Here is a 57671-nt window from a genome sequence, read left to right on the forward strand (position 1 = left end):
GTGAGGAATTTTGCCTTCCCATACTGGGGAAAATTGCCTGCACCTTGACACTCGCTAAACCAGATCGTCAGCGAGCCGCGCTGGCGCAGGCCTGCCTCGTAGGCATTCCTGTTCCTTACCTTGTAACGGTTCCTCAGGATCCGGTGGCGACGGGAGGCATTGTGCTTGTGCGGCATGGTCAGACGGGCCGATCAAGAAGGGGCAGTCTCCCTACCGAACCCATTCCGCTCAAGCAACCGCGGCATCCGTGCACCGACCCAACGGGCGCGGGGTTACGATTGGTGCCGGTCGCAGAGTTGACATGCAAATTCTATATATTACCTGGCATCATTTACGCGCATTTTTAGCTCGTGAGATCTGCCCTGCACGATCCAACTCCTGGCTAATGGTTCTCAATAGGTTCGCGGCTTCAATAATTGTCAGCGTGTGTCTCCTCATACCGTTTATTCCAACTTCAACACCGTTGCCTGTGGCAAGCGAGTCCATGTGGATATTTCCACCGTCCTCACTTGCGTACACTAACAGGACACAGCTTGGTCCCCTCGCGCTGAAAGCTATCGTCCTTAGCTCCAAGCTTTGATCATCAGTTTTTGATCCCAGGATAAGCCTCCAATGTAAGCCGTGATGGATGCTGCTTTCACTATAGTGAATGGCGCAACGCTTGGCAATGTTGCGCTGTGGGGCATGGATCCGCTTAAGACCTTTGGCTCCGCCCTTCGTCGCGCACGCGAGAGGGTTGGCTTATCACAAGAGGACCTCGCGCATCGCGCGGGAGTGTCCGTAGGTTATCTAAGTCAGTTAGAGAATGGGCGACGCAATCCCAGCTTACTATTGGTTTTGGCGCTTTGTGGAGCTCTCAATACAGAGCTTACTGAGATGTTCTCAGAAGTAGTAATTCGTAGATGATGATGCGGCGTAGGTTGCAGGCTTATACTTTTGGACGCTGCGGTGAATGGCCACAGCCTCACCTATGTCCGCGAAAACACCGTGGAGGAACCGGGTTTTACACCGCCCTGAACGAACGCCATCCGGACGCGAAGGTGATCGTTCCACCCCGCGCCGATGCCGTGCTCAGCGCCAGCGCGAAGACCGAACCCAGCCAGCGCGACCGCCACATCCAGGCGATCATCGGGAAGGGGCGTATGGCTTGGCGGCGAGGCAGTGGCTACAATCAGAGAGCCCGCGTCGAGGGCCAGTCCGCGCGCTGGAAACAGGTCATCGGCGACTGGCCGCGTTTCCACGGCGATAAAGCACGAGCCACCGAGGTCGCCATCGCCGCCCAGGTCCTCAACCGAATGCTCGACCTGGGACGCCCGAACTCCCTTTGCGTCGCGTGATCAACAGTGGCGATAGGGGCTGCATTGCCTATTCCTCCTCGGTGCAAAACGCCAGCGGTAGTCCTTCAGCTGGCACGCGGTTCCGCAGGAGCGACACAGCGGCCGTCGGACCGCATGGGCACGGATCTCAGCCGTGACGATTTCCTGCTGGACGAGAGCGACAAGCCGCTTGCCCTGCGCCAGGGTCAAACCCAGATCCCCGATGTCGCCCAGATCGCCGGGATGATCAATCACCATCACGTCGACGCCGCGGCTCGCTCCATCGACTCCGGTTTCCACCAGGCGCAAAACCCACCCCATCCTTGATCCTCAGCCAGCCAAAAACTCGGCTGGTCATACCCTGATCACGACCGCTCCCCCAATCGCTCGACAGTCCCGTCATGCAAGTAGACGCCGACGACGCTCACCCCTTCAGGGGTGTGGAAGGGCGCCCGCGTCCGGATCCACCACGAAGGTGTCGCTGAAGGGCTCGTACAGGCCGGGGAGCGGAAAGTGGGCGTGGATGCGCTCGTAATCGGCTCTGTTGATGGTCACCACCGTGGCCTCGTGAACGATGGCGGTCGCGGCGATGATGAGATCGGCACCGCTCTTCGGTCGCTTGCTGTCAGGATCGGGGTACAGGAAGTTTTTCAGTTCCGGGGTGGTGAACATGTTCCCGTAGAGCCGGGCCACGTCCGCGTCCACCGGCAGGATGGACATACCGCCCGCCAGCAGGAAACCGCGCAGCCAATCGTCGATGTCCTTCGCCTTGGCAGCATCGTGCTCGCGCACGTAATTGATGCTGGTCTGGATTTCGAAGACGGTCATGGCGGAGACAGCGATGTCATGCGCATTCACCGCATTGAGCCATGCCACCAGGTTCGGGTGAGGTTTCTTTCGGAAGTTGCTGACCACGTCGGTGTCGAGGAGGAACACGTTAGTCCTCCAGGCCGGTCGAGCGCGGTGCGAAGCCCATGGCACCGTTCAAGCGTGCCTTGCGGATGCCTTCATCAAGCGCATCGTCCTGGTCAAGGCCGGCGCTCCGCAAAAGGAAATCCTTCAGGTTCGGCTTCATGCGGTCGTAGTCGGCACGGGCGATCACAACAACCTCCTCGCCAGTCCGCTTCTTGATGACCTGGGGAACGCCCGCGAGGGCGCCTTCCATGACAGTGGGCAGGTTGGCCCTGGCGTCGGTTGCCTGCCAAAGTCGCTCCTGGGTCATGTCCGCCTCCATGCGAAACATGGCCGATCATACCACGGGAACAATGGATGGTACAATCGAAGCGTCCAATTCAACTGTACGCTTTGCGGACGGCCTTCTCCTCAGTGGCATTTGATGTTCACCAGGATCCGGTCCGCGCCCGAAAGCGACAAGTTCACCATCCCGGCGGTTGCCGGGTAACTCAGCCGAAAGGTCAACGTGGAAGTCGGCAGTCAGCACGGGGACTGCCGAGGAGACCATGGCGGATTGTGGGAAGCGATTACGCGGGTTTGCCTTCGCTGAGGCGTTGTCGCATCGAGGCAGGGCTGATGGCGTGTCGCACGGAGGAGGAAGAGAAAACAGAGTCCCCATTCCCCACTGTTGATCAGGCGACGCGAACGGAGTCTGGGCGTCCCAGGTCGAGTATTCGGTTGAGGACCTGGGCGGCGATGGCGACCTCGGTGGCCCGAGCCTCGTCGCTGTGGAAGCGCAGCCCGCCGGCTGATCGTGGTGTGGTCCGGGATCGGCAGGTCAATCCACATGACTTCCAGCGGCGATCCGAGCAGCCCCTCCGCCTGGCGCGGCGGCTGGTGGAACACCAACCGGACCATGACCGCCGTTTCGATCGCCGTCTCCGAGTAACGCGCCTGCCCACCGGGCGTTTTTCTCGGTGCCGCTCTCCAGGCGGCGGTCGCCTCGTCGCTGACCCACAGGGTCAGGCTGCCCCGACGCCATAGACCTGTCATTCGGCGTGCAAAGTTGGGTTCTTCGTTCTTTTGTGTGCACAGCTTATGAAGGAAATTCAGGGCACGGTTTCACTTAAGTGGCTGCCATGACGCGGCTGCGCAGGAGATCGAAACCGGCGCGGCCGTACATGGTGCGTTTGACGACTTTCAGCCGGTTGATCTGGCCCTCGACCGGACCGGTGCTCCAGGGCAGCGTCAAGGCGGCATGGACGGCTTCGACATCCTGACGGAGGCTTCGCGCGAAACCTTCAATGCCGCTGTCTTCGGCGGTGCTGATCCATCCGTCTAGCTGGTCGGTCAGCCCCTGCTTGATCATGGTCGAGAATGTCTTCGTCAGATCGACCGCCTGGGCGATCGGCAGCGACAGCTCAAGGAGCGCTGTCGTGAACCGGCGCTTCTCCGCATCCAGCTTGTCCGGCTCGCTCATCAGCATCCGCGCCGCTTTGCGCGTCGTGGGCAGTGGAACGGGTTTAGACAAGAGCTTGGCGGGAGAAGTCCGTTCGATCAGCCGGTCCTCCCGTCGTCGTCGGGCAGTCCATTGCTTGACGACACCATCTTGGCCGATGAAGCCCCGGTCGCGGATCTCCCGCCACAGTCCGGCGCCGTTGCAGTATCCAGCATCCCAGCGCGTCTCCAGGTAATCCCGAAAAGGGTCGAGAATGCTCCGGCTCCGGTCGGTGTGAAGCCAGGTCGGAACCCGCCCGGCGCGCAGCCAGCGCCGGACAATCTTACGCTCGATCCCAAGCGTTCTGGCTATCGCCTTGATCGGTATTCCCCGCGCGCGCAGACGCACCACTTCCTCGAAGCGAGCCTGCCGACGGTTGCGCGCCTCCTGTGACCGGCGTTCCGCTTTGTTGGGAGACGGCAAGCCAATTCCGTCTGCGACATCGGCGTTATAGTCGTTGGCTTCCTGCTCGGCTAGGGCCGAAGCTGCCGCGCTGCGGGCGGCTTCAGCCAGATGACGGTGATGGTGCTCAAGGACGCCGCGCAGGGCATCGCCGCTGTTCCGGAGGAGATGAAAGCGATCCGCTACCTGGATTGCCTGCGGAGCTCCCTGGCGGGCTCCGTCGGCGTAAGCGCCCGCACGATCCCGGACAAGTATCTCGATGCTGGGATGACGCCGCAGCCAGACTGCCAAAGTCGCGGCCTTGCGGTCGGGCAGCAGGTCGATGACGCGGTCGCGTTCCAGATCGCACAGGATCGTGCCGTAGCTCTGGCCTTTGCGCCAAGCCCAGTCATCGACGTCGAGAACACGGACTTCCGGCACTGGATCGGGAACTGCCTCGCTGATGCGGCGCGGCAGCGTCGTGGCGCCGACCGGGACTGCCATCCTGCCCGCCAGGCGCGCTCCGGCATTGCCGCCCAATGCCAGTGCCACGGCATGGTGCAGGGTGCGAAGACGATCGGTGTGGCGAGCCCTGGGCCGGGCTATGGCATCGGGACGTTCGGCAAAGGTCCGCTGGCGGCAGACGAAGTTTACATAGCGGAAGCCGCGGATGCGCACCAGAAGAATAAGTTGACGTCCCAGACAGAGAACGTCGCCGAGGCTGCGCCAGTAGTGGCTGTGAACCCGCGCTGACCGAACGTCGCAGAGGGGACAGGAGGCATTTACCTGATCCATCTGTACTCGGAATGTAAGGCGGAGGCTTTGAGGATCGATCCGATCGATGATGTGGAGACTTGGGAAGAACTCTGAAGGGTCAAGGGTGATCAATAAATATCAGCGTCGTTGTTGAAGATGCTGCCATCATATAAGACGCCCAACGCGCCATGGCATCACTCCCGGCAGACCGCTGGCTTGATCCATTCACTCAACCGTGAGACGTGCACGCAAAAGAACGAAGAACCCAGTTCCTGTTGCGCGCGGGGGTGGTCGACGATCTTGCATTCCACCGTTCCCAATGCGGCGATCTTGCGCTCGTGTCGCCGCAAATTGCTTCGGCTGCTGCTTGAACGATGGTCCGCAGTCGCTCCCGCGAGGGACGTGAAATCCAGCGCCGGCGCAGTCGCCTGGGTATCGGGCACCATGAACGGCGAGAGGTTCCGCAAACTCCCCAACGCCGATCCATCCCTGACCCGCCGGAGTTCGAGAACATCGACATCCTTCCATTTCCGAATGGTGGAGAGGGCCAGTTGCACGAGTTGCTGGCCGTTCTCTTCGTGACTTTTCAGAATGTCGCTGTATTGCGTCGCCGGATCGGCGAGAGAGTGCAGCACCCGGAACACGAACACGCGACGGATCTCCAGTGGCCAGATGAGGGCCAATTGATCGCCGCGCCAAATGGTGAGAATCCGCACATTCTGGCGCAACCCAGCCGCACGGCAGGCGCGAAGCCAGGCGACGCACCAATCGTAGCTCTGGAAAAGCACTGGTTCGGCCATTCGCGATTTAAGGGCGCGCCAGGAACTTTCGAGGGGGGTCACATCTTGAAAGACCTCGACCCGCAAACGATCACTGACTTCGATAACGAATGAAGCCGGCGCTCTTTCACGAAACGTATTTGCGGCAAAAGCTTCCAAGAAATCTACCGTTCCCCCTCAGAAGCCAAGCGATGGAAGCGAATGAAAACATTCATGAGAGGTCACAACAAAAACGTCATGATTACTTCATTTTACATCGACATGACCACCTGTCCCGCCTGATCTTGATTGCCGAACTCAATAAAATCACAAAAAGTATCGCTACTATAGAAAAAATAAACAATAGCTTTGGCCCATCTCTTGCGTAGTATATCTTCTGGTAAGTGCGTGACGGCCCGCACTCTCCAAAGTGGTCGGAGACCAATGTTTGGTATCTAAGTGGCCGTTTGAGAAATCAGGGATGAGCGGGTCTTCGGAGCATAATCGCACCCATGGCGAGATATGTCATGCCGCCCGAGACGTCGCAGCGGACTTCATGATCCCGCACCAAGCGGCGCCAGCGGGTCATCCAGCCGAAGGTTCGTTCGACGACCCAGCGGCGGGGCGGCACCTGGAAACCCTTCTGGTCGGCGATCTTGCACACCACCTCGATGGTGAAGTCATGGTAGGCCGCGGCACCCATCAACTTGCCGTGACCGGAGGCGCCGTCGGCATCCTGAACATCCGCCGCGGTCACGGTGAGCATCAAAAGATGCCCATCGATCCAAGGCCCGACCACGCCAAGTACCGCGGCGAGGAGAGCGGAGAATGTCGAGCGGAGAAAGTATCGTGGGAAGGTCGCTGGCGGAACGGCACCCCGGCCGGACTGACTGGACCCGACCACGTCGCGTCGGCACCGCTCAGGCTGCTGGAAACAGATCCTGACGCGACCCTGTTCCCTCTCGCGCGACTGGCGCGCTCCACCGCCCGCATGCTTTCATGCCCCGAACGCGCCTCTCCGGGCGCTTGGAATGCCGCTGTGGCGGCGAGGTGTCGGAACCGCACATGCCTCTGCTCGATAATCTGGTCGGCGATGCCGAGGTGACGTCCCTGTTCGCCGACGACGCGCGTCTCGACGCGCTGATCGCGGTCGAAGCCGCGCTGGCGAGGGCCTCGGGTACCACCGGCCTAATCCCGCAGGAAGCCGCCTCCCGCATCGTCGAATTGTGCCGCGACTTCACACCGGACCGTGCTCGTCTGGCGGAAGGTCTGGCGCGGGACGGCGTCGAGATCCCCGACCTCATCCGCCAATTGCGGCTTGCGGTGGGCGAACCTCACGCCGTCCACGCCCATTTTGGCGCGACCAGCCAGGACATCATCGACACCGCGCAGGCGTTGGCCTTCGCCCGCCTGTTCGATCTGCTCGACGCACGCCTCGAAACGCTGATCACCCACCTCGACGACTGGGCGCGCCGTGAGGGCGACCTCCCCCTGATGGCGCACACGCGGATGCAGCGCGCGCTCCCCTTCACCGCCGCCGCGAAACTCGCGACCTGGACACAGCCGCTACGCCGTCATCGCGCGCGGCTGGCGGATCTGCGCGCGCACGCGCTCACGGTCCAGCTCGGCGGACCGGTTGGCACGGCGGACAGCTTCCGAGGACACGCCCCCGCGATCATCGCGGCGATGGCGGACGAACTCGGCCTCGCCGCCACCACGGCATGGCATTCCGAGCGGGACCGCATCGCCGATATCGGTCACATCCTCGCGCGGATCACCGGGTCGCTCGGCAAGATGGGGCAGGATATTGGGATGATGGCGCAGAACGAGGTCGGCGAGATCGTCCTATCCGGGGGCGGCGGTTCCTCGGTGATGGGACACAAGAACAACCCGGTCTCGGCCGAGGTGCTCGTCGCGCTGGCGCGCCATGCGGCTGGCCTTCAGGGCACGCTGCTCCAGGCGATGGTCCATGAGAGCGAGCGTTCCGGCGCGGCGTGGACGCTTGAATGGATGGTCCTTCCCCCACTCGCGCAAAGCACCGGCGCGGCGCTGCGCCACGCCTTACGGCTCATCGAGGGAGCGCGTTTCGTCGCGATGAAATAGCGTTTCAGCCAGCCACGAGCGCCAATGGCCGCACCGGCGAGGCTGTCGCCCCAACCAGCTTGAGCGGCGCCAGAACGAAGACGAACTCGCGCACGCCCGCCGCCGCCAGCTCCTCGAGGTCGAGCATCTCGATGATCGGGACCCCCGCCTCGACCAGCAGGCGCCGATGGCCCGGCAGTTCGGTGAGTCCGCGTCCGGGCGGGAGATGCTCGAAGGCGAGCGTGTCGGAACCCATCACGACGGGGCGCCCCTCCAGCAGCCGGTCGATCCCGCCGACATCCGGCCCGGGAACGCCGCCGGTGAAGTCGAGGAACGCCGCCGCATCGTCCCATCGCCGCCCCCAGCCGGTGCGGATCAGCACCGCATCGCCCGGCCGCGGCGTCGTGCCCCGCACGCGCAGCGCCTCGTCCACCGCCGCAGCGTCCAGCGGCACGTCGCCTCGCGCGGCCGCCTCGCCGAGCGCGGCCGGCACGTCGATCAGAATACCCCGCCCGACGATCATGGGCAGCGTCTCAGCGCCATGACTGAGAAACCGCCCACCGGTCTGCGCCTCGCAGGCAGACACGCCGCCGAATAGGCGCCCCTCGTGTGAGTAGTGTGCGAGCGCGTCGATGTGAGTGCCGACATGCCCGCCGGTGACGATCATCTCGTTCGCCGCCGAATCTCCGCCTGGCCGTTCACGATCACCATGGCGTCGCTCCAGCGCCATCCTAAACGGCGGATGGCTGGGCGATTGCGGCATGCCCTGAACCATAGGCCTTCCGAGGTCGAAGATCCGCGCCGATTTCAGCCAGCCGGTGATCGTGGAAAGGTCGGGTGTGGCGTCCATGGGACCCTCAGTCGATGAACACGGAATCGGCGTCGATCCCGCTTCTCGGCACGGCATGCTGCGTCCACCCGAGATTGGCGGAAAGCCGGTCCGCCGCCCGCAGCACCGCGTTCACCACCTGCGTCTCGCGTTCCGGCGTGTTGGCCGCCACCAGCATCGAAACCGAGATCGCCGCGCGGGCGATACCATCACGGTCCAGCACTGGCGCCGCGATGCAGCGAACCCCAAGAGCGCTCTCCTCGTCGTCGACCGCGTAGCGTCGCTCGCGGATCGTACGGAGTTCCGCCATCAGAGCATCGCGCCCGGTGATGGTCCTGGGAGTGACACGGGCGAACGGCTCGGCACCGAGCACCTCGTCGCAGCGCGATTCCCAGGACAGCGCCAGCATCGCCTTGCCAGCCGCCGTGCTATGCGCGGGCAGCCGCTCGCCCCAGCGCGCGCGCGCGCCGAGCGGACCTTCCGCCTCGGCGCGCTCGACATAGACGATGTCGGAATTATCGAGCACGGCGAGGCTCGTGCTCTGTCGCAGTTCACCCGAGAGACGGCTGAGCACGGCGCGCGCGGCCTCACCCAGGCCATTCTGGCGCAGATAGGACGAGCCGATCTCGAAGGCGCCGATGGCGATCCGGTAGACACCGGTCGAAGCGTCCTTCTCCACGAAATGACGGGCGCGCAGCGTTTCCAGCAGCCGCAGGGCGGTGCTCGGCGACATGCTGGCGGCGCGGCTGATGTCGATCAGCGTCAGGTCTCCCCCTCGCGCGACGAGCGAGAGCAGAGTCAAACCCCGCTCGAGCGTGCGCGTCAGGGCCGGCTTGTCCGCTTCGCCTTCCCGCTCGGACTGACGCGGCCTACCCACTGCAGAATCTCCTTCGCGATGACATCTTCGACTCCTGTATAGAGATAAGTCACTCCCGGCAACAGCTTGGTCTCCACCAGCGGACACGCGGTCAAGTTCTGCGCGGTGCTGTGCAGCAATTGCTGATTATCCTGACCGACGCGGACTTCCTTCTCGCCGAACCAGGCGATGAGGGGCACGCGGATACGCGTCAGCGCGGGCGGCTGCTGGCCGTCGCCGTAGAGGTCGTGGTGAAGCCGCTCGCGGGCGACCAGAACCTGCGCGCTCACCGTACTGGGAATGACGCCGGGCCGCGCGCCCCAGGGCAGCAGGTCGGTACCGCGCCCTTCCTCGACCATCCGCTTGGCGAGCGCGTGATATTCCGGCTTCAGCAGGTCGCGCACGATGGAGGCGCAGGAGGCGAGAATGATTCCGCGCACCATCGGCTCATTCCGGCTGGACAGGTGGTGGATGATCTTCGAGCCACCGAAGCCGTGCCCGGCGAGGACGACGTTCCCATAGCCCTCCGCTTCCGCGAATCGCAGCCAGCCTTCGAGATCGGCCGGGCACTCGTGGAGCAGTTCCCATCCCGACCCTGCGAGCTTCAGCCCGTTCTCGCCGCGCATCCACGCGCCGAAGTCATGGCCGCGCGTATTGGCGGTGAGGAAAGCCACCCGCGGGCCCGCCACCGCGCGGCCAATCGCGACGTATTCCGGCTCGCAGAACTGCAGGTGAATACCGTGCAGCCAGATCACCAGCGTCCGCGCGCGCTCGCCCTCCGGCTCGAACAGCACGCCAGCATGGCTGTAACTGTCGGTCGTCGCGGCGAAGACCACCCGCTCCGAGATCTTCTTCGTGGCTCGAGTCCCCATATCGTTTTCATCCAATGAAATTTGTTTTCGCTGATTGACATGATCCAATTGCCTTGTCAATCTCTCCCTCAACAACGAGACGGCGGATAACCGTCGATAGCCAGGATCGCGCGCGCAGCGCGGCCCACCGCCTGGGAGGGCGCCAACGATGAAGATCGTCAAGGCCGACGTCGCCTACTATCAGTGGCCTCGTCCTCAGCCGATTACCAACGGCCTGCACACCTATACCGACGTCACGCTCGGCGTGGTCAAGGTGACCACCGACCAAGGCATCACCGGCATCGGCATTTCCGGCGCCAAGCCCGGCGAGAAACAGTTCATCTCGACCTTCTGCGAACAGATCATCGGCATGGATCCGTTCATGAGCGAACTGGTCTGGGCGAAGCTGTTCAACCCGAAGATCTCCGGCCGCCGCGGCCTCGAAACCCGCGCTCTCTCGGCCATCGATTTCGCGCTGTGGGACATCAAGGCGAAGGCCGCGAGCCTGCCGCTCCATGTCCTGCTCGGCGGTTTCCGCAAGAATATCGCGACCTACGTGACGGGCGGCTACTACACGCCGGGCAAGGGTCTCGACGGTCTCGGCGAGGAAATGGCCGGCTATGTCGAGCGCGGCGCCCGCGCGGTGAAGATGAAGGTCGGCGCGCTCTCGCCCCGCGACGACGCCGCCCGCGTGAAACTGGTGCGCGAGGCCATCGGGCCGGACGTCAAGCTGATGGTCGATGCCAACTGCGCCTATCGCTACTACGACGCCATCACCTTCGGCCGCATGGTCGTGGATCACGACGTATTCTGGTTCGAGGAGCCGGTGCAGCCGGACGACTACGAAGGCATGCGCAAGATCGCGCGGGCTGTGCCGGTCACCATCGCCTCGGGCGAGAACGAGTACACCAAGCACGGTTTCCGCGACCTGATCGCGACGCAGGCCGTCGGCATCCTCCAGCCCGATGCGCGCTACACTGGCGGCGTCACCGAGTTCATGAAGATCGCCGCGATGGCGCAGGCCCACGGCCTCGACATATGCCCCCATGGCGACCAGCAGACCCATCTTCACCTGCTCGCCGCGATCCCGAATGGCTTGATGATCGAGTTCTACCCGAAGGAATTCGATCCGATGTGGGGCAACGTCTACGTCAACACGCCCGACATCAACGCGGACGGCACGGTCACGGTGCCCGAGGTTCCGGGCAACGCCTGCGATCCGAACGAACAGGAACTCGCGAAATACCGGGTCGGCTGAGCGCGGCCGGCAACTAGAACCGTCGATGAAAAATCACGGCGTTCAAGGGAGGAAGTCATGAAGAAGCTGCACGCGGCCATAGCCGCCGCCGGCCTGCTGCTGTCGTCGTTCGCCACGGCGCGGGCGGCGCCACCGTCCTACTACCCACCGGAATATTCCCAGATCATCGAAGCCTCGAAGAAGGAGAGCGGCCTCACCGTCTACTCCAACATCGCGCTGTTCAACTGGGATCCGATCGTCGCCGGGTTCAAGGAGGAATACCCTTGGATCAAGGTCGAGCCGACCGACCTCAACGCCAATGAGGTGTTCGAGCGCTACTATGCCGACCAGGGCGCCAAGACCCGCTCGGCCGACATCCTGCTCTCCGCCGCGCCGCTGGCCTGGCTCGATTTCATGCCAAAGAACATGTTCGAACCCTACCAGTCGCCGGAAATCTCGAAGATCCCGGCGTGGTCGGTGCCTCAGCCGGGTGTCTACACGGTCTCGACCGATCCGTTCGTTCTCGCCTGGAACAAGCTCGTCCTGCCACAGGCCCAGTGGCCGAAATCCATGCAGGACATCGTGAACGTGGCGAGCGCCAATCCGGGTGAGTTCAACCGCCGGCTCGGCACCTATGCGCCGAACGCCAGCGCGTTCACACAGGCCATCTTCTATGGTCTGGTGAAACTGCGCGGCGAGACCGCCTATGGTTGGTTCGACAAGATCGGGCCGATGTCCGACGTCTACCGTACCGCCGGCCCGATCGTGGAGAAGATCACCTCGGGCGAATACGTCATCGGCTATCTTGTTTCCTCGCAGGCCGTGCTCGGCCTGTTCAAGGATCCCAATCGCGAGAAGTTGATCGGCTGGGGCCTGCCGACCGACGGCACCGTGATCAACATGCGCAACATGGCGATCACCAAGTCGGCCGCGAACCCGAACTCGGCCAAGCTGATGATCGACTTCCTGCTGTCGCAGAAAGGTCAGACGGCGGTCGGCAAGGGCGGCCTCGTCTCCTACCGCGCCGACGTGACCGATCCGGCCGCGATGCCTGGCGGACTGACCTATGACCGCATCGTCGAGAAGGTCGGCGAAGCGAACATCGCGCGTGTCTCCCTCGATCCGGCGATGCTCAAGGGCGTGCCGGAAATCGCACCCCGGCTGGACAGCGCGTTCAAGAAGTGAGTTCCCGCGGGACCGGGCGCATCCCCCGCCCGGTCCCGCATCCTCAGCCTTTTGCCGTCGCGTCTGCCGCCTAGCCTCTTTCGCCGCGGCGCCAGCTTGCCTGAGCACACGGCTGCCGGAGACCCGGAATGAGAATTTTCAACCTGCGCGGGACCACATTCGTCTTCTGCGTGGTCCTCTTCCTGTTCCTGATCTCGCCCGTCATCCCGATCGTCTATCAGGCGTTCCTGGACAAGCCGATCTACGACGCCACCGGCACGCTGGGGCTGGGGAATTTCTCCCGCCTGTTGCGGGACGGCGCGTTCCTCGAGGCGACAGAGAACACCTTCTACTTCGCCGCGCTCTCGACGGTGATCTCGCTCGCCCTGGGCCTTGCGCTGAGCCTGCTGTTCGAGCGAGTGAACCTGCCGCTGCGGAAGACACTGCGCCTGCTGTTCCTCGCGCCGATCTTCATCTCGCCACTGATCCTGTCCTTCGCGTGGTCGATGCTGTACGGGCCGGGCGGCTACGTCTCGCTGTTCATGCGGGCCAATCTCGGCTTTGGCCTGCCAAACCTGTACTCGATCGAAGGCATGAGCCTGATCGCCGGCCTTTCGCAGGCGCCAATCAGCTACCTGTTCTTCGCCGCCGCCGCCGCGAACATTCCCAATGATCTGGAGCGTTCCGCGCGCATTTCCGGTGCGGGCCCGCTGCGCACGATCGCGACCATCGTCATCCCGCTGCTGAAGCCGGCGATCCTGTCCTGCGCGGTGCTGAATTTCATGCTGGTGGTCGACCTGCTGGCCGTGCCGCTGATCATTGGCGAGCCGGCGCGCATTCAGGTGCTGGCAACCTACCTCTACACGAAGGGGCTGATCGCGGCGCAGGTGGATTATGGCATCGTCGCAGCCGCGGCCGTCTTCATGATCATCGTGGTGCAGCTACTCGTCTGGGTGCAGACCCGCTGGATCGGCGACACGCGCCGCTACGTCACCGTCGGCGGACGGTCCGGACGCAGCGCCCGCGCGAAGCTCGGCGCGATGGGCTGGGTGATCACGGGCGTGATCGGACTTTTCGTCCTCGTCACCTCCATCGTCCCCACTGGCTTCCTCATCCTGCGGTCGTTCACCAGCCTGCTCTCCCCGCTCCTGCCCATCGCCGACGTGCTGACGCTGGCCAATTACGACGTCATCTTCTCACGCGAGCAGTATGTCCGCTCGATCTGGAACACGCTGATCATCGCCTCCGTGGGTGGCTTCGGCGCGCTGATCCTCACCTTCGTAGCCGCCGTGTTCGCTTACAGGACCTTGCCTTTCGCTCGAACGGTGATCGAGCAGGTGTCGGTCATTCCGCGCGCGGTGCCAGGCCTGGTCGTTGGTCTCGGCTTCTTCTACGCGGTGATGCTGATGCCCGGCGGCGACTGGCTGCGGCAGACCATCGTCATCCTGATGATCGCCTTCACCATCCGCTACTTCCCCACCGGCTTCGGCGCCCTCACCCCCTCCTTCCTCCAGATCGGCTCGGATCTCGACCGCGCGGTGCGGGTATCGGGCGGCAGCCGCTGGGCGGCGGTGCGTGATGTCACCCTGCCTCTGACAAAGACCGCATTGGTCGGCGCGTTCATGCTCTACTTCATCCACTTCTTCAAAGAATACTCGGCCGCCTCCTTCCTGTTCAGTCCGGGCACGGAAGTTATCGGCACGACAATGCTTCAGCTCAACCTTGTCGGCCATTTGGGCAGTCTCGCGGCGCTGGCGGTGATCCAGCTCGTGATCACCGTGCCCCTCGCCGTCTTCATCTACTCGCGGGGATAGACCATGCCCGACATGATCACACTCAACGGCGTCACCAAAAGCTACGGCGCCGTCCGGGTGCTCAACCCGATCAGCCTCGGCATCGAGGAGGGCTCGTTCACTGGCCTACTCGGCGCGAGCGGCTGCGGCAAGACCACCCTGCTCAACCTCATCGCGGGCCTCGATACGCCTTCCGGCGGCGAGATCCGGATCGGCGGCGAGCTGGTCTATTCGGACAAGGGCGACACCGTCGTCCCCGCCGAGCGCCGCGGCGTAGGCTACGTGTTCCAGTCCTATGCGCTGTGGCCACACATGCGCGTGCTGGACAATATCGCCTACCCGCTGAAGGTGCGCGGGGTCGGCCGCAGCGAGCGGCATGAAACGGCGCGCGCCATGCTCGAGCGCCTCGAACTCTCCAAGCTGGCCGACCGCTACCCGTTCGAGCTGTCCGGCGGCCAGCAGCAGCGCGTCGCCATCGCCCGCGCGCTCGTGTTCCAGCCCAAGGTGCTGCTACTCGACGAGCCGCTGTCGGCACTCGACGTGCAGCTCCGCGAGCGCGCCCGCGGCTGGCTCGCCAAGCTCCAGGCTGAGTTGAAGCTCACCACCGTGATCGTCACCCACGACCATGTCGAGGCGCTCTCGCTCGCCGACCGCGTGATCCTGCTGCGCGAGGGCGAGGTCGAGCAGGACGGCCCGGCGACGGAAGTCTATGAGTCGCCCCGCACCTCCTACGCCGCGGATTTCGTCGGCGGAGCGAACACCTTCGCCGGCCATGTCGAGCCAGTGATGCCTGGCCGCGGCGGGGTCCGCGTCGCGCTCGCGAATGGCGAGCGCCTCGAACTCGCCACGGGATCAGTCCCCGCCGGCACGCCGGTGCGGATCGCGATCCGACCGCGACGCGTGCAGTTGCTCAGCGCTGGCATCGAGGCGCGTCCAGGCTCGATGGTCGTTCCGCTGGAGCCCACCGCGAAGCTGTTCCAGGGCAATGACTGGGAGGTCGTCGGGAACACGGCGCTTGGCGAGGTTCGCGTCATCAGCCCGTCCGCCCCGCGCGACGGCGCGATCTTCCTCGGCATCCACCCCGATGATTGCCGGCTGATGCTGTCCTGAAACCACGGCCACACGAACCGGAGGCGCGCATGCGTATCGAAAGCATCGAACCCATCCTGCTCGACCGCTTCCTGTTCGTGCGGGTCACCACCGATACCGGCGTGACCGGCCTCGGCGAAGGCGGTGCGTGGGCGTTCCACGAGGCCACCGTCGGCGCGCTCGGTGTCTTTACCGATTATCTGATCGGCAAGGATCCGCTGCTGATCGAACACCACTGGCAGTACATGTACCGCTCCACGCATTTTCGCGGCTCGGCGATCATGGCGGCGCTTTCGGCGATCGACATCGCGCTGTGGGACATCGCCGGCAAGCATTACGACGCCCCCGTTCACGCCCTGCTCGGCGGCAAGGTGCGCGACAAGGCGCGGTGCTATTTCCACGTCTACGGCACCACCAAGGAAGAGCTGTTCGCGGGCGTGAGGAATGCGCGCGAGGCGGGCTTCACCGCCGTGGGTCATCTCACGCCGTTCCTAGATTCCCCGCGCGACGAGCCGTTCCACCAGTCCCACGCCCGAAAGATCGGCGACGCGGTCGACACCGTGCGGCGGTATCGCGAGATCGCCGGTCCCGACGTCGATCTGTGCATCGAGATCCACCGCCGCATGACACCTTACGAGGCGGTCCAGTTCGGCCGGGAAATCGAGCCCTACCGTCCGCTCTTCCTCGAAGACCCGGTCACGCCCGACAATTTCGACGAGACCGCCTATGTCGCCAGCAAGATCGGCATCCCCCTCGCGACCGGCGAACGACTGACCTCGCTGTGGGAATTCCAGATGCTGATCGCGCGACAGGCCGTGCAGTTGCTGCGTCCGGACATCTGCATGGTCGGCGGCATATCGGGGGCGCGCAAGATCGCCACGCTCGCGGAGGCCTCGCATCTGGGCGTTGTGCCGCACAATCCGCTGAGCGTCGTCTCGACCGTCGCCTGCCTGCAGATCGCGGCCACCGCGCCGACTTTCGTGCTTCAGGAATTCCCCGCCGACATCTGGAGCGATCAGGCCAAGCGGCCAGACTTCGACCAGCTCGTCACCGGCGCCCCACGTCATGACGGGGCGGGTTTCCTCAACATCAGCGACGCGCCTGGCCTCGGCATCGTCTTGCACCCGGACGCGCGGGACAAGTTTCCCTATCTCCCGCGCAAGCTGAAAACACGACTCCATCGCGACGGCTCGGTCGTGGACCAATAGCGGTGGGCGCGGAGCGGAGGGACACGGGCCTAGCCGACGTTCGCGCCCGTCTCCGCGACCCGCGCGCCGAGCAGATGCCCCGCCTTCTCGACCCGCACCAGCAGCCGGTCCCGTGCCTTGTCGAGATGGTCGAAGATCGCCTGGCTCGCTCCATCCGCGTCATGCGCCGCCAGCGCCTCGATGATCCGAGCATGCTCCGCGACCGTCGGCGCCCGGTCCTGATCGACATGAGCGTCCACCGTCTGTGCGACCGAGCGGACGATACGGGTGCGCACTTCGAGGAGTTGCACCGCCTCGGGATTGTGCGCCAGATCGTGGATGACGTCGTGGAACTGGACATTCATGCCGATGACCGCCGAATTGTCCCCGGCGTTCACCGCCGCGATGTAGCGATCATGGATCGCCCGCATTCGATCGACATCGGCACCGCCGACATGTTGCGCCGCCCGGCGGGCCAGCATCGTCTCGATGCCGATGCGGATGTCGTACATGTTGCAGATGTAGCGCTCGTTCAGTGCCTCGATACGGAACCCACGATGCGCGATCGAGACGAGGATGCCCTCACCCTCCAGCTGCCGCAGCGCCTCGCGGATCGGCATGTGACTGACATTGTAGCGCGAGGTGAGCATCTCGATCGTCAGATGATCGCCGGGCTGGAAGCCGTGGCCGATCAGGTCGCCGATGATCGCGCGCTTCACCCGCAGATAGGTCGGTTCGTTCAGCGGCGGCTTTGCGGGACTGGCCATGTGAATTTCCCATCGGCGCGGAGCCTTCCGCGCCCAATACCAAATTGACAGCTTTTGCTATTTGCGCAAATATCAAATCTACATCGACGCCATCCCGTGTTCGATCAGAGACCGGAGGGGCTTGACCCCAAAAATCCGGCACAACGGAGGAAACCACCATGTTCGCAGGCACTTCCCGTGCCGGGTTGGCGCTCGCCGCGACCCTGCTCACCAGCTTCGCCGCTCCCGCCTTCGCGCAATCCTACCCCACCAAGCCGATCGAAATAAACATCACCTACGGCGCGGGTGGCGGCGTGGACCTCAACTTCCGCGCTTTCGCGCCCTTCCTCGAGAAGGAGCTCGGACAGCCCGTGGTGATCGTGAACCGGGGTGGCGCCGGCGGAGTCACCGGATGGACATTCATCGCGCGCGCCAAGTCGGACGGCTACTCGCTCGGCAACTACAACCTGCCCGCCCTCAGCGCGAACTTCGCCACCGGCGCCCTGCCCTTCGATCCGGTCACCCAGTTCGACTTCCTCGGACAGATCGCGTTCGATCCGGTCGTCGTCGCGGTGAGCGGCAAGAGCCCGTTCAAGAACATGACCGACGCCGTCGATCACATGAGGAAGAACCCCGGCGGCCTCTCCTACGCCGCGACCGGTATCGTCTCGTCCGACGCGCTCACCGCGAAGTCGGTCGAGGTCGCGACCGGTGTGAAGTTCCGCATCGTGAATTTCGACAGCGGCAAGGAGGCGATCACCGCCGGTCTCGGCGGCCATGTCGACGCGGTCGGTCTCACCGTCTCCGAGGCGATACCCTATGTGAAGGACGGCAGCCTTCGCGTTCTCGCGGTCGGCGGCGATGCCCGCGACCCGCAAATGCCCGACGTCCCAACATTCAAGGAGCTCGGCTACGACATCCAGTTCCAGGGCTCGGCCCGCGGTCTCGCCATCCCCGTTGGCGCCCCGCCGGAGGTGCTCGACAGGCTGAAGGCCGCGGTGAGGAAGATCGCGACCTCTTCCGGCTATCCGGAGAAGGCGGCGGAGCTCGGCCTCAAGGCGGTCTATGTCGCGCCGGAAGAGGTCAAGAAGACCGTCGGCTCGCAGGTCGAGTGGCTCAAGGCCAACCTGAAGCGCTGATCGCGCCGCGTGCCGGGGAGGCGCGCGCCGCCTCCCCGCCATCCCTGCCCTGGTCGATCTGATCGGTGACGTAATGCGGACTCTGGAACGCTGCCTCGCGCTCGCGCTGCTACTCGTGGGTGCCATCGGCATCCATGGCGCGAGCGGCTTATCGCTGTGGGACGAGTACACCGTCGGCCCCGGCGCCGCCCCAATCACCTATGGCGCGATACTCATGGTGTGCGCCGCCGTGGTCGCGGTGAAGCCGTCAGGTGGTGGGCCGATCGACTGGGGGCCGTATTTCCCCCGCGCCATATCGCTGCTGGTGCTGGCGGCGGGGCTCGCCTTCTCCATCGATTATATCGGCTTCACCGGCGGGCTGTTCGCCTTCTCCTTCGCAGGTCTCGCCTTCGTCGCCCGCCTGCCACCGCTGAAGGCGCTGGCGCTCGCCGCCATCTGGGTCGCGCTTCTCTATTTCGTCTTCGTCCATCTCCTGAACATCCCGTTCCCGCGCGGATTGTGGATCTGAGGCGCGAAGGATTTCCCCATGGAATACGACGTCCTTTCCGCCCTTGGCGGCGGCTTCGCCCGCATGATGGACTGGCGGATGCTGGCCGCCTGCCTTGCCGGCACCTTCGCCGGCACGCTGGTCGGCGTGCTGCCGGGCCTCGGCCCCTCGGCCGCCATCGCGGTGCTGCTGCCCGTCACCTATGGCGCGGACCCGCTCTTCGCGCTCGTCGCGATGTCTGGCGTCTATGTCGGCGCGATGTATGGCGGCACCATCACCTCGGTGATGCTCAACGTGCCGGGCGAGAGCGCCTCGGTGGTGACGACCTTCGACGGTTACCCGCTGGCGAAGCAGGGCAAGGGCGCGCTCGCGCTCGGTCTCGCCGCCATCGGCTCGTTCCTGGCGGGCACGCTCGGCCTCGTCTTCCTCACGATCGTCGCCATCCCTCTCGCGAGCTTCGCGCTCAAATTCGGTCCGGCCGAGTATTTCGCGGTGATGATCCTCGCCTTCACGCTGATCGCCGCGTTGACCGGCGGCAGCGTGGTGAAGGCGACCATGGCGCTGGCCTTCGGGCTACTGATCGGCACGGTGGGACAGGATATCGTCTCCGGCTTTCCGCGCCTGACCTTCGGCAGCATGGACTTGCTCGACGGCATCAACTTCCTTCCCGCCGTGGTCGGCATGTTCGGGCTGGCCGAAGTTCTCCAGGATATCTCCAACCCTTCGAGCTTCCTCACGGACAAGAAGTCCCGCTTTCGCCTGCGGGAAGTCATTCCCACCCGCGCGGAATTCCGTGAGACCATCGGCGCCATGTTTCGCGGCGGTTTCCTTGGCTTCTTCATCGGGGTGCTGCCCGGCGCGGGCGCGACGATCGCGAGCTTCCTGTCCTACGGGATCGAGAAACGCGTCTCGAAGCACCCCGAACAGTTCGGCAAGGGCGCGTTGTGCGGTGTCGCCGGGCCGGAATCGGCGAACAACGCCGCGAGTTCCGGCGCGTTCGTGCCTCTTCTGTCGCTCGGTATCCCCGGCTCCTCGACCACCGCCGTTCTGCTCGGCGCGCTCGTGCTGCTTGGCATCCAGCCCGGGCCGCGCCTGTTCGCGGAACATCCGGACGTGGTGTGGGGACTGATCGCCAGCCTCTACATCGGCAATGTGATGCTGCTGATCCAGAACACGGTGATGGTGCCGTTCTTCGTCTGGCTGCTGCGGGTCGCGCAGAAGGTGCTGCCCGTCGTCGTGGCGACGCTGTGCTTCATCGGCGTCTACAGCATCAACAACTCGATGACCGACATCTGGATCATGCTGGCCTTCACCGTGCTCGGCTGCCTGTTCAAATATGCCGACATCCCCGCCAGCCCGGTCATCATCGCCCTCGTTCTTGGTCCGATGGCTGAAGCCTCGTTCCGGCAGGCGCTGGTGATCTCGTCCGGCTCGCCGCTCGTCTTCCTCACCCACCCGATCTCCGCCGTGCTGCTCCTGATCTCGGCGCTGACGCTGATCTATCCCCTGCTGCGCCGCGGGCCCGGCATGGCGGAAGCCGCCTGATCGCCGCCGCTCCGACCGCCCGCCCGCCCTTTTCGCCGTTTTGAGGTTTCCATGCGCATCACCGACATCAAGGCCTTCCCGATCTCCTCGCCGATCCCGCCGGAAAAGCAGAACCGGCTCGGCATCGGCCGCCTCGCCAAGCGCGACGCGGTGCTGGTGAAGGTGTTCACCGACGAAGGCATCATCGGTTGGGGCGAGGCCCATCACGGCCGCAATCCCGGCGCGGTGGCGAACATCGTCAACAATACTATGCACCAGCTCGTCGTCGGCATGGACCCGACCGACACGGTCGCGATCTGGGACAAGGTCTACAAGGCGCAGGTCGCCAGCCACGGCATGGGTGCGGGCTCGGTGATCGCGCTCTCCGGCGTCGACATGGCGTGCTGGGACATTCGCGGCAAGGCGGTCGGCTGGCCGGTCTGGAAGCTTTTGGGCGGCAGCGACAAGAAGATTCCCGCCTATGCCGGCGGCGGCGGCGCGCTCGGCATCGGGCGCGGGCCGGAGGAACTCGCGGACGAGGTCGCCTCCTTCGCCGCCAAGGGCTACAAGGCGGTGAAGCTGCGCATCGGGCAGGCGGTGGACAAGGACATCGCCCGCGTCGCCGCCGTGCGCAAGGCGTTCGACAAGATCGACATCCTCACCGACGCCAACACCGCCTACACGCTCGACGACGCCCGCCGAGTCATGCCGGCCCTGGCGGAAATGGGCGTGTCGTGGCTTGAGGAGCCGTTCCCGCCCAACGATTACCGCTCTTACGAGATCGCCTCGAAATACTCGAGTACGCCGCTGGCGCTGGGCGAGAACAACTACACGCGCTTCGAATTCGTGAAGCACATCGAATCGGGCGCCGTGCGCGTCTTCCAGCCCGACGTCGGCAAGACGGGTGGCTTCACCGAGATCATGCGCATCGCCGCGATGGCCTCGGCGTGGGGCGTGAAGATCAACCCGCATGGCGGTGTCACCGGTCTCGACCTCGCCGCCGGCATCCACGTCCTCGCCTCGATCGACAATGGCGGGTACTTCGAAGCCAGCGAAGGCTACAATCCCCAGCGATCGGCGCCGTTCGACCGTTCGCCCTACGAGATGGATTCCGACGGCTTCGTGCGCCCGCTCGACCGTCCCGGCATCGGACTCGAGGTGGATGAGAGCTTCATCGAGAGGAACCCGGTGATCGAAGGTCCGGGCTTCGTCTAAGCGCCGGGTTGAAAAGGAAACATCATGAGCGAAGAAAAAGTCTCGCTGCGCGAGCGCGTCAAGCTGCCCCCCGCGGCGGCGCTGGTGGACGCCTATTACCGTCCCGCCATCGCCTATGGGACGAAATACATGTTCGGCGAGGAGATGCGCATCCATCTCGCACACGGCCTGATGCTGGCGCGCCAAGGCATCGTATCCGGCGAGGACATCGCGAAGACGCTGCGGACGGTCCTCGATCTGCGCGCGGCCGGCCCCGAGGCGCTCGACATCGACTATCAGCAGGAGGATCTCTACTCCTACAACGAGCGCTTCATCGTCAGCGCGCTTGGCCCCGATGTCGGCGGACGCCTGCACACCGCGCGCTCGCGCAACGATCTCAACATCACCTCGTGGCGCATGGCGCTGCGTCGCCGTCTTGTCCAGCTCTCGGAGACGCTGAATGCCCTGCGCGAGATCTGCCTGCGCCTCGCGCGGGAGCATGCCGGGACCATCATGCCGGGTTACACCCACACGCAGCACGCCCAGCCGATCTCTCTCGGCTATTACCTGCTGGCCTATGCCGACATGCTGGAGCGGGACGCCGAGCGCCTGGCCGGCGCGCTCGACCGCTGCGACCGATGCCCGCTCGGCGCCGGCGCCCTCACCACCACCGCCTTCCCGATCGACCGCGACCACACGGCCGAACTACTCGGCTTCCCCCGTCTGATGGAAGTCGCCTACGACGCGGTGTCCTCGCGCGACGACGCCCATGAGGCGGTCTCCGCGATGGCCATCATGATGACCGGCGTCTCGCGTCTCGCCACCGATCTGCAGGAGTGGAACACGCTCGAATACGGCTTCATCGAGCTGAGCGACGCTTTCTCCAGCGTCTCCTCGATCATGCCGCAGAAGAAGAACCCGCAGGGCCTCGAATACATCAAGACCGCCGCGGCCTATGTCACCGGCTCGATGGGCACCGTGCTCGCCTGCAGCAAGAACACGCATTTCGCCGATGTGAATGACGGCGTGACCGGCCTCAACGCCGCGACCATGGACGCGGTGGAGCGCTCGACCCACGCCCTCGCCGTGGCGGCCGGCGTCGTCGACACCCTCAGCGTCCACCCCGAGGCGATGCTGCGCTCGGCCGCCATCGGCTTCGGCACCGCGACCGAACTCGCCGACGTCATCGTGCGCGAGACTGGCCTCTCCTTCCGCAAGGCCCATAACATCGTCGGCCGCGTCGTCCGCGAAGCGCTGGAGAGCGGGCGCATCGCGCCGGAGATGACCGCCAGCGACATCGATACCGCGAGCCGAGCGCTGTTCGGCCAGCCCTGCGTGATCAGCGATCAGGCGGTTGAGCGCGCGCTCGATCCGCGTGGGAATGTCGAGGCCCGCGCCGTGCGCGGTGGCCCCTCCACGAGCGAGGTCAACCGCATGGCAAGCGAACGGCTCGCGCGTCTCGAAGCGGACCGCGCGAAGATCGCCGCCGTCGTGAATCGGCTTGCCGAAGCCGATGCCCGCATCGAAACCGAGGTCGCGGCGCTGCTCGCCCAGTGCTCGGCTCACGTCAAACAACTAGACGGTGCCGTCCGCGAATAGGTTCTCAAGCCTTTCCGCGCGCCGGCAGGATGAGGGACCGCGTATCGAAGATCGCCTTGGCGACGGCCACCACCACCAAGGCGCAAAGCGCGGCTTTCGACATCGTCCCCATCGTCCCCTCGATCAACAACGCGTGGATCACAGTGCCAAGGACGACGACCATCGCGAGCGTCGTGTGGATCAGACGCCAAACCCTTAGCCTGAGGCGCAACCGCCGTCGCAGCGCGGCCAGGAGTGCTGTCGCGAACACCGCCCACATCGCGATCACGCCCCAGGCGGAGAAAGGGGTCGGCGAGCGGAAGAGCAGGGCGTCGATCACGTCCGGCGGGCTCGTCAGCCACAGGCCCCCGACATGAACGCCGACCGCCGCCGCGAGCCCGCTCCCAATCCAGGCGTGCGCCCGGCGCCCGGGTCCCGCACGCAGGCCCGGCAGGTATCCCGCCGCCAGCAAAGGCTGCAGGAGGAGAAGCGCGAGCGCGACCACCCCCGCGAAGCCGGCTACGATGTAGACTGGTTCGCGCCATGCGAGCAACGGACTCGTCACCGCCACCGCGATCGGCGGGACAAGCGCGGCCGCGAGGGCGGCCCAGATCAAGATCGCGCGAAAGGAAGGCAAGCGGGTCACGCCGGCCGCAGGACGAAGTGGGCGCTCAGGCTCGTCTCGCTCGCGCCGCGCATGACCGGGCGCAGAAAGACGGTCTCGAACCGTTTGCCGTCGAAGTCCGCGTCATAGGCGAGATGTCCGTGGGGCTGGCCGAAGGTTGGTACGATCTGCGGCATTTCCATTCGAAACACACCATCGGCATCCGTCAGCGTGGCCCCATGGCTTTCCGGGTCGCGCTCGTGCCCCTCGGTCGTATGCGCCCAGATCTGGATGCGCACGCCCTGGAGTGGGGCACCGTCGCCCGCGCGCAGCACCGTACCCGTCATCCAAAAACCGCCGCCGCCGATGCGCTCCACGACGGGCGCACCGGGCAGGTAGTTGTTGGCGCCGCCCCGCATCGTCGGCGTCGGCGCGAGGCCCTGCGCCCGAGCAGGCGCGAAAAGGCCCGAGACGCCAGTCGCGAGCGCCACTCCAACGGCGGAAGTCCCGGCCATGAGCAAGGTCCGGCGCGTCTGTGGGGCGGAGTTCATTCCGATATCTCCTCTCATCATGGATGGCGCGTACGCCTCCTCGTTCACAAACCCTATGTAGGTGATGGAGGCGCGGGGTGAAGCATGCGTCGGGCATTGTCACGGCGACCGTGGCGTTCCGCCACTTACGACGACAGCCTATCTGGATGCGGCCGATCTCCCACGCCCGCCACCAGTCCCCCTCGCCGTCATCCAGCACGCCGATTGTAGCACCCACCCGCTTCCAACATTAGCCTTAAGCCTTCAGGTTGAATTCCTTTCATCGAGCACCAGCATATGCCCCCGTCGCCAGCTCCGCTTCTCGCCCCCGGAATGCGCGTCCTGTGCCGGGATGCGGAGTGGCTGGTGCATCGGGTCGACAAGCTCGACCATACCGGCGGTTCGCAGATCGCCCATTGCACGGGTGCTGACGAGATGGTGCGAGGGCATCAGGCGGCCTTCGTCACCGATCTGGATCAGGTCGTCCAGATCGACCCCAAGGAAACCCGGCTGACCCGCGACACCAGCCATGGTTTCCACAAGGGCAAGCTGTTCCTGGGGGCGCAGTTGCGCCAGATGACCTGAATGAAAGCGAAAAATACGGTCGTGACCGTCAATCCAACTGGAAGAAGAACCATTTCGAGGCGGCGGATCAGGCGACGACGCGGCTGATCCTGGCGATCGAGGGGGCACGGTGAGGGGGCGGCACCCCGCTCACCCCCAACGCTTTGACGGTTCGCGACCGTTTTGCTGTCCCCCCATCCGTGATGAAATGTCATCATTTGTCATCGGGACGCCGAAGGAATCCGCTGGAGTGAACCCTTAGGCTGAGACAGGGAAATTAATGACAGGTGGTTCGCGAGCGGCCGTCCGGGGGTACCCCCGGACGGCCGCTCGCGAACTGTTGTTCGAACTCCACCGGTGGCCGGTACCGCAAGGCCGAGTGGAGGCGTTGTTGATTGTAGACGGTTTCGATGAATGGACCCAGTTGCTCGCGCGCTTGATCCAGATCACGGTATATCGTGCCGTCGACCTGCTCCGCCTTCAGGGTTTTCATGAAGCTCTCGGCCTTGGCGTTGTCGTAGGGATTGGCGATCCGGCTCATGCTTGGCGTGATGCCATGCTCCTCCAATCGCCTGGCGTATTCGGCGCAGGCATACTGGACACCCCGGTCGGAGTGGTGGATCAGACTGTCCGGCGCGGGACGGCGATCCGCTATCGCCATGTCGAGCGCCGCCACCGCCAGTTCCGCCCGCAGGTGGGGCGCCATCGCCCAACCCACGACACGGCGGCTGAAGGCATCCAGCACGATCGCGAGATAGGCGAACTCCTCGCGCAGGCGCACATAGGTGATGTCCGCGACCCACAACTGGTTCAGGGCCGCCACGTCCAAGCCGCGGGCGAGGTTCGGCACGATCCGCCAGTCATGCCGGCTGTCCGTCGTCACCGGCACGAAGGGCCGCCGGGGCAGGCACAGCAGGTTATCCTCCCGCATCAACCGCAGAACGCGCTTGTGGTTGACCGCCCAACCCTCGCGCTTGAGCTGGGCGGTCAGCCGGCGATAACCGTAGCGCCGATTCTCCAGCGCCGCCCGCTGAAGCGCGTCACGCACGCCCGTCTCCTCCACGCGTGGCGCCGAGGTCTGCCAATACCGATAAAAGCCGGCCCGGCTGACGCCGGCGAGCCGGCATAGGCGCTCGATGGTGGCTTGGCCTTGCGGTCGGGACGCGTCGGTCATCGTTCGGATGACTTCGTAGACGCCGTCGCGCCAAGCCCCACGCTCGGCTGGCGTCTTCCCTCGATATGACGCAAGGCTCGCTGAAAAAAATCCAGGTCCACCTGCTGACGCCCAATCATCCGCTCAAGCTCCGCGACCCGCGCTTGCGCCGAAGCGGGAGCGACGACGACCGATCCCAGTGGAACGGCGTGCGGCTGTCCCTTGCCACGCAACGCCTCGGGACCGCCTTCGAGGACCCGCTTGCGCCACGTGTGGATCAATTGTCGCGCCACTCCCAATTCCCGCGCCAAGGCGCTGACGTTCTCACCGGCTTCCAGCCGGCGAACCGCGCCAAGCTTGAAATCCCGGCTGAAAACCCTCGGCTCTTCCTTCGACATTCGGTCACCCCCTGCAGGAAAGTGTCATCATTTCCCTGTCTCAGTCTAGGGGGGCACTCCACTTCGCCGCGATCGAGATTTCGCTGACCAAGGTATTCGGCGGCAGCCGCTACAGCGTCGCCAGCAACTGAACGCTCATCACCCGGATGGCAACCGATACCGGCCTGATCAGCGAGGTCCACAACGACGACAACCGCAATCATCCGCGCGAGGTCGTGGATATCGTCGAGAACGAATTGACCCCACTGATGATCGGACAGGACGTCTTCGCGATCGGGCGGATCGGTTACGTCAGGTTTCGCGCCAGCTTGCTGGCGGACGGAGGATTGAGGTGGAGCAGCCCTTTATGAAGGGAGATGAACAATGCTCTGCCCGCGTTGCTGTTCGGCCAAGACGACGGAGCGCTCGGATCGGACGGCACATGGCTATCGGCATTTCCGGTGCCGGGGCTGCGGGCGGGGCTTCAATGAGCGGACCCGCTCGGTGCTGAACCGGCTTCAACCGCCAACCGACATGGTTCTTCTGATCCTGCTGCCGCGCGGCATGGTGTTCAGCCATGAAGCGATCCGCGACTGGGAAGCCAGCCTGGCGCCGCTGCTGACCGATGCTCTGCGCCAGCGCCGCAAGGGCAAGGCTGGCCGAAGCTGGTATGCCAGCTACCCGCGAACCCTCGACGAGGTGCGCGACTTCCTCCGACCAGCCACTCGGCGCAAGGAGCACGCGTCCGCGGCCCGGCGACGGGCGATCCATGTCCAGAGAGTCGCCGCCCTACGCGATGTGCTCGCCGTCGCCTGACGACCACACCGCTCGCCAGGGCTGATCGTGCCTCCGATCGGAACTGGCGCGAGACCTGACGGAACCTACCAACCTCCTGGTCGGCTCTATCGGGCTGGTGTAATGATGTGGAGCCGCTTGGATGGCGTCGTCCTGGTCAGCACGAACAGGTCCGATGAAGCGTAGGTCCCGCCGGTCTTGGAGGCGTCGCGGCGCACCAGCATGTCCTCGATGCCGTCACCGTCGAAGTCGCCCCGCGCCAGTACGGCCAGCCTGGCCTTCCAGTCCTTGGCCCGGAGTTCGGCCGATCCCGTATCCAATCCGTGGAGCGTGATGGAGCGGTCCACATCCAGGATCGAGCCGCCGGCCGCGGCGGCCCGCTTGACCCGCCGCTCCTCGTCGGGAGAGACCGCGAGGGCCAGTGCTGGTGGCAGGTCGTGAGCCGCCACCTTGTCGAACCGGAAGTCCTTGACGAAGGAGCGCTCCGCCGGCTTGGCCCGGCCAATCAGGTCCAGTGCGGCACATCGGGTGCCGGTCGATCGAAGCACCCGGTACTCCTGGTCGGATCCCGCTCCAACGACCGCCGGTCCAAGCCTGATGTAGTCGGCACAGGTCCGTATGGTGTCCCGAGTTTGACCGGCGCCTAGGTCGATGATGACGTCGAAAGCATCCTCCCAAGGCGCGTCGAGCACCGCCGATAAGGGCCGGTCCGGCTCCAACTCGAGGACGGGCGAGATCCAGATCGGGTTGACCCCACGATCGTCGGCATGGCCCGAGGCGGTCACCGCCCCAAGCCAAACCAGCGCCAGCGCCGCCGCCAGCCCAATCTTCCGCAACCCAGATCGGTTCATTGCCATCATGTACAGATCATACAGTTCGCCGGCGCGGCTTAGCCAGCCTGCGCCACTTCGAGCAGGAGGTTTTTCGCCCAGTCGTTACGGCTCTGCTGAATGCCCCCCCGCTTGCACTCGGCCGCCGCCGTGGCCCAGTCGTGGGCCTCCGCCGCCGCCTTGAACTTCTTGAACTTGAGGAGGCCCCCCATGCCGAGATTGAACGCCATGTCGAGGATGACGCGCCGGGCGTCGACCGGATAATCATCATAGCCGCTGAAGTTCCGTCTGACCTGCCCATCGAAATCCTCGGCCTCGGCGAGCAGGAGCTTGTCGATCTCGGTATCGGGAAGGTCGATCTTGGTGAACGGCTTGTACTTGCTGGCCAGAAGCCCAGCCGTCTGTTTCTTCACCGAAGCGAAATCGTTGGCGATATCGTCCGCCGTCGCCGCCGATCCCGTCACCCGGTCGACGAACGGAAGCTTCCGCGCCGCCGCCGCGTCGGGCAGCATCTTTCCGACACCAACGGTCACGCAGCCCACCGTGTCGAGATACATGTACGAGAATCGGCCTTCGAAGACGCTCAGGTCCTTGACCACTTGATCCCAGGGGAAATCAGCCATCGTATCCTCTACAATTTTTTGGTGTAAACAATGAATCGGACTTACTTTCCTCGGGTGTTATCGATGCCCATTTCTAATTTTAGAATCAAATCCGGTAAAAAATGCCTTAATTACACATGGATAGTGGAGCCGGGCATGACCCGCTCACAGGATCCGCTGAAGGACACGCCGGACATCGACCGCGGCGTCGCCGACCCGCCGCAGGTCAAGGTTGCCTTCAAGCGCGTAGAGGCATCGCTCCATGGCGCTGGCGGCTTCGTTGCTGTCGCCGATCTCGATCAGGTCAAGGATGCGGTGGTGGTGTTCCGCGACCGAGAACATCGCGCCGGAATTGCCATAGAGCCCGAAGATGAGGGCGGTACGGAGGATCAGGGGCTCCAAGGCTCCCGCCAGCGCCGCATTGTGGGCGAGGCTCGACAGACGGCGGTGAAAGTCGCCGGCTTCGGTGATCGCCATCTTGCGGTTGCCGTGCAGCGCGGCGGTTTCCTGGGCGTCGACCTTGCGGCGCAGGTCCCTCAGCCGATGGGTCAGGACGGTGCGGGCGACGATCTCGGTCGTGACGCGCTCGATCACGCGGCGGGCCTCGAAGATGTCCTTGGCGTCCTTGATGCCGGGGCTGGCGATGAAGGCACCCCTGTTCGCCTTCAACTCGACCAGTTGCTCATAGGACAGCCGTTGCAGGCATTGGCGTATCCGTGAGCGGGTGACGCCGAAGGTCTCAGCCAGCAACTCCTCGCCGAGCTTGGTTCCGGGAGGCAGCGCGCCGATCAGAACCCTGGTCCTGATGTGTTCGACGATCACCTCCTCGATGTCGTCGCCCGGTTCGGCTGATGGATGTGACTTGGAGTTCTTCGCTGACTTCGACATCGCCGATCCAATTCCGAGGCAGGCTTCATGTAAATCATGGGCACGGATTGTCGACAATCTTGATGATTTTGGCGACAAACAGCCGCCGGATTTCCTTTCATCAGCTAAGTCCCTGATTTTACTGAGATGGCACGGCTTCTGCAAACACCGAAGGGAAAAATAGCCGATCCGCACCCAAGAGGAACCGAGCATGCCTTCCATCCCATCCAGTCCCGACCGCCGCGAAACCCTTGTGGCCGGTCCAGCCGATGCGAATGGTGGAACGATGACCGGCATCCCGGTCATCGACATCTCGCCCTATCTCCAGGGATCACCGGAGGGCGGCCGGGAGGTGGCTAATCAAATCAACAAGGCGTGTGAGGAGATCGGCTTCTTCATCATCGTCGGCCACGGCGTCGACCAGCCCAGCGTCGACCGGACCTATCGAACCGCCGCCGATTTCTTCCAGTCGCCGGTCGAGGACAAGCTGAGGATCCGCCAACCCGACCCGTCGATCAGCCGCGGCTATACCCCGCTGAAGGGCGAGAGCCTGTCGGCCGGGTTGGGCATGGGCGCACCCGGCGACCTCAAGGAAATGATCGACATGGGACCGGTCGATATTCCCGGCGGCGAATACTACGAGCGTCCGGAGGCCGGCCATCACTTCCACCCGAACCTCTGGCCCGAAAGGCCCGAGGGTTTCGAACAGACAATGAAGTCCTATTACCGCCGCATGAACAGGCTGGCCAACGACCTGATGGGATTGTTCGCGCTGGCGCTCGACCTGCCGGAGGACTTTTTCTACGACAAGCTGGACCGCAACATGAGCGCGCTGCGGATCATCTGCTATCCGGAACAAGCCGAGGCTCCGGAACCCGGTCAGCTTCGCAGCGGCGCCCACACCGATTACGGCACGCTGACGATCCTGATGTCGGATCAAGCGGCCGGAGGCTTGCAGGCGCGCCATCGGGATGGCTACTGGGTCGACGTCACGCCCCAGCCCGGCTCCTATGTCGTCAATATCGGCGACGTCATGCAGATCTGGACCAACGACCGCTGGGTCTCGACGCTCCACCGCGTCGTCAACCCCCCGGCGGAACTCGCCAGCACGGCGCGGCGCCACTCGGTCGTGTTCTTCCACCAGCCGAACTACGACGCGGTGATCGAAACCCTGCCATCCTGCTTCGGACCGTCGGAGCCCAGGAAGTACGACAGCTTCACCTATGCCGAGCATTGGACGCGGAAGTGGATGGCGACCAAGGCCTGACCGGCTACCCCCTCAACGAGGCGACGCGGCATAGAGGAAGCGACACGTGGCCGATTTCTCCCTCGCCCTGACGGGCGACATCCTCCCGACCCGGCGGCTGCTCGATCCGCCGGCCTCGGCTCTCGCGGTCTACCAATTGCTTCACGACTCCGATCTGGCGGTTGGGAACTTCGAGATGCCGCTGACCCGCGGCGGCGCTCCGGTCGAGAAGCTGCTGAACATCCGGGCCGCTCCCGAGATCGCCGCCGACGTGCCGGGGATTGGGGTCGATATCGTCACGATCGCCAACAACCACGCGGTCGACTATGGCTGGACCGGCTTGGACGAGACGCGGCGGGGTCTGACGGACGCCGGCTTGCGGGTGATCGGCGCCGGGCTCGATCAGGCCGAGGCTTCACTGCCCGCGGTCATGGACGTGGCGGGCCGGCGCGTGGGGATCGTGGCGTTCTCCTGCCTCACCCCCACCGGCATGGCGGCGGGCCCGGACCGTCCCGGCATCTCGCCGATCCGGGTCGAGACCGCCTACGAGGTCGATCCCTGGTACCAGATGGAGGAACCGGGCGATCCCTCCGCCATCCGGATCAGGACGACGGTGCGGGCGGACGACGCCGCCTCGGCGCTGGCCGCCGTCACCGCCTTGCGCGGCCGGTGCGATGTCGTCGTGGCGACGATCCACTGGGGCTTCGGCTCCGGCGAGGACTTGGCGGAGTATCAGATGCCCCTCGGCCGGGCCTTGATCGAGGCCGGCGCCGACATCGTCCATGGACACCACCCGCACGCGGTCCATGGCATCGGCTTCCATCGGGGCAAGCCGATCCTCTTCAGCCTGGGCACCTTCATTGGACAGCAGGTCTTCCTGGAGGCCTCGCCCAAGGTCAAGGCGCTATGGGCCGGGATGTCGCCGGACGGCTACGTCGCCCAGACCCTGTTCGCGGACGGCGGCGCCATCCGGCTCCGGGTCTTCCCGACGACGCTGGACGCCGAGCGGTTGCCCATGCTGGCGACCGGCGACGGGTTCCACCGCGTCGCCGACCGACTGGCGCGGCTTTCCGGGCCCCTGGGCGCCGAGGTCCGGGCCGACCCTTCCGGATTCCTGACCATCACCCCCATTCCTTAACCCAACCAACGACAGACAGGGACCATGACCGTGACGCATCCCCCCAGCAGCCCCTCCTTCCTCCGCGGCGTCGCGAGACGCGGTTTCCTCGCGGGCGCGTTCCTCCTTGGGACGGCGGCGCTATCCGCAGGCTTCCCAGCGGGCGCCGCGGCTCAGGAAAAGCTGATCGCGGTCAGCTTCCCCAACTCGTCGACAATCGGCGCCGTGGTCACCTCCCTCAACCAGGCCAAGGTGAAGGGGACCGAAATGGGCTACCGGGTCGTGGTGGACGATCCCGGCGCCGACATGAACAAGCAGATCAACACCTTGAAGACTTGGATCCAGCAGAAGGTTCCGGTGATCGTCTGCGTGACGCCGCAGCCCGCCGTGTTCGAGACGATCGCGAAGCAAGCCCGCGAGGCCGGGATCAAGTGGATCACCTATGGCGAGAAGCTGACCAACCAGGACGCGACGGTCGGCTACGCCCAATATGACGACGGGCGGAAGCTTGGCGAGTACGCGGGCAAGTGGGTCAACGAGACCCTGGGCGGGACGGCCAAGGTCGTGGTGCTCGGCTATGAGAAGGCGACCTGGGGCCAGTTGCGCGGCAATGGCATCAAGGATGGGCTGAAGTCGGTGGCGCCCAAGGTGGAGATCGTCGCCGAGCAGGACGCGATCAACCCGACCGACGGCCTCAACGTGACGCGCTCCATCCTCCAGGCCCATCCCGACGCCAACGTGATCCTGGGCGTCGAGGACCCGGCGACGGAGGGCGCCTACAAGGCGTGGATCGCGTCGGGCAAGGACAAGTCGGATCCCAAGGCGTTCATCGGCGGCATGGACGGCACGGTGCCGGCCCTCAAGCTGCTGAGGGAAGGCGGCACGATCTACCGCGCGTCCATGGCGATCCCGCTGAAGAGCGTGGGTGACGCGATCGTGACGACAGCCGACGACTTGCTGAACGGCAGGAACAAGGGTGACTCGATCGTGCCGCTGGAACTGGTGACGGAGAAGTCGCCCAAGGCGCAGGCCTATCTGGACGAACAGGGCGCCGGCGGCTGAAGGGAGGCGGGGATGTCGTTCGCCGTTCGCGGCCTCAGGAAAAGCTATGGGGGCGTCGAAGTCCTCAAGGGCATCGATCTCGCGGTCGCCGACGGCGAGATCCACGCCTTGCTGGGCGCCAACGGCGCCGGAAAATCGACGCTGATCAAGTGCCTGTCGGGAGGGACCAGCCCGGACTCCGGCGAGATGATCGTCGGCGGGCGCTCCCATGCCACGCTGACCCCGCGCGAGGCCAAGCGCGCCGGCATCGCGGTGATCCACCAGGAACTGTCGCTGGCCCTGAGCCTGTCAGCCAGCGACAACATCTTCCTGGGCAACGAGCTGGTCATCGGGCCCTTCGTCCGGCGCCGCGCCCAGCGCGCCGAGGCGGCCCGGTGGCTGGATGGGCTCGGCATCGACATCGATCCCGACGCCGACCTGTCGACCTTGGGGAACGCCGAACTGCAAAGCCTGGAGATCGTCAAGGCGTTGAGATCGGACCCGAAGGTACTGATCCTGGACGAGCCGACCGCCGCACTGTCCGAACAGGAGGCGGAAAACCTCGGCCGCCACTTGCTGGCCTTGAAGCGGTCGAATCTTCCGGTGCTCTACGTGACGCATCGCTTGGCGGAGGTCTTCGCCTTGGCCGACCGGGTGTCGGTCCTGCGCGGCGGCGAGGTCGTGCTGACGGGAGCGGTATCCGATCTGGACCATGACCAGATCGTCCGCGCCGTCGTCGGGCGCCCGGTCGAGCGGGGCCGCGCCGTCCGGCGGCACGATGCCGAAGCCAAGGCGGTCATCGAGGTCGAGGGACTGGTGGCGCCCAGGGTCGGACCGGTCGATTTCTCTGTCCACGCCGGAGAAATCGTCGGCGTGTTCGGGCTGGTCGGTTCCGGACGGACCGAACTGCTGGAGGCGCTGTTCGGCGCCATCCCCACGGCCGCCGGCGCGATCAGGCTGGACGGTTCGCCCTACGCGCCCCGCGATCCCGCCGCGGCGGTGATGGCCGGTGTGGCCCTGGTGCCGTCCGACCGGCTGCGCAAGAGCATCATCGGCGGGTTGTCCGCCGGGGAGAACATGCTGCTGCCCTGGCTATGGGATCTTTCCCGCTGGGGATGGCGGCGGCGGAGCCGGGAGGTTGGCGTCTTCAACCGGACCGGCACGCGGCTCAACCTCCAGCCGCGCCGGTCCGATCTGGAGGCGCGGCGCTATTCCGGCGGCAACCAGCAGAAGCTGGTGATCGGCCGATGGCTCAACGAGGTCCGGTCATGTCGGCTGCTGATGCTGGACGAACCAACCCAGGGGGTCGACGTCGGCGCGCGGCGCGACATCTACGAGGCCCTGCGGTCGGTCGCCGCTAACACCGGCACCGCCGTGATCGTCACCTCGTCCGAGCCGGAGGAATTGATGCAACTGGCCGACCGCGTGATCGTGCTGTCCGGCGGACGGATCGCCGGAACCTTGAGGGGCGCCGAGATCGACGAGACCCGCCTGACCGCGCTGGCCCATCGGATCGAACATGAGAAGGAGACCGCGGCATGAAGACCGCCGCCCTGGCGCCCCAAGCCGAACCGCTCGCCTCCCGCCTCCTGGCCGGACGGGGCGACCTGATCGTCAACAACATCCTGCTGGTGGCGCTGATCCTGCTGATCGCCTTCTTCGCGTCGCAGAGCCCGGCTTTCCTGTCGGTGTCGAACTTCAAGGTGATCCTGACCAACTACGCCGCGATCGGCGTGGTGGCGGCGGTCATGACGCCGCTGGTGATCGCTGGGCATGTCGATCTCTCGGTCGGATCGAACATCGCGTTCTCCGGCATGGTCACGGCGCTGGCGATCACCAGCTGGGGCGTTCCTCCCGCCGTCGCGTTCGGCGTCGGCGTCGCGACCGGAGCGGCGGTCGGACTGGTCAACGGCTTGTTGAACGGGGTGCTCCGCTTCAACCCGATCATCGTGACGCTTGGCATGCTCGGGCTGCTGCGGGGCGTGACGCTGCTGGTCAATTCGACCGAGGTCTATGGTCTGGGCGACACGTTCTTCTGGATCGGCAATGGCGACTTGCTCGGAATTCCGGTGCTGCTCTGGTTCGTCTGCGGCGCCTTCGCGCTGGCGGGATTGTTCACCTCGGCGACGGTGTGGGGGCGCCACATCTACGCGATCGGCATCAATCCGCAAGCCGCGTTCCTAGCGGCCCTGCCGGTCCGCGGGCTGCTGGTGGCGCTCTATGTCGCGGCGGGGGCCGCCGCCGGCTTGGCGGGCGTGATGCTGGTTGGCCGGCTCGACGGCGCGTCGCCAGGTTCCCTTGGGCTGCAGATGGAATTGCAGGCGCTGACCATCATCCTGCTGGGGGGAGTCGCCTTCGCCGGCGGCCGCGGCAGGGTGATGGGCGTCGTGACGGCTTGGGTCTTCCTGGGTGTCATGGACAACGGCCTGACATTGCTCAACGTGCCGCCCTTCGTGCAACTGGTCGCCAGCGGCTTGGCCCTGGTCTTCGCCGCCAGCTTGGACGCGCTGGGATCTTTCATCACGACGCGGGGCGCGCGGCGGAAACTGGTGGCGGAGAGGCTGGCGAAGTAACTATCCGGGAGTTTTCCAGTCATCGCCCAGTTATCGGTGATTTAAAAACCGATCGGTCTGTTTATTGAGGATCTCGGGGACAGTGCATTCAACGATATTTATCGACAAAGGTATAAAAAATGGAGTATCGGGATTGCGTTTGAATTAGTACATTCGATTGTTGTGGTGGAATTCAGCATGTCCCGATTGTCTCGTCAGATTCGGTTCACCTTCGTCTTGGCGCTGGCCACCAGCTGGATGTCGGGTTGCGCCACCACTGGCCGCCAATATTCATCGGGAGAGAATGGGCCCGTCGATTGCAAGGATTTTCCCATCACGAGTGATCGTAAAGATCTGAAACCTGATCATGAGAAGAGTTGCTTAATTTCCACACCGGGTGCCGTGGAACTCACGGCAACCGCCTATGTCCGAAGTTTTCAAAGTGACACGGGCTTCATGAACGTCCTTCTCCAAACGGCTGGCATCAATACACACGTAAAGCATCAGGATGTTCAGGCGCTCGTCTCCAAAATCGAGTTGGTCAGGGCCAAGGGCGTCAATTGGGAAGCGCTGCCTCCGATCGATGTCAATGGCCGCACATACAAACTCCAGAAATTCTCTGTGAACCAAATACCGCTGGACTGCATCGGTTTCGCCACCTATGGCAACAGTATCGATGTTGGTTACCGATCCATACTTCAGGGATTTTCTTGCAAAAGTCTTGAAATTGGCAAGATAGACGTTTCGGATTTGAAGAAGGATCTGGAAGCTTTGCGGTTCCGGCAGTAGGAACCCATCAACCCACACCCGATCTCCCAATGCTTTCCATCTTCCATTGCTCAGCCGTATTCAACGGAATTGGATTTCAAGATGCCCGTACCGGTTTCACGTCTTCCGGCCTTCCTTTTTTTGGCAATCATGGTCTCCGGCCTTCCCGCGGGATGCGTGAGCGCCGAGAGGCAATATTCCTCGGGAGAGAATGGTCCCGTCGATTGCGGCAACTTTCCAATCAAAAGCTCCCGCCAGGATCTGAAACCAGACGATGGCAAAACCTGCTTCATCGTGACCGACACCAATATACAGGCTGTCGGAACAGGGTACTTACGCAGGTTTTCGCGTGACGGCAGCGTCATGATCGCGAGCCTGGAGGTTGCCGGATTGCATACTTACATCGTGCGGAAAAACGTGCGCGAATTGTTGTCTGTTTTCCCGGAGGTGAAAAATACTGGCGTCAATTGGGTGGAACAACCTTCCATGGAAGTGGGAGATCAAAAATACGAGACTCAGAAGTTCTCACTGAATCAGCAATTCCATACATGCATGGGCTTCTCGACCTACGGCAACACGGCCTTCCTGGGATACGCGAGAGGCTTCTACGGGTACTCGTGCAAACATGGATCCAAGGGTGTGATCAGCGCGGACGATCTGAGGCGGGATCTGGAAGCGCTGGATTTCAGGATGTGACCGTCAGACCGGGCGGCGGAGTTCCCTGATCATCGTGTCCAGCATGCTTCCAGCGGCACCCGACCGTCGGGGATCGCCTGGGCCCGACACTCGGCCCAGCAGCGCGGGCCCTTGATGGGTGGACGATCCCATCGAGAATTTGGAGATCCGTGGATCATGGCCTGGAGCCGGCGGGTCGCGACATGGCCCTTCGACCATGTCGGTTGATCGGTGTCGATCCATTGGTGACGCCGCCGTCACAGCACCGCTAGCATCCCGCCATCGACGTGGATGATCTGCCCGTTGACGTAATTGGAGGCGGGAGCCGACAGGAAGACCACGGCGCCGATCAGCTCGTCCGGCCGTCCCCAGCGCCGGGACGGCGTGCGGCCCTTGACCCAGGTGTCGAACGCCGGGTTGTCGATCAGGGCCTGGTTCATGTCGGTGACCATGTAGCCGGGGCCGATCGCGTTGGCCTGGATGCCCTTCTCGGCCCATTCCGCCGTCATCGCCTTGGTCAGCATCTTGATGCCGCCCTTCGAGACCGTATAGGGCGCGATGGTGGCGCGGGCGACATCGCTCATCAGCGAGCCGATGTTGACGATCTTGCCTTGGCCGCGCGGGATCATGCGCTTGGCGGCCTCCCGGCCGATCACGAAGGCGCTGGTCAGGTTGGTCTCGATCACCCGGCGCCACTCCTCGGTCGCGAGATCGACCATGGGCTTCCGCAGTTGGATGCCGGCGTTGTTGACCAGGATGTCCACCGCGATTCCCTGCCGGTCGAGGTTTTCGAAGGCCGCCGTGATCGCGGCCTCGTCGGTGACGTCGAACAAGGCTTCGTGGACGGTGTGGCCCTCCGCCCGCAACTCCCCCGCCGACGCCGTTAGGCGATCAGGATTGGAGCCGTTAAGGATGATCGCGGCGCCGGCCTCCGCCAAGCCGCGCGCCATGGAATTGCCCAGTCCGCGCGACGATCCCGTGACCAGCGCGGTGCGGCCGGTCAGATCGAACAAACCCTTGGTCGTGGTCATGTGCTTTTTCCCCCCTTTGGCATGGCTTGTCATGGGTGGCTTGGTCCGCCCAAAATGCTTTGCAGCCATATTATCGTCTACCCTATCATCCCGCCCTACGAAAGAACGGCGGCCCGACCTGTGTCGAGCCGAGGGTTTCAGCCAAGGAAGTCAATGTCGATCACAGCGCTGCGCCAAATGGCGGACACCCGCCCACGGCACGAGCCAACACGACAGGTCATCGCCAAGCTGCTGGCGGCGCTGGAACAGCCGGCGGGCCAGGACCGGGGCTTGACCGACGCCGCCTACGAGGTTTGGTATCTGGGCGACGACGCCGCTTGCCTGCGGCTTTTGGAAGCCTTGGTGGAGTGCCCGCTGACCCCGCCGGAGCGGCAGAAGCTCGACATCATGCTGGCGGCGCGCCACTGGATCGACGGCCAGATCGCGAAGATGCACCAGCCGCTTCAGAAGAACGTCCCGTTCCTGTCGTCGGAGCCGCGCGAGCTGGAGGCGGCGTTCCTGCGCTCGCTCGGCCGCCATCTGGTGCAGCTGATCAACGGCATACGGCCCGACCGCTACCAGGGTCCGCCAGGAGCGCCACGCCGCCGGATCGACTTCATCGGCGATTCCCACGTGCTGGCGCCCGCCAACCTCGTCCAGAAGCTCGGTTCCGATCTCTGGCAGGTGCGCGCCCATTACGTGCCGGGGGTCAAGCTGTGGCATGTGGTGCGGGAACCAGCCCTTCGATACCGGATCGGCATGGAGAACACCGTCGCCGCCTGCGCAGGCCCCAGCGGGTTCGCGGTCTTCTCGGTCGGCGAAATCGATTGCCGGCCCGACGCCGGGTTCTACAACGCGGTTCGGCGCGGCGAGTACGGCGTCGCGGCGATCCCCGCCATGGTCGACCTGTATCTGGAGCGGCTGGAGGCATGGCGCGCTGGCGGTATCTCCCAGATCGGGATCTGGGGCATCCCGGCGCCGCGCGAGGATTTCCTGGAAGCCGTCGGCGCGGACAAGGCGCTCGTCCGCGACATCGTCGCGACCGTCAACGACACCTTGCGCCGGGGCGCCGCCACGCGCGGGTTCGTCTTCTTCGACCTTTACGCCCTGACACAGCGGGATGGCTTCGCCAGCGGAGGCTATCATATCGACCACGCCCATGTCGGCAGCAACGTGCTTGGCGCCCTCGGGGAGAACCGTTTGATCCTAGGCTTGTGAGATCGCCGCATAATTGAGCGGCTCCACCGAGAAAAACGTCATTGGAATCAACGGTTCGACCGTAGCCGTTCTGTAATTCGCCTAATAACTGGTCAATTCGGGCGGTGATTTAGGCATCTGTATACAAAGCAGCCGAGCCGGGGAACGCCAAACCCCAGTACCCAAGCGCATTCGCGCTTTGGCACCACGCTTGCAAACCGCCTGATTTCCAGCAGCTAGGGTTCCGGCCGGAACGGGTTCAAACCCCGACCGGTGTTACTGGTCCGAGAGCGGCGACCCGTCCGGTGAACAGCGGACGGGCACACGGCGGGACAAAAGCCCGGGAGGTCTCAAACACGGAGGATGTTGCTCCGATGGGACGTCCCATTGCCCGGCACTCCTCCCCTGTCCGAGGTGTTGCCATGGCGACCGGTCACTCCGAACCGCTATACCAAGATCGCATCGACGGCGGCAAACATTGGTCCCTGACGGTCAAGCGCGGCATGATCCTGCGCCTGATCGACATCGAGGGCGGCGCCAATGTCGGCATGCTGTTCCACAACCCCGCCAACCCGCTGGAGCGCTACAACGCGCCCGACACGCTGAAGTGCCAGCACACCTTCAAGCTGACCGCCGGCCATTGCCTGTATTCCGACATGGGGCGGATCTTCTGCTCGATCGTCGAGGACACCGCCGGCTGGCATGACACCGTCTGCGGCAACTCGACCAAGGCGCTGGTGGCGGAGCGCTGGGGCGCCAAGACCTACCAGGAGTTCCGCAACGACTGGACCCAGAACGGCCACGACAGCTTCCTGGTGGAAGCCGCCAAGTACGGGCTGGGCCGGCGCGATCTGGCGGCCAACGTCAACTGGTTCAGCAAGATCGCGACCGGGGAGGACGGCACGCTGGTGTTCGACCCCACCGCTGCCAAACCGGGAGCCCATGTCGACCTGCGGTTCGAGATGGACACGCTGGTGCTGTTCCACACCTGCCCCCACCCGATGAACCCGGCGGCCGAATATCCCCGGAAGCCGATCACCTACCAGCTTTACCAGGGCCAGCCCGTCGCGGACGACGATCCCTGCCTCAACAGCCGCCCGGAGAACCGGCGCGGGTTCGCCAACAACCACCTCCACCACCTCCACGGCTGAGCGGAACGGGGAAACCGGACATGACCAAGACAAGCACCCTGTCGCCCGACACCGCCGTGCTCCGCGAGACGGTCCCGGCGGGAGCCTACTGGTTCCACAAGGTGGGGGCGGGACAGATCTTCCGCATCGTCGACCTGAAGGGCAATCAGGCGGCCGACACCCTGTTCTACAGCGCCGCCGATCCCGCCGAGCGCTACAGCGCGGTCGACACCATCCGCGAGCAGCGGAACGTCTACCTGAGCGTCGGCACCAAGCTGATGTCCACGGCGGGTAACCCGATGCTGGTGATCACCGCCGACACCGTCGGCCGCCACGACACGCTGGGGGGAGCCTGCTCCACGGAATCCAACACGGTCCGGTACGCCCTGGAGAAGAAGACCATGCACGCCTGCCGCGACAGCTATCTGCTGGCGGTGACGGAGCACGAGGAGTTCGGCCTGACCAAGCGGGACATCACCCACAACATCAACTTCTTCATGAACGTGCCGGTGACGCCGGAGGGCGGACTTACCTTCGCCGATGGTCTCAGCGGTCCCGGCCAGTATGTCGAGATGCGGGCCGAGATGGACGTCATCGTGCTGATCTCCAACTGCCCGCAGCTCAACAACCCCTGCAACGCCTACAACCCGACCCCGATCGAGGTCGTGGTCTGGGACCCGGCGTGAGGGGGAAAACGCGCATGTTCTCCAAGATCCTGATCGCCAACCGCGGCGAGATCGCCTGCCGCGTCATCCGCACCCTGGATCGGATTGGGATCGCCTCGGTCGCGATCCACTCCGACGCCGACGTCCATTCGCTCCATGTCACCCAAGCGGGAGAGGCGGTTCGGATCGGCCCGGCCGCCGTGGCGGAAAGCTATCTCGACGGCGACCGCATCCTGGCGGCGGCGTTGGCGACGGGCGCCGAGGCGATCCATCCCGGCTATGGCTTCCTGTCGGAGAATCCTGGTTTCGCCGAGGCCTGCGCCCGGGCCGGGATCACCTTCATCGGCCCGACGCCAGACCAGATGCAGGCGTTCGGGCTGAAGCACACGGCGCGGGAGATCGCGTTGGAAAGCGGCGTGCCGCTGTCGCCGGGCAGTGGCTTGCTGGCCGATGCTGGCGAGGCCCTGGCCGCCGCGGAGACCATCGGCTACCCCGTGATGATCAAGAGCACCGCCGGGGGTGGCGGCATCGGCATGCGGCTGTGCCGGGAACCTGCCGAGTTGGCCCAGATGTTCGAGGCGGTGGCTCGGCTGTCGCGCGACAACTTCAAGGATTCCGGCGTCTATCTGGAGAAGTTCGTTGAGCACGCCCGCCACATCGAGGTGCAGATCTTCGGCGATGGCCAGGGCGGCGTGGTCGCCTTGGGCGAGCGGGACTGCTCGGCCCAGCGCCGCAACCAGAAGGTCATCGAGGAGACGCCCGCACCGGCGTTGACCGACGCCCAGCGCCGGGGCCTGTTCGACGCGGCGGAGCGGCTGGGCCGTGCGGTCGGCTACCAGTCCGCCGGGACGGTGGAGTTCATCCACGACGCTGAGACCGGCGAGTTTTACTTCCTGGAGGTCAACACGCGGCTACAGGTCGAGCATGGCGTCACCGAGGAGGTGACGGGGATCGACTTGGTGGAATGGATGATCCGGCAGGCCGCCGGCGAGACCTTGCCGCTGGCGGAACACGCGCGCCGGTCCGAGGGGGCCTCGATCCAGGTCAGGATCTACGCCGAGGATCCCGGCCGGGCCTATCGCCCGTCGTCCGGTGTCCTGACCGAGGTGGTGTTCCCTACCGAGACGCGGGTGGAGACCTGGGTAGAGCGCGGGACGGAGGTGACGCCGTTCTACGATCCACTGCTGGCCAAGATCATCGTGCGCGGCACCGACCGGGCCGAGGCCATCACCAAGCTTCGGGCCGCGCTGGACCAGTGCCGGCTGGACGGGATCGAGACCAACCTGCGATACCTGCGCCAGCTGGCCGCCGACCCTGGGTTCGCCGAGGGCGGTTTCACCACCCGCTATCTGGAGACGGTAACCTACCGAGCGCGCTCGATCGAGGTCGTGACGCCGGGCACCCTGACCAGCGTGCAGGATCATCCCGGCCGCGTCGGCTATTGGGAGGTCGGCGTGCCACCGTCCGGTCCGATGGACCCGCTGGCGTTCCGCCTGGGAAACCGACTGCTGGGCAACCCCGAGGGGATGGCGGGACTGGAGATGACCGTCTCCGGCCCGGTGCTGAAGTTCAACACCGACGAAGTGATCTGTCTGACGGGAGCGCCCATGGCGGCGTCGCTCGATGGTGAGCCGGTGCCGTTCTGGCGGGCGGTGCGGGTGTCGGCCGGAGCAAGCTTGCGGATCGGCGCCGCGACCGGGGTGGGTTGCCGGGCCTATCTGCTGGTCCAGGGCGGCATCGACGTGCCCGATTATCTGGGCAGCAAATCGACCTTCACGCTCGGCAAGTTCGGCGGCCATGGCGGGCGGGCGCTGCTGCCGGGCGACATCCTGCATGTCGGTGATGGCCCAGTCGGCGAGACCGCGACCCTGCCGCCGGACCTGATCCCCGCCTACGGACACGCCTGGGAGATCGGCGTGCTGTATGGGCCGCATGGAGCACCCGACTTCTTCACCGAAGCCGATATCCGGGAGTTCTTCGCGGCGGATTGGGAGGTCCATTACAATTCCAGCCGCACGGGCGTGCGGCTGATCGGTCCCAAACCGGAATGGGCGAGGAAGGACGGCGGCGAGGCCGGCCTGCATCCGTCGAACATCCACGACAACGCCTATGCCATCGGCACGATCGACTTCACCGGCGACATGCCGGTCATCCTGGGGCCGGACGGGCCGAGCTTGGGCGGGTTCGTCTGCCCCGCCACCATCGTGAGTGCGGAGTTGTGGAAGATCGGCCAGCTTCGACCGGGCGACACGGTTCGCTTCCGGCGCCTGTCCGCGGCCGAGGCGGCGCTGCTGGAGGATGCCCAGGACGCCGCCGTCGTGACGCTCCGGCCGGTCGATCCCGCCACCCTGCCCTACCGTCCCGGCACCGGGCCGGATGAGGCGGTGCTTCACCGGATCACCGCCGCGGCGGGTGGCGAGGATGTCGTCTATCGCCGGTCGGGTGACCGTTATCTGCTGGTCGAATACGGGCCTCCCGTGCTGGACCTCGACCTCCGCTTCCGGGTCCACGCGCTCCACCGGCACGTGGCGGCGCTGGGGCTGCCCGGCATCCTGGACCTGACGCCCGGCATCCGCTCGCTCCAGATCCATTACGACAGCCGCGCGCTGGCGCTGGACGACCTGCTTGGCCGCCTGATCGCCGCCGAGCGGGAACTGCCCGCGATCGACGACCTGGAGGTCGCGACCAGGATCGTCCACCTGCCGCTGTCCTGGGACGACGAGGCGACCCGGCTCGCCATCGCCAAATACGCCCAGTCGGTCCGCGCCGACGCGCCTTGGTGCCCGAGCAACATCGAGTTCATCCGCAGGATCAACGGCCTGGGCGACATCGAGGCGGTCAAGGAGATCGTGTTCAACGCCAGCTATCTGGTGATGGGGCTGGGCGACGTGTATCTCGGAGCGCCGGTCGCGACCCCGGTCGATCCGCGACACCGGCTGGTGACGACCAAGTACAACCCCGCCCGCACCTGGACGCCGGAGAACGCGGTCGGCATCGGCGGCGCCTATCTCTGCGTCTATGGAATGGAGGGGCCGGGTGGCTATCAGTTCGTCGGCCGCACCTGCCAGATGTGGAACACCCACCGGACCACGACCGAGTTCCCCGCCGGCAAATCGTGGCTGCTGCGCCACTTCGACCAGCTCCGGTTCTACCCGGTAAGCCACGAGGAACTGCTGGCGTTCCGCGCCGACTTCCTCCAGGGCCGCGTGTCGCTGAGGATCACCGAGGAGACCTTTCGGCTGCGCGACTATCGCCGCTTCCTGGCGGATAACCAGCCGTCGATCGAGGCGTTCAAGGCGAAGCAGCAGGCCGCCTTCGAGGCCGAGCGCGCACGGTGGGAGGAAGCCGGGCAGGACGTGGTGACGGCGGAACCCATCGCCTCTCCCGTCAACGCTCTCGGGGATGGCGACCTTCCCGACGGCGCTGAGGCCGTCGCCAGTCCGGTTTCCGGCAGCGTCTGGAAGATCGCCGGAACGGTCGGATCCGCGGTCAAGGCCGGCGACGCCTTGGTCATCGTCGAATCCATGAAGATGGAGATCCAGGTCTCCTCCCCCGCCGACGGAACCTTGGTCGAGATCCGCTGCGCCGAGGGACAGGCGGTCTCCCTGGGTCAATCACTGGCCGTCGTCATCCCCACCATCGCCTGAGTCCCCGCCCAAAAACATCAAACAGGAGCAACCCCATGCGGACACCGTTCAAGCGAGCGCTCGCCGGCCTGATCCTCGCAACCACCATCGTCATGGCGCAAGCACCCGCGATGGCGGCGGAGAAGACCACCTTCCGGGTCGCGTGGTCGATCTACGCCGGCTGGATGCCGTGGGGCTACGCGTCCGACAGCGGCATCATGAAAAAGTGGGCGGACAAATACGGGATCACGGTCGACATCGTCCAGATCAACGACTATGTCGAATCGATCAACCAGTACACGGCGGGCGCCTTCGACGGCTGCGTCATGACCAACATGGACGCCCTGACCATTCCGGCGGCGGGTGGGCTGGACAGCACCGGCCTGATCGCCGGCGACTTCTCCGACGGCAATGACGGGCTGGTGCTGAAGGGCGGCGAGAGCGTGGCGGAGGTCAAGGGCCGGAACGTCAACCTGGTCGAACTGTCGGTCTCCCATTACCTGCTGGCCCGCGCGCTCGATTCCGTCGGCTTGTCCGAGCGGGATGTCCGCGTCGTCAACACGTCGGACGCCGACATCGTTTCGGCCTTCGTCTCGCCCGACGTGACGGCCACCGTGACCTGGAATCCCCAGCTCAGCGAGGTCGCCAAGGCGGAAGGCGCCACGCTGGTGTTCGACAGCTCCAAGATCCCCGGCGAGATCATCGACTTAATGGTGGTCAACACCGAAACGCTCAAGGACAATCCGAAGCTGGGAAAGGCCCTGGTCGGCGCTTGGTACGAGATCCTGGGCCTGATGCGGGACACCGGTCCCAAGGGCACCGAGGTCCTGACCGCGATGGCGACGGCGTCCGGCACCGATCTGGCGGGCTTCAAATCGCAGCTCGCCACCACGCGGATGTTTTACACCCCCGCCGAGGCGGTCGCCTTCGCCACCAGCCCCGATCTGGTCAAGAGCATGGATCTGGTGCGGAACTTCTCGTTCGACCATGGACTGCTGGGCGAGGGATCGACCAGCGTCGACGCGGTCGGCATCGCGTTTCCGGGTGGCGCCACGCTGGGCGATACCGGCAACGTCAAGCTGCGCTTCGACGCCGACCACATGAAGGCGGCCGCCGACGGAAAGCTCTGAGCGATGCGGCGGATCATCAACCTCAGGCCTGGCCGGGGCGGCATCGTGCTGTGGGGAGCCTTGCCGTTCCTCGTGGCCGGCGTGGCCTATGCCGTGGCATCGGCGGAGCGGCTGGCGGTCAACCCGAACGACAAGCTGCTGCCCCAGCTGTCGAGCTTCGGGACGGCGCTGGCCCGGCTGGCGCTGAACCCGGACCAGCGGACCGGCGACTACCTGATGTGGGTCGACACCCTCGCCAGCCTGCAAAGGCTGGGCATCGGCCTGTCGGTGGCGGCCGCCCTGGCGCTGGTGCTGGGGTTGGCGATCGGCTTGATCCCCTATGTCAGGGCGGGGCTGTCGCCCTTCGTCGGCGTCATCTCGATGATCCCGCCGATGGCGGTGCTGCCGGTGTTGTTCATCGTGTTCGGGCTGGACGAACTGTCCAAGGTGGTGCTGATCGTGCTGGGCGTGGCGCCGTTCCTGGTGCGCGATCTGGCCCTGCGGGTCGAGGACATGCCGCGCGAGCAGCTGATCAAGGCGCAGACGCTGGGAGCCTCCACCTGGCAGATCGTGATCCGCGTCGTGCTGCCCCAGATGCTGCCCCGGCTGATCGACGCGGTCCGCCTGTCCCTGGGTCCGGCCTGGCTGTTCCTGATCTCGGCCGAGGCCATCGCGGCGACGGAGGGGCTGGGATACAGGATCTTCCTGGTCCGCCGCTACATGGCGATGGACGTGATCCTGCCCTACGTCGCCTGGATCACGCTGCTGGCCTTCCTGTCCGACGCGGCGCTGCGCTGGATCAACGCCCGCTTCTTCCCCTGGCTCAGGGCTGGCAAGGGTCAATCATGAGCCGGATCTCGGTCAGGAACCTGTGGAAGGAATATCCCGGTCAGGTGGTGCTGGAGCGGGTGTCGCTGGAAATCCCGTCCGGCGAGTTCTGCGCCCTGGTCGGGCCGTCGGGCTGCGGCAAGACGACGTTCCTGCGCCTGCTGCTGGGAGAGGAGAGCCCCAGCCGCGGCGTGATCGAGTTGGATGGCAAGCCGCTGGTGGCGGAACCCGGCCCGGATCGTGGCGTGGTGTTCCAGCGCTATTCGGTGTTCCCGCACCTGACGGTGCTCCAGAACGTCATCATCGGCCGCGAATTCGAACGCTCGCGCTTGCTGGGCAAGCTGTTCGGCGCGGAGCGGCGCGCGGCGGTCGAGGAGGCGGATGAGATCCTGGAGACCGTCGGCCTGTCCGCCCACCGCTCGAAGTATCCGGCCGAGCTGTCCGGCGGCATGCAACAGCGTCTGGCGATCTCGCAGGCCCTGATCCGCAAGCCGAAGGTGCTGCTGCTGGACGAGCCCTTCGGCGCGCTGGACGCCGGCACCAAGAGCCAGATGTACGACCTGCTGCTGGGCCTGTGGGACAAGCACAAGATGAGCGTCTTCATGATCACCCACGACCTGAAGGAGGGCTTCACCCTGGCGACCCGCGTCCTCGCCTTCGACAAGGTCCGCCTGGACCCGCAAGCGCCGGGCGCCTATGGCGCGACCGTGACCTACGACCTGCCGCTCGAAGCCAAGCCCGCGCGGAAGGCGGCCGCCGCGTGAGGGATGCCTGATCGAGAGCGACGCGGAGTTTGGACATGAGGATCCTCCATCAATGTCAACGCAAAGATGGTGGCTCGGACCTCGTCGCTCGCCCCATAGCTTCGTTCTGCCGGGACGCTGGCGCTGTCCAGCGCCGCCCGGTCATCGACTGGCTATCGACCGCCTTTCGGACGGGGCGGACGTGACGGCGACAGCGGCGCCATCACCGCCCACGGCTCATCGCCGACCAAAGGGTCTCACCATGCCCCTGAGGTGGGCCCAAACAACCAGCCCACCAAGGTTTTGTCAGGCGCTCTTATTACCTCATCGTCGGAACCGAAACGCGCCAGTCCGCCAACTTACCCATGCCATCGACTGGCAGCGCCGCCCCGAAGCTGAGGGCGCGTGGGCGTTCCGCGACGTCAAGGGCGCGCTCGATCCAGGCTTCGATCTCATCGCGGAGTTCCGCGTCGCCGGGTGCGCCTGGAGCGGGAACGACGAAGGCTTTCAGTCGGTTCCCCTCGCTTGAAGTCATTGGCCGCACCGCGGCGTCCGCGACAAAAGGATGATCCAGCAGACGCTTCCTGATCAGCTCCGGACAAACATTGATCCCGCCGACTTGAACGACCCCGTCCAGTCTGCCGGCTGGCAGGAAGCGGGCATCATCGAGCCAATGCAGACTATCCTGAAGCTCCGCCTCGATCACGACCCCCGATGCCGTTGTGCGGCGGAGCGATTCACCACGCCGCATCCAGTGGGGGAAAAGTTGGAAACCGACGTCGGACGCGTTTCTCCAGCCGATGCCAGCGGTTTCCGAGGAACCATAAAGCTCGATCAGGCGCTCGGTGACGTTTCCCGTCACCGACGCGGCAAGTACCGCCGGGCATGGCGCCGTCGAGGTGACCCCGACGACGTTGGGAACGCCCCGTCCGCCAATGTCTCGTCCACCGGACGGGGCGACGGTCTCGCGCCAGAATGTGGGATGGCCGACAACCAAGTCGCCGGATCGGCACAGCGCGCGCAGCAGGGCTGGCGCCCGGTCCCGGATGTCCAGCACCTCCACTGGCGTCTCCCCGCCCAGGTGCCGCGGCAGAAGGACAGTGAACAGGAAGCCATAGATATGATGTGCGGGCACGGCGCTGAGCACCCGCGTCCGGCCCGGCAGCAGCGCCGCGAGGCGGATCGCCTCTTCCTCCAGCGCCTCGAGCCGGTGCTGGCAGGGCTTACCCGCCCCCGTGGTGCCGGATGTCAGGAACGTGATTTCATCGTCGAACCTCGCGAGGGAGGCTTGGCAAACCTCGACCCAGCCACCGAGCGTCCGGCGTGCCAACAAGTAGTCCTCGATCCCGCCGCGATGGAGGTGCAGCGCCTGAACCAGGCAACTTGAAAGACTTAGCAACTCAAGCGAGTCGGCGCCTAGGTCGTCGTCGAGGGCGAAGTCCGGCGGCCACCCCCTTGACGACGGCGGCGGTACCCGGCTTTCCGGCCGAAGCCGGGTGAACTGCCGGAACACCAGATCCGTGATGAAGCGGGTCAGAGGCAGGTCGTCGCACCACCAAGGCCGAATGGTCATGGGTGGTGGCCAGTCACAGGCGCTTGACGAACACCCAATAGGTGTCGCCCACCAGAGCCCTCTTCATGTGAACCTTCACCTTGGTGGGCTTCATGTTGTAGTCGAAGGTGTACTCGAACATCGTATTGAGGTTGCCAGCCTTGACGCCCCTGTCGAATTCGCCCTTGAACTCTGGCTTGTTGGTGCATGGGGCCACTTCGGTGAAGAAATTTTTGCCAATCACGTCCTTGGGATGCCGGCCGGTTATGGCACCTTCGGCGCTGTTGTACTGCAGAATGACTCCCTTTCCGTCCAATTGGATCGCGCCGAAGGCGAGGCCATCGATGTCTTTGCCGGACATCCGGGCAACGACATTGTCGATGTCGCTCTTGCCGAACTCGATCACGTTCAAGCCACCCGTCATCAGGACCTCTGAATTCACGTTATGATTAACGCCTTAGTATGCCGTTACCGCATGTTTGGTAAAGCGGGACGTTGGTGATAGGTGACTGGCATGCGACCCCGTCATCTGTCACTATCTACTTAAAGTTGTATAACAACTTCCAGTGGATGGGGTCGTGTCTCTTCACCCTGCGGGCCAATGCCTGACATCCATAAGCGGGCCAAGATCGTTCATCGCGCCGCCGACACCCGAATTAACCGGATATTCACGAGCGACCACCTACGATCGTCGGCGCATTGGACATCGAGATTGATCGGGCTTGTCCGCGTGGCCTTCATCATTTTGACCCAACCGGAGGTGGCGGTGTGACCGTAGGAATAAGTAAGGTGCTCGCGCTGTCGAAGAGCTTCGCGGACCTGAACGCCGGTGGCGCCCATGACCTACCACCATCCGATGATCAAGGCACGGGGAGTGCCGCCGAAAGGCCGGCACTCGTCATCTAGCAACGGATGGTCGATCCGCGTCGACCAGACGCATCCACTGTCATTTTTCAAGATTATTGGGAGACCATGCGGTTGATGGAGACCCAATGGGTAACGGACGGCCTCGCGACCTGTGCCGTCGAGGACTTGCGCTCGATCCTGGATCAAGTCGGCTGCCCGATGTTCGTCGTCGACGTCCATGGGGATGGGGAGGATGGGTTCCGCATCGCCACCATGAACGCGGATTATGAGCGGAGCTATGGCTTCTCCCGCGCCCAGGTATCTGGCCGCCGCCTCGTCGACTTGGTTCAGCCGGCGGAATTCCAGCGCATCGCCGAAAACTACAAACGGTGCATCAGCCAAGGCACCCGGATCACCTATGACGAGACCGTCGAGCTGGCGACCGGGGTCACGCGATGTCGAACAACCCTAAGCCCGCTGCTCCGCGATGGGCGCGTGGTCCGTCTGATCGGCACCTGCGTCCACACGGCGGTGGGGGCGCCATCGGAACAGTTCCTGTCCGCCGCCCATCGGATCGCCCGCTTGGGCTGGTGGCGGCATGACCTGGTGACCGGCGAGGTGATTTGGTCCGACTTCATGTACGAGATCCTGGGCCGCGATCCGCGTCTTGGTCCAGCGACAAATCACGAATTGGCCACATTCATCCACCCCAAGGACCGTTCCGTCGTCGGCGCCACTTCCCTCACCGTCCAGGCCCGACCAGAAGATGTCGGTCCGCGTCAATTCCGAATCGTCCGCCCCGACGGCGCGGTCCGGTACATCCACGAGGAGTGTGGGTTCGAGCACTCGCCCGATGGCACTGCCCTGGCGGTCATCTGCACCGTGCGGGACATCACGGACCAGAAGCGGACGGAGATGGAACTCAAAGCCGCCACGGAGCAGGCGGAACTGGCCAACCAAGCAAAATCATCGTTTCTGGCCAACATGAGCCATGAATTGCGGACGCCACTGAACGCGGTGATCGGGTTTTCCGACATGATGGCGCAGGAGGCCGTGGGACCGCTGAACAATCCGGCATATCTAGACTATGCGAACGACATCTTGTTCGCGGGCCGCCATCTGCTGGACATCGTCAACGACGTTCTGGACATGGCCCGGATCGAGGCTGGGGAGATCCTCTTCGAGGAGCGTGAGATTCCGCTCGCCACCCTGCTGGGTGATGTCGAGCGCCTGATCCGGGAGCGGGCGAGCAGGGCCAAGCTGAGTTTGTCCGTGACGTCCGCGCCTCCGGGCCTGTCGGTTCTCTGTGACCGGCGGCTTCTGCGCCAGGCGCTGCTGAATTTGGTGGGCAATGCGGTCAAATTCACCGAGGCCGGAGGCGATGTCGTCCTCTGTGCCCATGTTCTGTCTGATGGCCAACTCTGTCTCGCGGTTACCGATACCGGTGTGGGAATCGCCGTGGCTGACCTGCCTCGGGCGCTCGCTCCATTTGGTCGGCTCGCCTCCCCCCTGAACGCGACGACCGAAGGCACGGGACTGGGGCTGCCGGTTGCCAAAGCGCTGATCGAATTGCATGGTGGCATGCTGCACTTCAACAGCAGACCCGGCCTGGGAACCACCGCCTTCATCACCCTGCCGGTCGAACGGCTTCGCGCCAATGATGGTAATCCGCCGCGACCGACGATCGGCGGCCTGAAGGAGTTCTTCAGGATCGGCGGACAGGATGCCGAAGATCTGGTCGAGGAGATCAACGAGGCCGATCTGGACGACCTTCCGATCGGTGTGATCCAGCTCGACCGGAACGGCAGGATCCTCACCTACAACGCAACGGAGAGCCGGTTTTCCGGCCGTCATGCCGAACTGATGATTGGTCGTGACTTCTTCAGGGATATCGCACCGTGCACCTTCACTCCCGAGTTCCATGGGCGGTTCAGGGACGGTATGGAACACGGCAACCTCAACGTCATCTTCAGCTACGTGTTCCCGTTCAACCAGCCTGTGAGAGTGTTGATCGAGATGCGCTCCGGCCGCCAGCCGGGCACCGCGTGGATCTTCCTGAGATGGGCTTAGGCTATTCGTGAAGATCATGACGGGCCTCCGCACTCGCCAAGCCCTTGAAGGTCAGGAACCAACCCATCTCTGGAAAGCGAAGCAGACATGCCAGTCGCGACGGATCGGCGCACCACGCCGGGGGCAAATTTGTGGACACCAACGCCAGCCTAGTTTCCAACCAACTCTATGATATAGAACGACATTTCCCATCGGTCGGCCTGCTGGCAATAAAACATTAACCATTTGGATGTTTTATGAGGTGGCGTGACCAAGTTTCCCGGTCGTCGAACGGTGGTTGGAACGATAAAGAATGCAAGACGAGAAAGATCGGCTTCACGCGTTGTATGATCTAGCAGTGCTTGATACGCCACCGGAGCCAGCGTTCAACGATATCGTCAACTTCGCCCGCCAGCGCTTCATGGTTCCGACGGCTCTCATCTCCTTGATCGATGAAAGTCGTCAATGGTTCAAGGCCAAGGCGGGCGCGGATGCGGAGGAGACGCCGCGCGAGTACGCCTTCTGCGCTCACACCATCCAACAGCGGCGGGTTCTCGTGGTCGAGGACGCGCGCGTCGATCCACGGTTCGCGAACAACCCCTATGTCGTCGGTCCGCCCAGGATCCGCTTTTACGCCGGCGCGCCGCTCATCTATAAGCAGCAGGCGATCGGCTCCTTCTGCATCATCGACGACGCCCCAAGACTATTCACGAACGTTGACCAGCAGGATCTGGTGGTTCTCGCCAAGGCGACAGTCGCCGAACTGGAAATGAGCAGAGCGAGGCGATTTCTGCCGCCGTGATGGCGCCAACGTTGTGGAAAACGCGTCACCGACAGTCATCGCGCGGGGCGGGTACTCCCTTCGGAGGCCCGTCGCCCAAGCCGGTCGCCCAGTCCCGCGCCACCCCGCCACGCCTGGAGCGTCTCGTTCGCCTCCGCGGTGGTCTCCCGCTGCTCCTCCGACACGCCGCGCGCCATTTCCGCCACACCGCGGCTGTCCTCGGCGTTCTCGCGCCGGCCCTCGGGAGATGATTTCAACGAGGGGGCAACTCGCCGTTCATCATTTAATCCTCCCATCGCTGTGAGCGTGGCTTCACGTCGCTGGATCATGCCGATGTGGGCATGGGGTTCGAGGTCGTTCTGCTTCGGCGATCAGAGAAGCCGCGGAAATATGGTCCATTGGCGACCGTCGCCTCCGCTGCCGGCGAACAGCGCATTCTTTCGACTCAGAACGATTGTCCAGATTGTCCGCCCGACGGTGTTGGCGTCCATCTCGGCGCGGCCATAGCCCGGATACTCGCACACGCTTGCCAGCGGACGCGGAGCAGGACCATTCCCTGAACGTTCAACTTCCTGAACATGCCATCAGGCGGTCCAGCGGCAGCTTGATCGTGACCGTCGTCCCATTCCCTAGGCTGCTGTCGATACCCAGTCTACCCCCGTGTCTCTCGACAAGGGCTTTGGAGATGAACACGCCCATGCCGCTGCCGCCGTGACGTCTCGCCATCCCACTTTCAACCTGGCTGAACGGCTTGCCAAGGTCGTCAATCCGTTCCCGTGGTATGCCGATGCCAGAATCAGTGACCACGATGGCGACACCGTCCGACGAGACACGCGCCGTCACGGCGATGCGCCCGCCATCCGGCGTGAACTTGACCGCGTTGCCGAGCAGGTTGATCAGCACTTGCTTCAGGCTTCGGCGATCGACCCGCAGCACCGGTGTCGGCGAAGGAATGTCCAGTTCGATGCTGTGCCGCGTTCCGGAGGTGACCGGCCGGCTGAGCAGGAGCGCCTCATCGATCACTTGGTCGAGCGCGACGGGCTCCTCGTGCAGGACCACCTTGCCGGCTTCGATGCGGGCCATGTCGAGAAGATCGTTGATCAACTCGAGCAGGTGCCGACCACTGCGATTGATATCCTGCGCGTATTCCAGATAACGTTGGCCCAGCGGCCCGAGCATTTCCAGACTTAGCATGTCGCTGAAGCCGATGATGGCGTTCAGGGGAGTTCGAAGTTCGTGGCTCATGTTCGCCAGGAAGTCGGATTTGGCCTTGCTCGCCGCTTCCGCCGCATCCTTGGCCATCCGCAGCATATCCTCGGCCTGACGTTCGTTCGTGACGTCACGGCAGATGCCGAACACGCTTGTCACCGATCCATCGGCGCCGAATTCGCAGTACCCCTCCGACTGCCAGATCATCAAGTCGCCTTCATGATTGTGAATGCGATATTCCCATTGCGTAGTCGAACCAGTCGCCACGCAGTGGGCCAAACGCCGCGCCGCCTCGTCCCGATCTTGCTCGTGGATTCGAGACAAGATATCTTCCATCGTCGGTTGGTAATCGCCCGGCGGCGCCTTCATGATCTGGTAGAGACCAGCCGACCACTCATGTTCGCCTGTAAGCACTTCGAGCCGCCAGTGCCCAATCCTGGCAATCTTCTGAGCTTCCAGGAGTTCCCGTTCCCGCTTGGCGAGCTTCTGCTCCTGAAGTTTGGCCTTGGTGATGTCGGTTCGCAAACCCGCCACCCCCCCATCCTTGGTGGGGAAGTCACTGATGCGCACCCAACGGCCATCCGAAAGCTGTTCCTCCTGGGAGCGTCCGTCGCCAACCGGTTCTAGACGTCGCGAGACCCAAGTGTCTTGATCCCATTCGTCGGAGAATCGGCGATTGGCGGCGAAGTAACGACAGATCGACTCATACGAGGCTCCTGGAGTGAGTATGCTCGCCACCGCCGGAAACATCCGCCGATATTGGGAGTTGCACATCAGGAAACAGCGGTTGGCGTCCAGAAGGATGAATCCGTCCGATAGACTTTCAATGGCGTCCAAAAGGATCTGTTCGGCCCGCACGGCGCGAGCCTCCGACCTTCTATGGGCGATCTCCGTGAGTTTCTGGGTAGTGATATTGGTGCCGGTCCCCCGATAGCCCAAAAAGCCGCCAACCCCGTCGAATACGGGCTTGCCGCTGGTCCGAAACCACAGGGTCTCATGGTTGGGACCGCGAGCTTCGTATTCGAAGTTCCGAAATGGCCGATGGGCATTCAGCGTGGCGACATGCTGCCGCCAGTGAGGCAATTCCATCGCTTCGGCGGCAAGGTCCATTCGGCTCAGATGAAGCCAAGCGGAGGGAACGACACCGGCATGCTCCGACAGGCGTTCGGAGAAGTAGGTGTACCGATGCTCAATGTCGCTTTCCCAAAACCATTCGGACGCGGCATCCGCGAAATCGAGGAATCGCGCCTTGCTGTCCTGGAGCTGCTGTGATGCCAGGATTTGATCCGTGATGTCATAGATGGAGCCAGCGATGCGGATCGCACGCCCATCGGCGTTCCAGACCGCCTGTGCCCTACCCCTGAACCATCGGACGGTGCCATCAGGCAGTGAAAAGCGAAACTCCGTGTCATACGGCACGCGCTTGAACAGATGATTCCGGAGCGCGTTTTCCACCAATCCCCGATCATCAGGGTGCAGTAGGTTCTCGAACGTGTCATGGGTGACTGGCTCCTCCTCCGGAGACAATCCAGCCATTTCCTTGAACAAGGGTGACCAGTAAAGCGTCCCCCGCTCCATGTCCCAGTCCCAGATGCCGACGCCCGCTCCCTTGACCGCCAGGGCGTAACGCTCCTCACTCATCCGAACGGTCTCACTGACCCATTCCCGCTCGACCGAACCGGCCACGAGCCTTGTCAGCCGTCCGGCGTTTCTCAATTCCGCATCATTGCGCAAGTGGCGCACTCCAAGAACGTGGCGAAGCGGGATCGTCGATTTGGCGACATGACGGATCCAAGTCGATGTCAGCGACGATCATGGGCTGCTTCATGAAGGCGGCGCCCCCATGAAGTCGCGATTGTGCCCATGGCGACATCGTTGATCGCCACCAAGTGCTTGGTGGGACACACTCGATGCCGCGATACACTCCGTCCAGAACGGATCGAAGCACAGAAATCATCATCAGTATCAAAATAATCTAATTGTCATCATTGTCCTTATACACCATCAAAATTATGATCGCCAATTTTAAATTTTTAATTATTTCTCAACTTCGATAATAAAAATTAATTTTTTCCTGCGATAATGTTGAGGAAGTAAAATTCCGCATGCTTTTAGTCTGCTGAAACGTCGTCGCCACTACGGGAACTTTGTGAATGCCATCTTCAACCACGGACGTCGAGAGGCGAGAGAAGAAAGTCCAGTCCCTCGAACGAATGCTGGCGGCCATTCTCGCGGTTGTGGATGTCGGGATTGTGGTGTTCGACCCGTGCGGGCGCCTGATCATGTCGAGCCCCAGCTTTTCCGCGCTGTTCAGGTGGAAAGGCACCTGTCACTACGATGAGAATTTCTCATCCTTCTTTCCCGACGCCAAGCTGCCGAAAAGCATGATCCGTCTGCCCAGGTCCATCACGGCGGGGCGCTTCACCACCAGGATTAGATGTGGTGACGAAAGTCTCGAAGAGGTGGGGATCAATGCCCGCTGGATCACGCATGAGGATGGGGACAGCTTCTGGGTCGCCGCCGTCACACCCGCGCATCAAGACGCCGCGCCGGTGAAAACGACGACGGACACCATGTCGGCGGCGGAAGCGCCGGCGGTCGCTTGTGATGCGGCCCAGTTCGAGCAAAGGGCTGGTGAACGCATCCGCGGCAGTGGCGCGGACCGCTTCATCGTGTCCGGGCAGGTCGAGATGATCAATCTCGATGGCATTCGCCAAGCCGCTGGCGAAAGGTGGACGCAAGTGGCTTCGCACATTTTCTCCGACGCGGAAGCCATCATTGGGCGGCATCTTTCCGGGGCCGACACATTTTCCCACGATGGAGCCGGCCGATTCACGCTTTGCTTCGCGGACGCCACCCTGAATGGAGCGGAAACGCAGACTGAACTCATCGAGAACGAGATCCGTCATCGGCTGATGGGTAAATTCGGGGTCGGAGCGGCTCCGGACGTCCGTTCCGATGCGGAATGGATCGCGCTTCCTCCCGGAACCGATCGAATACCCGACCTTGGATCGCTGATCATCGGAAAGATCGCCCACAAGCGCAGTGAGATCGCGAAGGCTTCCGCGATGACATTGGCGCAGGTGGTCGAAGCGGCTCGACTCGAGACAGCCGCCGTCATCCACGGTAGTGGCGTACCGCTACTGGATGCCCTGGTGCATCTTGACGGCGTCACCACCCGAGTCATGAAAAAAGCCGGGTCCCTCTCGGACAATGCCGATGACCATTCCTTTCGGGAAGCCCAGTTGCTCCTTGGACTCACCATCAACCATATCTTCGACGGCTTGCTTCAACCGGATTTTCCAAGCTTCATCGTTCCGGTATCCTTCGCCATTTTCACCAATCGCCGGACGATGGGGCAGTATATCGGGATTTGCCGAGGCTTGCCTTCTGGCGTCCAGCAACACCTCATCTTCGAACTGACCGACGTTCCAACCGATGCCGCCAGCGTTCGTGTCGAGGAAATCCTCGCCATGCTGCGGCCCCTGTCGCGTACCCAATATTTGAGATTGCCAAACCTACACTCACTGTCCTGCAAAACGTGGATCAGGCAATTCAACAAATTCAGTGTCCGGCATCCGGATATCGAACTCTTGGCGCGGGAAAAACCCAGCCGCGTGAAGGTGTTCATGCAGACACTGCATCAACGGGGTAGCCGTCTCATGGTGCGGGATGTTCCCAGTCAGAAAGCCGCCCTCGACTTGGTGGATCTCGGCGTCGACATGGTTGGCGGACGAGGGCTTACGCCGTGGGTACGATAGCGGCACCCGTGGCCGGCCCGCCATATGGGGTGTTCGACTGGAACCCTGTCGTCGCGGTGCCGGGTCCACGCCGAAAATAGCGGCT

The 57671-nt window shown here is 64.1% G+C and carries 55 protein-coding genes, 1 pseudogene and 1 riboswitch; of the genes and pseudogenes, 34 read left to right on the forward strand and 22 right to left on the reverse strand.

The features are described from left to right. The first annotated feature begins 684 nt into the window (after positions 1–684). From N825_RS40975 to N825_RS09710, 3 genes are all read left to right on the forward strand, one after another. Positions 685–906, forward strand: a complete 222-nt coding sequence (locus N825_RS40975; RefSeq protein WP_084164635.1) for a helix-turn-helix transcriptional regulator — start codon at positions 685–687, stop codon at positions 904–906. A 134-nt stretch (positions 907–1040) separates the two neighbouring features. Beyond that, positions 1041–1337, forward strand: a complete 297-nt coding sequence (locus N825_RS36330; RefSeq protein WP_157619071.1) for a hypothetical protein — start codon at positions 1041–1043, stop codon at positions 1335–1337. A 114-nt stretch (positions 1338–1451) separates the two neighbouring features. After that, positions 1452–1643: a hypothetical protein gene (locus N825_RS09710; protein ID WP_037450458.1), complete on the forward strand. Its 192-nt coding sequence runs from the start codon at positions 1452–1454 to the stop codon at positions 1641–1643. Between the two features lie 105 nt (positions 1644–1748). Here the strand turns inward: N825_RS09710 and N825_RS09715 are convergent, their stop codons facing one another. The 6 genes and pseudogenes from N825_RS09715 to N825_RS09735 form a co-directional block, all read right to left on the reverse strand. Continuing rightward, positions 1749–2252 (reverse strand): PIN domain-containing protein, encoded by a 504-nt coding sequence (locus N825_RS09715; RefSeq protein WP_051511866.1) that lies wholly within the window; start codon positions 2250–2252, stop codon positions 1749–1751. A 1-nt stretch (position 2253) separates the two neighbouring features. Next, positions 2254–2538 carry a type II toxin-antitoxin system prevent-host-death family antitoxin gene (locus N825_RS09720; RefSeq protein ID WP_198038261.1) on the reverse strand — a complete coding sequence of 95 codons (285 nt, stop codon included), beginning with the start codon at positions 2536–2538 and terminating at the stop codon, positions 2254–2256. Between the two features lie 212 nt (positions 2539–2750). Then, positions 2751–3263, reverse strand: a complete 513-nt coding sequence (locus N825_RS40980) for a transposase (protein ID WP_084164605.1) — start codon at positions 3261–3263, stop codon at positions 2751–2753. A gap of 73 nt (positions 3264–3336) precedes the next feature. Beyond that, positions 3337–4977, reverse strand: coding sequence for an ISL3 family transposase (locus N825_RS37515; protein ID WP_157619072.1), 1641 nt, complete (start codon positions 4975–4977; stop codon positions 3337–3339). A 62-nt stretch (positions 4978–5039) separates the two neighbouring features. Beyond that, positions 5040–5783, reverse strand: coding sequence for a GNAT family N-acetyltransferase (locus N825_RS09730; protein WP_157619073.1), 744 nt, complete (start codon positions 5781–5783; stop codon positions 5040–5042). A gap of 295 nt (positions 5784–6078) precedes the next feature. Next, positions 6079–6384, reverse strand: a pseudogene (locus N825_RS09735) (transposase family protein); the annotation flags it as partial. Between the two features lie 284 nt (positions 6385–6668). Here N825_RS09735 and N825_RS09740 point away from each other — a divergent pair. Then, positions 6669–7706: a 3-carboxy-cis,cis-muconate cycloisomerase gene (locus N825_RS09740; protein ID WP_037450923.1), complete on the forward strand. Its 1038-nt coding sequence runs from the start codon at positions 6669–6671 to the stop codon at positions 7704–7706. 4 nt (positions 7707–7710) lie between these two features. Here N825_RS09740 and N825_RS09745 read toward each other — a convergent pair whose 3' ends face one another. Genes N825_RS09745 through N825_RS38770 form a run of 3 tightly spaced genes read right to left on the reverse strand, consistent with a single transcriptional unit; the run spans position 7711 to position 10404 of the window. Then, a complete protein-coding gene (locus tag N825_RS09745; RefSeq protein WP_037450467.1) occupies positions 7711–8535 on the reverse strand; it encodes a cyclase family protein in 825 nt (274 codons plus the stop codon). Positions 8536–8542: 7 nt separating this feature from the next. Continuing rightward, the gene (locus N825_RS09750) at positions 8543–9391 is read right to left on the reverse strand and encodes an IclR family transcriptional regulator (RefSeq protein WP_051511873.1); all 849 of its coding nucleotides are present in this window, start codon (positions 9389–9391) and stop codon (positions 8543–8545) included. Beyond that, complete coding sequence (locus tag N825_RS38770; protein ID WP_157619074.1) at positions 9337–10404, reverse strand: alpha/beta hydrolase; 1068 nt, start codon at positions 10402–10404, stop codon at positions 9337–9339. Before N825_RS38770 ends, N825_RS09750 begins: the two co-directional genes overlap by 55 nt. Here N825_RS38770 and N825_RS09760 point away from each other — a divergent pair. From N825_RS09760 to N825_RS09780, 5 genes are all read left to right on the forward strand, one after another. Next, a complete protein-coding gene (locus N825_RS09760; protein ID WP_037450473.1) occupies positions 10391–11479 on the forward strand; it encodes a mandelate racemase/muconate lactonizing enzyme family protein in 1089 nt (362 codons plus the stop codon). The genes N825_RS38770 and N825_RS09760 overlap by 14 nt on opposite strands. A 57-nt stretch (positions 11480–11536) precedes the next feature. Beyond that, positions 11537–12643 (forward strand): ABC transporter substrate-binding protein, encoded by a 1107-nt coding sequence (locus tag N825_RS09765; protein WP_051511875.1) that lies wholly within the window; start codon positions 11537–11539, stop codon positions 12641–12643. A 128-nt stretch (positions 12644–12771) separates the two neighbouring features. Further along, a complete protein-coding gene (locus tag N825_RS09770; protein ID WP_051511876.1) occupies positions 12772–14436 on the forward strand; it encodes an ABC transporter permease in 1665 nt (554 codons plus the stop codon). 3 nt (positions 14437–14439) lie between these two features. Further along, the gene (locus tag N825_RS09775; RefSeq protein ID WP_037450477.1) at positions 14440–15525 is read left to right on the forward strand and encodes an ABC transporter ATP-binding protein; all 1086 of its coding nucleotides are present in this window, start codon (positions 14440–14442) and stop codon (positions 15523–15525) included. 29 nt (positions 15526–15554) lie between these two features. Continuing rightward, complete coding sequence (locus N825_RS09780; protein ID WP_037450479.1) at positions 15555–16712, forward strand: mandelate racemase/muconate lactonizing enzyme family protein; 1158 nt, start codon at positions 15555–15557, stop codon at positions 16710–16712. Positions 16713–16741: 29 nt separating this feature from the next. On the opposite strand, the gene N825_RS36345 is transcribed toward N825_RS09780, so the two are convergent. Then, entirely contained in the window at positions 16742–17458 is a 717-nt protein-coding gene (locus tag N825_RS36345; protein ID WP_051511877.1) for a GntR family transcriptional regulator, read from the reverse strand. 158 nt (positions 17459–17616) lie between these two features. On the opposite strand from N825_RS36345, the gene N825_RS09790 reads away from it, so the two are divergent. From N825_RS09790 to argH, 5 genes are all read left to right on the forward strand, one after another. Next, positions 17617–18576 carry a Bug family tripartite tricarboxylate transporter substrate binding protein gene (locus N825_RS09790; protein WP_084164608.1) on the forward strand — a complete coding sequence of 320 codons (960 nt, stop codon included), beginning with the start codon at positions 17617–17619 and terminating at the stop codon, positions 18574–18576. Between the two features lie 73 nt (positions 18577–18649). Next, positions 18650–19084, forward strand: coding sequence for a tripartite tricarboxylate transporter TctB family protein (locus tag N825_RS36350; RefSeq protein ID WP_051511880.1), 435 nt, complete (start codon positions 18650–18652; stop codon positions 19082–19084). An 18-nt stretch (positions 19085–19102) separates the two neighbouring features. Next, positions 19103–20608 (forward strand): tripartite tricarboxylate transporter permease, encoded by a 1506-nt coding sequence (locus tag N825_RS09800; RefSeq protein ID WP_037450485.1) that lies wholly within the window; start codon positions 19103–19105, stop codon positions 20606–20608. Positions 20609–20659: 51 nt separating this feature from the next. After that, positions 20660–21802, forward strand: a complete 1143-nt coding sequence (locus tag N825_RS09805) for a mandelate racemase/muconate lactonizing enzyme family protein (protein WP_037450494.1) — start codon at positions 20660–20662, stop codon at positions 21800–21802. Between the two features lie 24 nt (positions 21803–21826). Next, positions 21827–23380 (forward strand): argininosuccinate lyase, encoded by a 1554-nt coding sequence (gene argH / locus N825_RS09810; protein ID WP_051511882.1) that lies wholly within the window; start codon positions 21827–21829, stop codon positions 23378–23380. Positions 23381–23384: 4 nt separating this feature from the next. On the opposite strand, the gene N825_RS09815 is transcribed toward argH, so the two are convergent. Further along, positions 23385–23996: a ferric reductase-like transmembrane domain-containing protein gene (locus N825_RS09815; RefSeq protein WP_157619108.1), complete on the reverse strand. Its 612-nt coding sequence runs from the start codon at positions 23994–23996 to the stop codon at positions 23385–23387. Between the two features lie 5 nt (positions 23997–24001). Beyond that, entirely contained in the window at positions 24002–24514 is a 513-nt protein-coding gene (locus N825_RS09820; protein WP_037450942.1) for a peptidase associated/transthyretin-like domain-containing protein, read from the reverse strand. Positions 24515–24790: 276 nt separating this feature from the next. On the opposite strand from N825_RS09820, the gene N825_RS09825 reads away from it, so the two are divergent. Then, on the forward strand, positions 24791–25078 hold the full coding sequence (locus N825_RS09825) for a hypothetical protein (RefSeq protein WP_157619075.1): 288 nt from the start codon (positions 24791–24793) through the stop codon (positions 25076–25078). A 256-nt stretch (positions 25079–25334) separates the two neighbouring features. Here N825_RS09825 and N825_RS09830 read toward each other — a convergent pair whose 3' ends face one another. Continuing rightward, positions 25335–26231, reverse strand: coding sequence for an IS3 family transposase (locus N825_RS09830; RefSeq protein ID WP_051511884.1), 897 nt, complete (start codon positions 26229–26231; stop codon positions 25335–25337). Next, a complete protein-coding gene (locus N825_RS09835) occupies positions 26228–26608 on the reverse strand; it encodes a transposase (protein ID WP_037450502.1) in 381 nt (126 codons plus the stop codon). The genes N825_RS09830 and N825_RS09835 overlap by 4 nt, the downstream gene beginning before the upstream one ends. A 146-nt stretch (positions 26609–26754) precedes the next feature. On the opposite strand from N825_RS09835, the gene N825_RS09840 reads away from it, so the two are divergent. Further along, positions 26755–26958, forward strand: a complete 204-nt coding sequence (locus N825_RS09840; RefSeq protein ID WP_037450505.1) for a hypothetical protein — start codon at positions 26755–26757, stop codon at positions 26956–26958. A gap of 13 nt (positions 26959–26971) precedes the next feature. Continuing rightward, the gene (locus N825_RS09845; RefSeq protein ID WP_051511886.1) at positions 26972–27403 is read left to right on the forward strand and encodes a hypothetical protein; all 432 of its coding nucleotides are present in this window, start codon (positions 26972–26974) and stop codon (positions 27401–27403) included. Between the two features lie 86 nt (positions 27404–27489). Here the strand turns inward: N825_RS09845 and N825_RS09850 are convergent, their stop codons facing one another. The 3 genes from N825_RS09850 to N825_RS38775 all read right to left on the reverse strand — a co-directional run bounded on the left by N825_RS09850 (position 27490) and on the right by N825_RS38775 (position 29702). Beyond that, positions 27490–28242, reverse strand: coding sequence for a hypothetical protein (locus N825_RS09850; RefSeq protein ID WP_157619076.1), 753 nt, complete (start codon positions 28240–28242; stop codon positions 27490–27492). 29 nt (positions 28243–28271) lie between these two features. Next, the gene (locus N825_RS09855) at positions 28272–28835 is read right to left on the reverse strand and encodes a lysozyme family protein (protein ID WP_037450512.1); all 564 of its coding nucleotides are present in this window, start codon (positions 28833–28835) and stop codon (positions 28272–28274) included. Positions 28836–28979: 144 nt separating this feature from the next. Beyond that, on the reverse strand, positions 28980–29702 hold the full coding sequence (locus tag N825_RS38775; protein WP_037450514.1) for a GntR family transcriptional regulator: 723 nt from the start codon (positions 29700–29702) through the stop codon (positions 28980–28982). A 190-nt stretch (positions 29703–29892) separates the two neighbouring features. Here N825_RS38775 and N825_RS09865 point away from each other — a divergent pair, with 190 nt between their 5' ends. From N825_RS09865 to N825_RS09895, 7 genes are all read left to right on the forward strand, one after another. Next, on the forward strand, positions 29893–30948 hold the full coding sequence (locus tag N825_RS09865; protein ID WP_157619078.1) for an isopenicillin N synthase family dioxygenase: 1056 nt from the start codon (positions 29893–29895) through the stop codon (positions 30946–30948). Positions 30949–30994: 46 nt separating this feature from the next. Continuing rightward, a complete protein-coding gene (locus N825_RS09870; RefSeq protein ID WP_037450517.1) occupies positions 30995–32065 on the forward strand; it encodes a CapA family protein in 1071 nt (356 codons plus the stop codon). A gap of 30 nt (positions 32066–32095) precedes the next feature. Next, positions 32096–33106 carry a sugar ABC transporter substrate-binding protein gene (locus tag N825_RS36355; protein ID WP_198038262.1) on the forward strand — a complete coding sequence of 337 codons (1011 nt, stop codon included), beginning with the start codon at positions 32096–32098 and terminating at the stop codon, positions 33104–33106. Between the two features lie 12 nt (positions 33107–33118). After that, positions 33119–34627 (forward strand): sugar ABC transporter ATP-binding protein, encoded by a 1509-nt coding sequence (locus tag N825_RS09880; protein WP_037450519.1) that lies wholly within the window; start codon positions 33119–33121, stop codon positions 34625–34627. Continuing rightward, positions 34624–35658 (forward strand): ABC transporter permease, encoded by a 1035-nt coding sequence (locus N825_RS09885; protein WP_051511890.1) that lies wholly within the window; start codon positions 34624–34626, stop codon positions 35656–35658. The genes N825_RS09880 and N825_RS09885 overlap by 4 nt, the downstream gene beginning before the upstream one ends. 177 nt (positions 35659–35835) lie before the next feature. Further along, entirely contained in the window at positions 35836–36426 is a 591-nt protein-coding gene (locus N825_RS38780) for a hypothetical protein (RefSeq protein WP_157619079.1), read from the forward strand. 81 nt (positions 36427–36507) lie between these two features. Next, a complete protein-coding gene (locus tag N825_RS09895) occupies positions 36508–37101 on the forward strand; it encodes a hypothetical protein (protein ID WP_157619080.1) in 594 nt (197 codons plus the stop codon). A 236-nt stretch (positions 37102–37337) separates the two neighbouring features. Here the strand turns inward: N825_RS09895 and N825_RS09900 are convergent, their stop codons facing one another. Further along, positions 37338–38111, reverse strand: coding sequence for an SDR family oxidoreductase (locus N825_RS09900; protein WP_037450527.1), 774 nt, complete (start codon positions 38109–38111; stop codon positions 37338–37340). Between the two features lie 153 nt (positions 38112–38264). Between N825_RS09900 and N825_RS09905 the strand changes: the two genes are divergently transcribed. The 7 genes from N825_RS09905 (at position 38265) to N825_RS09935 (ending at position 47409) form a co-directional block, all read left to right on the forward strand. Beyond that, positions 38265–39308: a hypothetical protein gene (locus tag N825_RS09905; RefSeq protein WP_037450529.1), complete on the forward strand. Its 1044-nt coding sequence runs from the start codon at positions 38265–38267 to the stop codon at positions 39306–39308. A gap of 204 nt (positions 39309–39512) precedes the next feature. Beyond that, a riboswitch (guanidine-I (ykkC/yxkD leader) is annotated at positions 39513–39636 on the forward strand. Positions 39637–39709: 73 nt separating this feature from the next. Further along, entirely contained in the window at positions 39710–40438 is a 729-nt protein-coding gene (locus tag N825_RS09910; RefSeq protein ID WP_037450532.1) for an urea amidolyase associated protein UAAP1, read from the forward strand. Positions 40439–40458: 20 nt separating this feature from the next. Continuing rightward, the gene (locus N825_RS09915) at positions 40459–41103 is read left to right on the forward strand and encodes an urea amidolyase associated protein UAAP2 (RefSeq protein ID WP_037450535.1); all 645 of its coding nucleotides are present in this window, start codon (positions 40459–40461) and stop codon (positions 41101–41103) included. A 14-nt stretch (positions 41104–41117) separates the two neighbouring features. After that, positions 41118–44729 carry an urea carboxylase gene (gene uca / locus N825_RS09920; RefSeq protein ID WP_037450537.1) on the forward strand — a complete coding sequence of 1204 codons (3612 nt, stop codon included), beginning with the start codon at positions 41118–41120 and terminating at the stop codon, positions 44727–44729. A 35-nt stretch (positions 44730–44764) separates the two neighbouring features. Next, entirely contained in the window at positions 44765–45838 is a 1074-nt protein-coding gene (locus N825_RS09925; RefSeq protein ID WP_037450540.1) for a putative urea ABC transporter substrate-binding protein, read from the forward strand. 3 nt (positions 45839–45841) lie between these two features. After that, positions 45842–46666: an ABC transporter permease gene (locus N825_RS09930; protein ID WP_037450545.1), complete on the forward strand. Its 825-nt coding sequence runs from the start codon at positions 45842–45844 to the stop codon at positions 46664–46666. Continuing rightward, on the forward strand, positions 46663–47409 hold the full coding sequence (locus tag N825_RS09935; RefSeq protein WP_037450548.1) for an ABC transporter ATP-binding protein: 747 nt from the start codon (positions 46663–46665) through the stop codon (positions 47407–47409). The genes N825_RS09930 and N825_RS09935 overlap by 4 nt, the downstream gene beginning before the upstream one ends. A 298-nt stretch (positions 47410–47707) precedes the next feature. Here N825_RS09935 and N825_RS09940 read toward each other — a convergent pair whose 3' ends face one another. Together N825_RS09940 and pyp are read right to left on the reverse strand one after the other, a co-directional pair. Beyond that, a complete protein-coding gene (locus tag N825_RS09940; protein ID WP_051511892.1) occupies positions 47708–48961 on the reverse strand; it encodes an AMP-binding protein in 1254 nt (417 codons plus the stop codon). 13 nt (positions 48962–48974) lie between these two features. Then, a complete protein-coding gene (pyp, locus tag N825_RS09945; RefSeq protein ID WP_037450551.1) occupies positions 48975–49364 on the reverse strand; it encodes a photoactive yellow protein in 390 nt (129 codons plus the stop codon). Between the two features lie 548 nt (positions 49365–49912). Here pyp and N825_RS36360 point away from each other — a divergent pair. Next, on the forward strand, positions 49913–51856 hold the full coding sequence (locus tag N825_RS36360; RefSeq protein ID WP_051511894.1) for an ATP-binding protein: 1944 nt from the start codon (positions 49913–49915) through the stop codon (positions 51854–51856). A 292-nt stretch (positions 51857–52148) separates the two neighbouring features. After that, complete coding sequence (locus N825_RS09955; protein ID WP_037450553.1) at positions 52149–52637, forward strand: GAF domain-containing protein; 489 nt, start codon at positions 52149–52151, stop codon at positions 52635–52637. A gap of 35 nt (positions 52638–52672) precedes the next feature. Here the strand turns inward: N825_RS09955 and N825_RS09960 are convergent, their stop codons facing one another. Beyond that, a complete protein-coding gene (locus tag N825_RS09960; RefSeq protein ID WP_037450554.1) occupies positions 52673–52873 on the reverse strand; it encodes a hypothetical protein in 201 nt (66 codons plus the stop codon). A gap of 307 nt (positions 52874–53180) precedes the next feature. After that, positions 53181–55559, reverse strand: a complete 2379-nt coding sequence (locus N825_RS36365) for a PAS domain-containing sensor histidine kinase (protein ID WP_157619081.1) — start codon at positions 55557–55559, stop codon at positions 53181–53183. 419 nt (positions 55560–55978) lie between these two features. Between N825_RS36365 and N825_RS09970 the strand changes: the two genes are divergently transcribed. Then, complete coding sequence (locus tag N825_RS09970; RefSeq protein WP_157619082.1) at positions 55979–57586, forward strand: hypothetical protein; 1608 nt, start codon at positions 55979–55981, stop codon at positions 57584–57586. The last annotated feature ends 85 nt before the right edge of the window (positions 57587–57671 follow it).

The organism is Skermanella stibiiresistens SB22 (assembly GCF_000576635.1).
Lineage (GTDB): Bacteria > Pseudomonadota > Alphaproteobacteria > Azospirillales > Azospirillaceae > Skermanella > Skermanella stibiiresistens.

Bases quoted from the DNA above. Each gene is read 5' to 3' on its own strand.
- uca (WP_037450537.1), top strand. From the start codon at position 41,118: ATGTTCTCCAAGATCCTGATCGCCAACCGCGGCGAGATCGCCTGCCGC.
- N825_RS09760 (WP_037450473.1), top strand. From the start codon at position 10,391: ATGAAGATCGTCAAGGCCGACGTCGCCTACTATCAGTGGCCTCGTCCT.
- N825_RS09885 (WP_051511890.1), top strand. From the start codon at position 34,624: ATGAAGACCGCCGCCCTGGCGCCCCAAGCCGAACCGCTCGCCTCCCGC.
- N825_RS09780 (WP_037450479.1), top strand. From the start codon at position 15,555: ATGCGTATCGAAAGCATCGAACCCATCCTGCTCGACCGCTTCCTGTTC.
- N825_RS09850 (WP_157619076.1), bottom strand. From the start codon at position 28,242: ATGATGGCAATGAACCGATCTGGGTTGCGGAAGATTGGGCTGGCGGCG.
- N825_RS09775 (WP_037450477.1), top strand. From the start codon at position 14,440: ATGCCCGACATGATCACACTCAACGGCGTCACCAAAAGCTACGGCGCC.
- N825_RS09720 (WP_198038261.1), bottom strand. From the start codon at position 2,538: ATGACCCAGGAGCGACTTTGGCAGGCAACCGACGCCAGGGCCAACCTG.
- N825_RS09745 (WP_037450467.1), bottom strand. From the start codon at position 8,535: ATGGACGCCACACCCGACCTTTCCACGATCACCGGCTGGCTGAAATCG.
- N825_RS38780 (WP_157619079.1), top strand. From the start codon at position 35,836: ATGTCCCGATTGTCTCGTCAGATTCGGTTCACCTTCGTCTTGGCGCTG.
- N825_RS09800 (WP_037450485.1), top strand. From the start codon at position 19,103: ATGGAATACGACGTCCTTTCCGCCCTTGGCGGCGGCTTCGCCCGCATG.
- N825_RS09925 (WP_037450540.1), top strand. From the start codon at position 44,765: ATGCGGACACCGTTCAAGCGAGCGCTCGCCGGCCTGATCCTCGCAACC.
- N825_RS09790 (WP_084164608.1), top strand. From the start codon at position 17,617: ATGTTCGCAGGCACTTCCCGTGCCGGGTTGGCGCTCGCCGCGACCCTG.
- N825_RS40975 (WP_084164635.1), top strand. From the start codon at position 685: ATGGATCCGCTTAAGACCTTTGGCTCCGCCCTTCGTCGCGCACGCGAG.
- N825_RS09740 (WP_037450923.1), top strand. From the start codon at position 6,669: ATGCCTCTGCTCGATAATCTGGTCGGCGATGCCGAGGTGACGTCCCTG.
- N825_RS09935 (WP_037450548.1), top strand. From the start codon at position 46,663: ATGAGCCGGATCTCGGTCAGGAACCTGTGGAAGGAATATCCCGGTCAG.
- N825_RS09900 (WP_037450527.1), bottom strand. From the start codon at position 38,111: ATGACCACGACCAAGGGTTTGTTCGATCTGACCGGCCGCACCGCGCTG.
- N825_RS09835 (WP_037450502.1), bottom strand. From the start codon at position 26,608: ATGTCGAAGGAAGAGCCGAGGGTTTTCAGCCGGGATTTCAAGCTTGGC.
- N825_RS09910 (WP_037450532.1), top strand. From the start codon at position 39,710: ATGGCGACCGGTCACTCCGAACCGCTATACCAAGATCGCATCGACGGC.
- N825_RS09710 (WP_037450458.1), top strand. From the start codon at position 1,452: ATGGGCACGGATCTCAGCCGTGACGATTTCCTGCTGGACGAGAGCGAC.
- N825_RS09895 (WP_157619080.1), top strand. From the start codon at position 36,508: ATGCCCGTACCGGTTTCACGTCTTCCGGCCTTCCTTTTTTTGGCAATC.
- N825_RS09820 (WP_037450942.1), bottom strand. From the start codon at position 24,514: ATGAACTCCGCCCCACAGACGCGCCGGACCTTGCTCATGGCCGGGACT.
- pyp (WP_037450551.1), bottom strand. From the start codon at position 49,364: ATGACGGGTGGCTTGAACGTGATCGAGTTCGGCAAGAGCGACATCGAC.
- N825_RS09930 (WP_037450545.1), top strand. From the start codon at position 45,842: ATGCGGCGGATCATCAACCTCAGGCCTGGCCGGGGCGGCATCGTGCTG.
- N825_RS09840 (WP_037450505.1), top strand. From the start codon at position 26,755: ATGGCAACCGATACCGGCCTGATCAGCGAGGTCCACAACGACGACAAC.
- argH (WP_051511882.1), top strand. From the start codon at position 21,827: ATGAGCGAAGAAAAAGTCTCGCTGCGCGAGCGCGTCAAGCTGCCCCCC.
- N825_RS09805 (WP_037450494.1), top strand. From the start codon at position 20,660: ATGCGCATCACCGACATCAAGGCCTTCCCGATCTCCTCGCCGATCCCG.
- N825_RS09940 (WP_051511892.1), bottom strand. From the start codon at position 48,961: ATGACCATTCGGCCTTGGTGGTGCGACGACCTGCCTCTGACCCGCTTC.
- N825_RS36345 (WP_051511877.1), bottom strand. From the start codon at position 17,458: ATGGCCAGTCCCGCAAAGCCGCCGCTGAACGAACCGACCTATCTGCGG.
- N825_RS09845 (WP_051511886.1), top strand. From the start codon at position 26,972: ATGCTCTGCCCGCGTTGCTGTTCGGCCAAGACGACGGAGCGCTCGGAT.
- N825_RS09955 (WP_037450553.1), top strand. From the start codon at position 52,149: ATGCAAGACGAGAAAGATCGGCTTCACGCGTTGTATGATCTAGCAGTG.
- N825_RS38775 (WP_037450514.1), bottom strand. From the start codon at position 29,702: ATGTCGAAGTCAGCGAAGAACTCCAAGTCACATCCATCAGCCGAACCG.
- N825_RS09855 (WP_037450512.1), bottom strand. From the start codon at position 28,835: ATGGCTGATTTCCCCTGGGATCAAGTGGTCAAGGACCTGAGCGTCTTC.
- N825_RS09770 (WP_051511876.1), top strand. From the start codon at position 12,772: ATGAGAATTTTCAACCTGCGCGGGACCACATTCGTCTTCTGCGTGGTC.
- N825_RS36350 (WP_051511880.1), top strand. From the start codon at position 18,650: ATGCGGACTCTGGAACGCTGCCTCGCGCTCGCGCTGCTACTCGTGGGT.
- N825_RS09880 (WP_037450519.1), top strand. From the start codon at position 33,119: ATGTCGTTCGCCGTTCGCGGCCTCAGGAAAAGCTATGGGGGCGTCGAA.
- N825_RS09825 (WP_157619075.1), top strand. From the start codon at position 24,791: ATGCCCCCGTCGCCAGCTCCGCTTCTCGCCCCCGGAATGCGCGTCCTG.
- N825_RS40980 (WP_084164605.1), bottom strand. From the start codon at position 3,263: ATGACAGGTCTATGGCGTCGGGGCAGCCTGACCCTGTGGGTCAGCGAC.
- N825_RS09915 (WP_037450535.1), top strand. From the start codon at position 40,459: ATGACCAAGACAAGCACCCTGTCGCCCGACACCGCCGTGCTCCGCGAG.
- N825_RS09830 (WP_051511884.1), bottom strand. From the start codon at position 26,231: ATGACCGACGCGTCCCGACCGCAAGGCCAAGCCACCATCGAGCGCCTA.
- N825_RS09865 (WP_157619078.1), top strand. From the start codon at position 29,893: ATGCCTTCCATCCCATCCAGTCCCGACCGCCGCGAAACCCTTGTGGCC.
- N825_RS09905 (WP_037450529.1), top strand. From the start codon at position 38,265: ATGTCGATCACAGCGCTGCGCCAAATGGCGGACACCCGCCCACGGCAC.
- N825_RS36360 (WP_051511894.1), top strand. From the start codon at position 49,913: ATGCGGTTGATGGAGACCCAATGGGTAACGGACGGCCTCGCGACCTGT.
- N825_RS09970 (WP_157619082.1), top strand. From the start codon at position 55,979: ATGCCATCTTCAACCACGGACGTCGAGAGGCGAGAGAAGAAAGTCCAG.
- N825_RS09765 (WP_051511875.1), top strand. From the start codon at position 11,537: ATGAAGAAGCTGCACGCGGCCATAGCCGCCGCCGGCCTGCTGCTGTCG.